The organism is Micromonospora zamorensis, from assembly GCF_900090275.1.
Taxonomy (GTDB): Bacteria; Actinomycetota; Actinomycetes; order Mycobacteriales; family Micromonosporaceae; genus Micromonospora; species Micromonospora zamorensis.
This window is the reverse complement of record NZ_LT607755.1, coordinates 1,776,640-1,832,290: the sequence shown is the minus strand read 5'-3', so window position 1 is coordinate 1,832,290 and position 55,651 is coordinate 1,776,640. Positions and strand designations below refer to the sequence as shown.

The window sequence follows — 55,651 nt, the reverse complement described above, 5'->3', positions numbered from 1 at the left end:
AGGAGCTGGCCGCCCGGCTGGACCGCAACGCGGAGACGGTGCGCGAACGGATCGATCTGGACCGGACGCTGGCCTGCCGGATCACCGACCTGGACACCGCGTTCCACGGCCGGATCACCGGCGGTCGGCTGGTCGAGCTGACCGACGGCGACGACCCCAAAGCCAAGATCGCGCTGAGCACGTCCAGCGACGACCTGCTCGCCCTGGTCCGCGGCGATCTCGACGTCACCAGCGCGGTGACCTCCCGCCGGGTGTCGATCAAGGCCAACCCGTTCGACCTGCTGAAGCTGCGCAAACTGCTCTGACGGACCCGTTCGCCCGACGTCGGTCAGGCAGCGGCGGTCAGACCGAAGCTCTCCAGCGCGTGGGCCGCGTCCGGGCCGATCGGGCGGATCTTCGGCAGCGTCGGCTCCGGCGCCGACCAGGCCACCGCGCAGAGCGCGGCCAGCGCATCCAGCGGACGACCGGACCCGGCCAGTTCCAGCACCCCGTCGCGGTCGGTCACGGACCAGCCGCCGGCGTCCGCCGGGCCCGGGACCCGCACGGCGGCAGCCGGGTCGAAGAGCCCCGCCAGGTCCCTCGCGACGTACGTGGGACGCCGCCGCGGTTCGGCAGCCAGCAGATCCGGTACGCCACTGACGCCGGTGAGTACGAGCAGGCTGTCCAGGCCGGCACGGCGGGCGCCCTCGATGTCGGTGTCCAGTCGGTCACCCACCACCAGGCTCCGCCCACCGCCCGCGCGCCGGGCGGCGGTCTCGAACAGCGCCGACTCCGGCTTGCCGACCACCACGTCAGGGTCCCGCTCCAACGCCGTACGCAGCACGGCCACCAGCGACCCGTTACCGGGCAGCGGTCCCCGCCCACTGGGCAGGGTCCGGTCGGTGTTCGTGGCGATCCAGAGCGCCCCGGCCCGCACCGCGACCGAAGCCTCGGCCAGTTCGGCCCAGCCGACCTGCGGCCCGTACCCCTGCACCACGGCGGCAGGGTTCTCGTCGGCCTTGGTGACCGGGGTCAGACCGACCGCACGCAGCTCGGCGCGCAGGGCCTCCGCGCCGACCACCAGCACCGGCGCGCCGGCGGGCAGCCTGTCCCGCAACAGTTCGGCCGAGGCCGCAGCGGAGGTGAGCACCTCCTCCGGTCGAGCCGGCACGCCCATCCCGGTGAGCAGGTCGGCGACCTCGCTGGAGCGCCGGGAGGCGTTGTTGGTGGCATACGCCACCGCCCGCCCCTCGTCGTGCAGCCGGGCCACCGCCTCGACGGCGCCGGGGATCGGCCGGTCGATCAGGTAGATCACGCCGTCCAGGTCGAAGACGACCAGGGTGTACCCGTCGACCAGCCGCTCCCCCACGCCCGCGCTCACCGCTGCGTCGGCTCCGACTCGTCACCCCGGGTGGGGGCGGTGTCGTCGGTGTTCACCGCGTCGCCGGACGTCACGCTGCCGTCGGCAGCGGTGTCGGCCTTGCCAGCCTCGTCCGGGTGACGGTCCTCGTCCTCGTCGACGGAGTCCTCGTCGTCGTCAGGGCGGCCGACAGCACCGTCCTGCTCGTCGTCGTCGAAGTCCTCGTCGTCGTCGTCTTCGTCGTCGTCTTCGTCGTCGTCGCGGTCTTCGTCGTCTTCGTCGTCGTCGTCGTCGCGGTCGTCGTCGTCGTCTTCGTCGTCGTCTTCGTCGTCGTCGTCGGCGGCGGCGTCCTCGCGGTCGTCGTCGTCCTCGTCGCGGTCGTCGCCGGTCAGGTCGGCGTCCGGCTGGGCCGGAACCGCGCCCGGAGTGCCCGGGCCTGCGGCGATCTCCTCGACGGCCTCGTCCTCGTCGTCGCCCTCGATGAGCACGCCGTCGAGTTCCAGCAGCCGCTCGGCGGCGTCGGTCTCGCCCTCGGTGTCCACGTCGGCGGCACGGGAGAACCACTCGCGGGCTTCCTCGCGCCGGCCCACGGCGAGCAGCGCATCGGCGTACGCGTACCGCAGCCGAGCCGTCCACGGCACCGTGGCCTCACTGGTGAGGTCCGGGACCTGGAGCATCGCGACCGCGGCGTCCTTCTGCCCCAGGTCACCCCGGGCGCCAGCGGCGACGATGAGCAGCTCGATCGCGACGGCCTGGTCCAACTTCTCCCGGTCAGCGCCACGGAACAGGTCGATGGCCCGCTCCGGGCGGCCAAGAGCCCGCTCACAGTCCGCGAGCACGGCCAGGTGGCTCTGCAGACCACTCATCCGGTGGTACGTACGCAGCTCGGCGATCGCCGACTGCCACTCCCCCGCGTGGTACGCGGCAAGGCCGACCGCCTCACGGACCGCGGAGATGCGCGACGCGAGCCGCCGGGCAGCCAGCGCGTGCGCCAACGCCTCGGCCGGGTCCTCGTCGATCAGCTGACCGGTCGCGACCAGGTGCCGGGCCACCGTCTCGGCGACCGGCTTGTTCAGCGAGAGCAGCTCAGCGCGAACGTCCTTGTCGAGGTCGGTCGCGACGATGTCGTCCGGCAGTGCCGGGCCAGAGCTACGCCCACCCTCGTACGACTCGGAGCCGCCAGCGCGGTCGTCGCGGCGGAACTCGCCCTCACGACGCGGCCGGTCGTCGGCCCGGGGAGCACCCGTCCGGTCGCCACCACGGTAGCCACCCTCGCGGTCGCCGCCACGGTAGCCACCGCCCTCACGCGGAGCGCTGGAACGCGAGCCGTCCCGGTCGCCACCACGGAAACCACCTTCACGGCGGTCGCCGCCACGGAAGCCACCGTCGCGGTCGCCGCCACGGAAGCCACCCTCGCGCGGAGCGCTGGCACGCGAGCCGTCCCGGTCGCCACCACGGAAACCACCCTCACGGCGGTCGCCACCACGGAAACCACCCTCGCGGTCACCGCCACGGAAGCCACCCTCACGGGGCGCGCCGCCGTCACGCGGTCCACTCGGCCGGTCACCGCCACGGAAACCGCCCTCACGGCGGTCGCCGCCACGGAAGCCACCGTCGCGGTCGCCGCCACGGAAGCCACCCTCGCGCGGAGCGCTGGCACGCGAGCCGTCCCGGTCGCCACCACGGAAACCACCCTCACGGCGGTCGCCACCACGGAAACCACCCTCGCGGTCACCGCCACGGAAGCCACCCTCACGGGGCGCGCCGCCGTCACGCGGTCCACTCGGCCGGTCACCGCCACGGAAACCACCCTCACGGCGGTCGCCACCACGGAAACCACCCTCGCGGTCGCCGCCACGGAAGCCACCCTCACGGGGCGCGCCGCCGTCACGCGGTCCACTCGGCCGGTCACCGCCACGGAAACCGCCCTCACGGCGGTCGCCGCCACGGAAGCCACCGTCGCGGTCGCCGCCACGGAAGCCACCCTCGCGCGGAGCGCTGGCACGCGAGCCGTCCCGGTCGCCACCACGGAAACCACCCTCACGGCGGTCGCCACCACGGAAACCACCCTCGCGGTCACCGCCACGGAAGCCACCCTCACGGGGCGCGCCGCCGTCACGCGGTCCACTCGGCCGGTCACCGCCACGGAAACCACCCTCACGGCGGTCGCCACCACGGAAACCACCCTCGCGGTCGCCGCCACGGAAGCCACCCTCACGGGGCGCGCCGCCGTCACGCGGTCCACTCGGCCGGTCACCGCCACGGAAACCACCCTCACGGCGGTCGCCGCCACGGAAGCCACCGTCGCGGTCGCCGCCACGGAAGCCACCCTCGCGCGGAGCGCTGGCACGCGAGCCGTCCCGGTCGCCACCACGGAAACCACCCTCACGGCGGTCGCCACCACGGAAACCACCCTCGCGGTCACCGCCACGGAAGCCACCCTCACGGGGCGCGCCGCCGTCACGCGGTCCACTCGGCCGGTCACCGCCACGGAAACCACCCTCACGGCGGTCGCCACCACGGAAACCACCCTCGCGGTCACCGCCGCGGAAACCGCCCTCGCGGGACGGGCCGGAGCGGGTGCGGTCGCCACCCTGATAGCCGCCCTCGCGGCGGTCGCCGCCACGGAAGCCACCCTCACGGTCGCCACCGCGGAAACCGCCGTCACGCGGGCCGCTGGAACGCGAGCCGTCACGGTCGCCACCACGGAAGCCGCCCTCACGCGGAGCACCGGAACGCGAACCATCCCGATCACCACCGCGGAAACCACCCTCGCGACGGTCGCCGCCACGGAAGCCACCCTCACGCGGGCCGCTGGAGCGCGAAGCGTCGCGGTCGCCACCACGGAAGCCACCCTCACGCGGAGCACCGGAACGCGAACCATCCCGATCACCACCGCGGAAACCGCCCTCACGCGGGCCGCTGGAACGCGAGGCGTCGCGGTCGCCGCCACGGAAGCCACCCTCGCGGGGGGCGCTGGAACGCGAACCGTCGCGGTCGCCGCCACGGAAGCCACCCTCACGGGGGGCGCTGGAACGCGAACCGTCGCGGTCGCCGCCACGGAAGCCACCCTCACGGGGGGCGCTGGAACGCGAACCGTCGCGGTCGCCGCCACGGTAACCACCCTCACGGGGGGCGCTGGAACGCGAGCTGTCCCGGTCGCCGCCACGGTAACCACCCTCACGGGGGGCGCTGGAACGCGAGCTGTCCCGGTCGCCGCCACGGTAACCACCCTCACGGGGAGCACCGGAACGCGAAGCATCGCGGTCGCCGCCACGGAAGCCACCCTCGCGGGGGGCGCTGGAACGCGAAGCGTCGCGGTCGCCGCCACGGTAGCCACCATCGCGGGGGGCGCTGGAACGCGAGCTGTCCCGGTCGCCGCCACGGGAACCAGAGTCGCGGCCGCCGGCGTAGCCGCCGCGGGCGCCACCAGCGTTGTCACGGTCTCCCCGGTACGGGGGACGGTCTCGGTCATCGCGGCGCGGGCCGCGGTCGCGTCCGCCCGCGCCGTCAGTACGGTCTTCGTAGCGACGGGGACGGTCTCCGCCCTGCGGTCCTGAACTCACAGGTACATCCTTCCTGATTGCGCCACCAATGGCGCTACGCAGTCGAGGGCCGACCCGGATGGGGCGGCCCTCGACTGGAAGATTGTCCGGCGGCGTCCTACTCTCCCACACCCTCACGAGTGCAGTACCATCGGCGCTGGAGGGCTTAGCTTCCGGGTTCGGAATGTAACCGGGCGTTTCCCCTCCGCCATGACCGCCGTAACTCTATCGACATGTCAAACAACACCAACACCAAAAAGTGTGTGGTCTGTTGTTCGTTTATCGAGAGTTGCACAGTGGACGCGTAGCAGCTTAGTAGTCAAGTCCTCGGCCTATTAGTACCGGTCAACTGAACCCGTTACCGGGCTTACATTTCCGGCCTATCAACCCAGTCGTCTAGCTGGGGGCCTTACCCCACCAAGGTGGGTGGGATACCTCATCTTGAAGCAGGCTTCCCGCTTAGATGCTTTCAGCGGTTATCCCTTCCGAACGTAGCTAACCAGCCGTGCCCTTGGCAGGACAACTGGCACACCAGAGGTTCGTCCGTCCCGGTCCTCTCGTACTAGGGACAGCCCTTCTCAAGTATCCTACGCGCACGGCGGATAGGGACCGAACTGTCTCACGACGTTCTAAACCCAGCTCGCGTACCGCTTTAATGGGCGAACAGCCCAACCCTTGGGACCTGCTACAGCCCCAGGATGCGACGAGCCGACATCGAGGTGCCAAACCATCCCGTCGATATGGACTCTTGGGGAAGATCAGCCTGTTATCCCCGGGGTACCTTTTATCCGTTGAGCGACACCGCTTCCACTCGCAAGTGCCGGATCACTAGTCCCGACTTTCGTCCCTGCTCGACCTGTCAGTCTCACAGTCAAGCTCCCTTGTGTACTTGCACTCAACACCTGATTGCCAACCAGGCTGAGGGAACCTTTGGGCGCCTCCGTTACCTTTTAGGAGGCAACCGCCCCAGTTAAACTACCCACCAGACACTGTCCCTGAACCGGATAACGGTCCGAAGTTAGATACCCAAATCAACCAGAGTGGTATTTCAAGATTGCCTCCACCCATACTGGCGTATGGACTTCACCGGCTCCCACCTATCCTACACAAACTAATTCGAGTACCAATGTCAAGCTATAGTAAAGGTCCCGGGGTCTTTCCGTCCTGCCGCGCGTAACGAGCATCTTTACTCGTACTGCAATTTCGCCGGGCCTGTGGTTGAGACAGTGGGGAAGTCGTTACGCCATTCGTGCAGGTCGGAACTTACCCGACAAGGAATTTCGCTACCTTAGGATGGTTATAGTTACCACCGCCGTTTACTGGCGCTTAAGTTCTCCGCTTCGCCCCGAAGAGCTAACAGGTCCCCTTAACGTTCCAGCACCGGGCAGGCGTCAGTCCATATACATCGAATTACTTCTTCGCATGGACCTGTGTTTTTAGTAAACAGTCGCTTCCCCCTGCTCTCTGCGGCCATACAACGCTCCACCCGCGCGGGGCTTCACGTCTCCGGCCCCCCTTCTCCCTAAGTTACGGGGGCAATTTGCCGAGTTCCTTAACCACAGTTCGCCCGATCGCCTCGGTATTCTCTACCTGACCACCTGTGTCGGTTTGGGGTACGGGCCGCTAAGAACTCGCTAGAGGCTTTTCTCGGCAGCATAGGATCACTGACTTCACCTGAATCGGCTCGGCATCACGTCTCAGCCTTAAATGTGTTGCGGATTTGCCTACAACACGGCCTACACGCTTACCCCGGCACAACCACCGGCCGGGCTCAGCTACCTTCCTGCGTCACCCCATCGCTTGACTACTACCCATCAGGTTCCCAGCCTCCCCGACATCCGTCCGAAGACATCAGTCAGTTCAGGTGGTTAGCACAACGAGGTTCATCAGGGACGCTCTTTCGCGGGTACGGGAATATCAACCCGTTGTCCATCGACTACGCCTCTCGGCCTCGCCTTAGGTCCCGACTCACCCAGGGCGGATTAGCCTGGCCCTGGAACCCTTGGTCATCCGGCGGAAGGGTTTCTCACCCTTCTTTCGCTACTCATGCCTGCATTCTCACTCGTGCCGCGTCCACAACTGGGTCACCCCGCTGCTTCACTCGCGGCACGACGCTCCCCTACCCATCCACACACCTGCACAAGGAATCAAGTCCAAGCGAGGTTAAAATGTGAATGCCACAGCTTCGGCGGTGTGCTTGAGCCCCGCTACATTGTCGGCGCGGAACCACTTGACCAGTGAGCTATTACGCACTCTTTAAAGGGTGGCTGCTTCTAAGCCAACCTCCTGGTTGTCTATGCGACCCCACATCCTTTTCCACTTAGCACACGCTTAGGGGCCTTAGCTGGTGATCTGGGCTGTTTCCCTCTCGACTACGAAGCTTATCCCCCGCAGTCTCACTGCCGCGCTCTCACTTACCGGCATTCGGAGTTTGGCTGATTTCGGTAAGCTTGTGGGCCCCCTAGACCATCCAGTGCTCTACCTCCGGCAAGAAACACGCGACGCTGCACCTAAATGCATTTCGGGGAGAACCAGCTATCACGGAGTTTGATTGGCCTTTCACCCCTAACCACAGGTCATCCCCCAATTTTTCAACATTGGTGGGTTCGGCCCTCCACGCGGTCTTACCCGCGCTTCAGCCTGCCCATGGCTAGATCACTCCGCTTCGGGTCTAGGACACGCGACTGAATCGCCCTATTCAGACTCGCTTTCGCTACGGCTCCCCCACACGGGTTAACCTCGCCACATGCCACTAACTCGCAGGCTCATTCTTCAAAAGGCACGCCGTCACCCCGCAAGGCTCCGACGGATTGTAGGCGAACGGTTTCAGGTACTATTTCACTCCCCTCCCGGGGTACTTTTCACCATTCCCTCACGGTACTTGTCCGCTATCGGTCACCAGGAAGTATTTAGGCTTACCAGGTGGTCCTGGCAGATTCACGGCAGATTTCAGGGGTCCGCCGCTACTCGGGAACACCCACAGAAGGTCAGCAACTTTCACCTACCGGACTTTCACCGTCTACGGTCAGCCATTCCAGACTGTTCGACTAGCCACTAACTTTGTAACTTCTCGAACAAGTGTCAGCTTGTTCAGCAGGGTCCCACAACCCCGACCACGCAACCCCTGACAGGTATCACACGCAGCCGGTTTAGCCTCGATCCGCTTTCGCTCGCCACTACTCACGGAATCACTAAATTGTTTTCTCTTCCTACGGGTACTGAGATGTTTCACTTCCCCGCGTTCCCTCCACACACCCTATGTGTTCAGGTGTGGGTGACACCACATGACTGGTGCCAGGTTTCCCCATTCGGACACCCTGGGATCACAGCTTGGTTGACAGCTCCCCCAGGCCTATCGCGGCCTCCCACGTCCTTCATCGGCTCCTGGTGCCAAGGCATTCACCGTTCGCCCTTGACAACTTGACCACAAAGATGCTCGCGTCCACTGTGCAATTCTCAACAAACGACCAACCCACAACCCGATCCGCCCCACACCAAACCCAGCCCTTCAGGACCAGCGGTATGTGGGGCCAGGCCATGCCTGGCAGACTCCCAGCCCCCACACCGGGGGGCTGGCCAAGTCTCTGAAACAACAACCAATGGTTGTTCCTTCAGGACCCAACAGGGTGCTCACATTTCTTCTCAGCCGCACCAGGGACTTCGTTCCCACCACCCGAAAGCAGCTGTACTAGAAGGAACCCGGCCGTTGCCGAGGAAAAACTTGCCAGTGTCTCCGCCATCTGAGCACCCCGACCCAACATCCGTGGGCCGCGGGCTCCTTGCACCCTTTCAGGTGAAGGTGCTCCTTAGAAAGGAGGTGATCCAGCCGCACCTTCCGGTACGGCTACCTTGTTACGACTTCGTCCCAATCGCCAGCCCCACCTTCGACGGCTCCCTCCCACAAGGGGTTGGGCCACCGGCTTCGGGTGTTGCCGACTTTCGTGACGTGACGGGCGGTGTGTACAAGGCCCGGGAACGTATTCACCGCAGCGTTGCTGATCTGCGATTACTAGCGACTCCGACTTCACGGGGTCGAGTTGCAGACCCCGATCCGAACTGAGACCGGCTTTTTGGGATTCGCTCCACCTCGCGGTATCGCAGCCCATTGTACCGGCCATTGTAGCATGCGTGAAGCCCTGGACATAAGGGGCATGATGACTTGACGTCATCCCCACCTTCCTCCGAGTTGACCCCGGCAGTCTTCGATGAGTCCCCGCCATAACGCGCTGGCAACATCGAACGAGGGTTGCGCTCGTTGCGGGACTTAACCCAACATCTCACGACACGAGCTGACGACAGCCATGCACCACCTGTGACCGCCCCCGAAGGACCTCACATCTCTGTGAGTTTTGCGGCCATGTCAAACCCAGGTAAGGTTCTTCGCGTTGCATCGAATTAATCCGCATGCTCCGCCGCTTGTGCGGGCCCCCGTCAATTCCTTTGAGTTTTAGCCTTGCGGCCGTACTCCCCAGGCGGGGCGCTTAATGCGTTAGCTGCGGCACAGGAAACCGGAGAGGTCCCCCACACCTAGCGCCCAACGTTTACAGCGTGGACTACCAGGGTATCTAATCCTGTTCGCTCCCCACGCTTTCGCTCCTCAGCGTCAGTATCGGCCCAGAGACCCGCCTTCGCCACCGGTGTTCCTCCTGATATCTGCGCATTTCACCGCTACACCAGGAATTCCAGTCTCCCCTACCGAACTCTAGCCTGCCCGTATCGACCGCAGGCTTGGGGTTGAGCCCCAAGTTTTCACGGTCGACGCGACAAGCCGCCTACGAGCTCTTTACGCCCAATAAATCCGGACAACGCTCGCACCCTACGTCTTACCGCGGCTGCTGGCACGTAGTTGGCCGGTGCTTCTTCTGCAGGTACCGTCACTCTCGCTTCGTCCCTGCTGAAAGAGGTTTACAACCCGAAGGCCGTCATCCCTCACGCGGCGTCGCTGCATCAGGCTTCCGCCCATTGTGCAATATTCCCCACTGCTGCCTCCCGTAGGAGTCTGGGCCGTGTCTCAGTCCCAGTGTGGCCGGTCGCCCTCTCAGGCCGGCTACCCGTCGTCGCCTTGGTAGGCCATCACCCCACCAACAAGCTGATAGGCCGCGAGCCCATCCCAAGCCGAAAAACTTTCCACCCCCAGCCATGCGGCCGGAAGTCCTATTCGGTATTAGCCCCCGTTTCCGAGGGTTATCCCAAAGCTTGGGGCAGGTTGCTCACGTGTTACTCACCCGTTCGCCGCTCGAGTACCCCGAAGGGCCTTTCCGCTCGACTTGCATGTGTTAAGCACGCCGCCAGCGTTCGTCCTGAGCCAGGATCAAACTCTCCAACAAAAAATTAGTTGAACAGCATCCTGACAACAAACAAATGTTGCCAAAGGAATCCCAACCAGCCAGCAAAAACTGACCAGTCCGGGGTATAAATCATAATTGGCACTGGCTTTACAAGCACCCTGTTGAGTTCTCAAAGAACAACCACACACCGACCAGAAGCCCCACCTCAGCGGAACCCCAACCGGGGCTTTCGTTCGTGTCCCTTAGCGCTTTCCAGCGCCAGGCACTTTTACTACGTTACCCGCTGGTTTCCGCCGTGTCAAACCGGTGTTTCGCGGTTCGTCGTGCTTCTCCCGGTAATGCGGGCACCATGTCTCGACCGGCTTGCGCCGCTCTCGTCACGGATTTGGCAGGCCGGCCGCTGCGGTTTCCCGCAAGCTTGCCCGGTGCCCTGCCGGTTCGTAACCATACCCGGTCGGTTTCGCCGCACCAAATCCGCCTCGCGGCGTTTCTGGCGGCACCTCCCGGTCCAGGATCCGGTGGGCATGCCCGCCCGACCCCGAGGCCGTTGGCCTGCGCTCCGGCCGTCTCAGGCTTTCGCCTGTTTCGTCCGTTCCGCGCTGGCAGAGAGAAAGTTACGCGTCCGGCGGGATGATCGTCAAATCCGCCGGACGCGTCCCCCGTCACATCGTCGACAGTCGACTATTCTCCCAGCTCAACGCCCGCGAACGAGCGCTTGCCACGGCGCAACACCAGGTATCGCCCGTGCAGCAGGTCGGTCGCCGACACCCCGGCGTCCACCTCGGTCACCCGGTTGTTGTTGACGTAGGCGCCGCCCTCGGCGATCACCCGACGGGCCTCTTTGAGGCCACTGACAAGCCCGGAGTCCCGCAACAACCCCGCCACATCCGGCAGTTCGCCGGAGAGACGCACCAGGCCGGCCTCGGTCAACGCCGCGCGCAGCGTCTCCGGGGCCAGGTCGTCCAGCGACCCGCGGCCGAAGAGGGCCTGACTGGCGGCGATCGCCTGTCGGGTCTCGTCGGCGCCGTGCACCAGGGTGGTCAGCTCCTCGGCGAGCGCCCGCTGTGCCAGGCGGGCCGCCGGCCGCTCGGCCGTCGCCTTCGCCAACTCCTCCAGCTCGTCGCGCGTACGGAAGCTGAAGTAGCGCAGGTAGCGGTCGACCTCGCGGTCATCGACGTTGAGCCAGAACTGGTAGAACGCGTACGGGCTGGTCAACGTCGGGTCGAGCCAGACGGCGCCGCCCTCGGTCTTGCCGAACTTCGTGCCGTCGGCCTTGGTGACCAGCGGCGTGGTGAACGCCTGCACCGGCCCCGCGCCACGTCGACGTACGTAGTCGACGCCGGCGGTGATGTTGCCCCACTGGTCGGACCCGCCGAACTGAAGCTGGCAGCCGTGCCGCCGGTGCAGCTCGTAGAAGTCGTTGGCCTGCAGCAGCTGGTAGCTGAACTCGGTGAAGCTGATGCCGGTCTCCAGCCGCGCCCGCACCACCTCCCGGGCGAGCATCTTGTTGACCGGGAAGTGCTTGCCCACGTCGCGCAGGAACTCGACCACCGACATCTCGCCGGTCCAGTCCAGGTTGTTGACCAGTTGCGCGGCGTTGTCCCCCGTGTACGACACGAAGGGCGCGAGCTGCTCACGGATCCGCTCGACCCAGCCGGCGATCACCTCGGGCGGGTTGAGCGTCCGTTCGGCGCTCTCCTTAGGGTCACCGATCTGCCCGGTCGCCCCGCCCACCAGCAGCAACGGGCGGTGCCCCGCGAGTTGCAGCCGGCGGGCCGTGGTGACCTGCATGAGCGAGCCGACGTGCAGGCTCTGCGCGGTGGGGTCGAAACCCACGTAATAGGTGGTGGCCGTCCCACCGTCGAGCAGCTCGCGCAGCTCGTCGAGGCCGGTCGAGTCCTGGATGAGGCCACGCCAGAGCAGGTCGTCGGTCAGGGAGTCCCGCCCGGACGGCGGGGGGCTGCTGTCGGTCACGGTCACCGATTCTCCCCCATCGCCGGCACCGACCCGTACCGGGTTTCCCGTAACCCGCCCCGGTTAGGCTTGCGCCCCGTTGATCGAGGAGGGGTTCTGCCGTGGAGATGCCGGATCTGACGGGTGGTTTTGTCGCCCTGCTCGGCCTGAAGTTCGAAGAGGCGTCCGCCGACCGGGTGGTCATCAGCTGGCAGGTCCGACCGGAGCTGCACCAGCCGTTCGGCATTCAGCACGGTGGGGTGTACTGCTCGGTCGTGGAGACCGCGGCCAGCGTGGGTGGTTCCCTCTGGCTGGGCGACCGGGGCACTGTGGTCGGCGTGTCGAACCAGACCGACTTCCTGCGGGCCGTCCGGGACGGGGAGCTGACCGCGGTCGGCACGCCGGTGCACCGGGGCCGCAGCCAGCAGCTGTGGCAGGTGGAGATCACCGACGCCGACGAGCGGCTGGTCGCCCGCGGTCAGGTCCGCCTCCAGAACCTCTCGCGCGACTGAGCGGCGGCACCCGGACGGTTCAGCTGCGGGCCTCGTCCAGCACCGGCTCCGAGGTCAGGTCGGCGTCGGAGTCGGAGTCGGTGTCGTCGGGCACCCGGCTGACCCGTACCTCGGTGATCGCCCGGTGGTCGATGCCGGCCACCATGAGCACCCAGCCGTCCAGGGTGACGTCCTCGCCGGCGACGGTGGGGATGTGCCCGAGTCGGGCCAGCACCAGCCCGGCGACGGTGGTGTAGTCGCCTTCCGGGCGCGACGGCAGCTCGACGCCGATGTCCGGCAGGTCGTGCACCGGGAAGGTGCCGGGCAGCAGGAGCGCGCCGTCGGGGTCGCGGCGGACCGAGCGCACGTCCCGGTCGGTCTCGTCGTAGATCTCACCGACGATCTCCTCCAGGATGTCCTCCAGCGTGACGATGCCGTCGACCGCGCCGCGCTCGTCCACGACGAGTGCGATGTGCTGGCGCTCGGCCTTGAACTGGCGCAGCGCCTCCACGACGGGCAACGAGTCGGGCAGCAGCATCGGAGGGCGGGCGATCTCGTCGACCGGGCGGTCGTCGGGCACCCCCACCAGGTCGCGCAGGTGGATCACGCCGGCCGTGTCGTCCAGGCCGCCGTGTCGCACGACCGGCGCGCGGGAGTGCCCGGTGGCGGCCAGCACGAGCCGCGCGGCCTCCGCGGTGGTCCCGCTGTCGAGCGTGAAGACCTGCAACCGGGGTACGAGGACAGCCCGCAACCGCCGGTCGGCGATCTCCACCGCGCCGGCGATGATGGTGCGTTGCTCCTTGGTGAAGCCGTGGTTGCCGGCGACGATGTCCCGCAGCTCGTCCGGGCCGATCTCCTCCGGCTGGTGCTTGGGGTTGAGCCCGACCAGGCGAACCACCACGTCGCTGGTGGCGCCGAGCGCCCAGACGGCCGGGCGGGTGAACGTGGCGAGCAGGTCGAGTGGGCGGGCCACCAGCAGCGCCCACCGCTCGGCGGCCTGCATGGCGATCCGCTTGGGTGCCAGCTCGCCGAAGACGAGGGTGACGAACGTCAGCGCGAGGGTGACCACCACGATCGCCATCGTCTCGGCGGCGCCGCCGAAGATTCCGAGCAGCGGCACGAGAGGCTTGGCCAGCGAGACCGCCGCGGCGGCGGAGGCGAGGAAGCCGGCGAGGGTGATGCCGATCTGGATGGTGGCCAGGAAGCGGTTCGGGTCCTTGGCGAGGCGGGCCAGCACCCGGCCCCCGCGACTGGTCCGTTCCAACCGCTGGATCTGGCTGTCCCGCAGTGACACCAACGCCATCTCGCTGCCGGCGAAGAGCGCGTTGATCACGACCAGGATTCCGACCAGGGCCAGTTGGCTCCCGTAGCTCTGCACGCCCGGTTCGCTCCCTCGTGGTGGTGGCACCGGCCGGTACGCGCGGCGCCCGCCGGTCGGCGAGCCCGCCCGGCGTAGGCGTGTGATTGCCCCGTCCGGTGCCCGCTGAATCCTGCGCCGGCGAGGCTACGCCGATAGGTCGCCGGTGACGCTACGCGGGATCGGCGGCCGGGGTGGTCGGCAGATCGAGGACGTACGAGTCGCCCTCCCGGCGGAAGCCGAGCCGGTGGTAGTACGGCGCGACCATCCGGGGCGGGCTGACCACCTGGCGGAAGCCTCGTTCGGTGAACAGGTGGCTGCGCCGGTAGACGAACTCGCCCGGGGTGAAGTCGCGGAACTTGGGGGTCACGTAGTCCAGGTCGATCTGGGCGACGCCGCGCGCCTCGGCGTGGGACAGCACGACGCCGACCACCTCGTCGGCGGTGACCACCAGGAAGGCGGATCGTCCCAAGGTGTCCGGGTCCCACCGGAAGTCGGGGTTGAAGCGGGCGATGTCGGCGGCGTGTACCCGCAGCGTGTGGGCGAGGAACTGGTCGCCGACGCCGACCTCGACCACCTGGTAGGTCTTCTCGTCGTGCCGGGTGGCGAGCATTCCCCGCAAATACCAGAGGTTGATCACCGTAAGCACGACGTTGAGCCCGACCATGGGCCAGACCTCGATCGCGGCGTTGTAGCCGATCAGCACGAGGCAGCCGACGAGGTTGAGCGCGCGCAGCCGCAGGATGCGCGACTGCAGCAGCGACCAGACCAGCACCGCGGAGCCGGCCCAGCCGACGAGATCCAACCAGTTCACGCCGCGAGACTAGTGCCCGCCCAGGTCAGAAGCGTCAGCGGGCAGCTCCAGCAGCCACTCCTCGACGTCTTCGCCGCGGCCGTTGGCGTACCCCGAGTCCTCGCCGACCACCACGAACCCGCACTTGCGCAGCACCGCGAGGGACGCGGCGTTGTCCTTGGCGGCGCGGGCGTGCACCGGGCGGGGCAGCTCGCGCAGCAGGGCGGCCAGGGCCGCCGTGGCGTGGCCCCGGCCCCAGCGTTCCCTGTCGATCCAGTAGCTGACCTCGGTCTGGTCGTCGACCGGGAAGGCGCTCACGTAGCCGACCACCTCGCCGTCGACCTCGACGGTCCGGACCCGGTTCGCCGGGTTGGTGAGCACCCGCGCCCAGTGCCGGGCGAACTCTCGACGGTCGGACGGGTCCTTGGCGACGAAGGCGGCCATCCGGTTGGCCTCCGGGTCCTGCTGGAACAGGAAGAACTCGACGAGGTCGTCCTCCAGGACCGGGCGCAGCCGCAGATCAGAAGTCATCGGCCGAGGGTACGCAACGGCGGGCCCGCGCGGCTCGCTCAGTCGCTCACGGCGGCGACCGCCAGCACGGCGGCGAGCAGGGAGCTGGCCACCGACAGCAGGCGACGCCACGGCACCCGCGCGTCGACCACCGGCAGGGCGGACCACCGGGTCACGGCCAGTGTCGCTCCCGCCGCGGACAGACCGGCCCCGAGAGGCCAGAGCCAGACCGGCACCACCGACCAGTCGCCCATCCGGTGCGCCAACCCGAGATAGGCGAACGCCCACACCACCGCGGCCACCACTGTCACCCGGTCCAGTTCGCGGCGGCGGGCGGTGCCGAGCAGGGACAGGCCGCCGAGGAAGGTGAACGCCACCGCGAGACCGGCGCCGATCCAGACGGGAGCCGGCGGAGTCCCCGCCCCCGCCTCCTTCTCCGGTACGCCGAGCAGTCGCAGCCCGATCGGCTCGACGCCCTTGTCGGTGTTGCCGAGCACCACCACCGCCCTGCCGGTGGCCCGTTCGAGGCCGATGTAGGACCGGAACCCGCCGGTCGCGCCGTTGTGCCAGACCACCTCGTGGTCGCCGTGCCGGGTGGTGAACCAGCCGTACCCGATGTGGGTGTTCTCGTCCTCGCGGAAGCGGGCGGTGGTGGCGTCGGCGCCGGGTGCGGCGCCGGCGAGGGTCGCGGCGGCCAGCCGGCCCAGGTCCTCCGCGGTGGACCAGGGGCCGACGCCGGCCGGGGCGTACCCCACTCCCGACCAGGTGTCGAGGGGCCGGCCGGAGGCCCGGCCGCCGTGCGCGCGACCGGCCGGCAGGTCGTCGGCGTGGGTGGCGATCACTGTGGCGTCCATCCCGAGCGGTTGGAGCAGCCGCGCCCGCAGCAGATCGGCGTACGCGACACCGGCCCTGGCTGCGAGCGCGTGACCGAGCACGGACGGCCCGAGGTTGGAGTAGTGGACCTCCCCGCGATCGTCGTCGTCGGGGGTGACCCGGTCGGCGGCGCTGCGGATGGCGTCGGTGTCCTGCCCGGCGTACGGGTTGCCGCCGGACACGTTGGACCAGAGGATGCGGGCCCAGCCAAGAATGCCGTCGGGAGCGAGCCGGGGCAGACCGGCGCGGTGGCTGGCCAACTCGGCGAGCGTCACGTCGCGGGCGGGGCCGGTGACCGTGGGCCAGGTGGCGCCGAGAGGATCGTCGGGGCGGACGACCCCGGCGGCGGCCTGGTCGGCGAGGAGCATGCCGGTGAGCGCCTTGGTGACCGAGCCGATCTCGAACGAGGTGCCGGGCTCGACGGGCTGGCCGGTCCGGTCCCGGTCACCCAGGCCAGCGGTGCGGATCCGGCCGTTCTCGACCAGGGCGACGGCGAGCCCACGGTGTCCCGACGGGTCGCGTACGGCCGCGCGTGCGGCGCCGGCCAGGTCGGCGTCGCCGGTGGTCTGCGCGCCGAGGCGGGCCACCCGGGGCATGAGCGCGATTCCGGCGAGGCCGGCGATCAGCGCGACGACGATGGTGATCACTGTCGTCCGGCGCATGGTGCTTCTCCCTGCTGCTCGTCGTGCGGGCTGTCGGTGCTGCGGGCGTGGGTCATCGGCCGGCGGCGGTGAGGATGGTCAGCAGCGGCACCACGCGTTCGGCGGGGACGGCCCACCGACCCCGGCCGGTGCTGCTCAGCCAGCCGGCGGCGGTGATCTGGCGCAGGTGGTGGTGGAGTTGGCCGGTGGTGCCCAGCTCCTCGATCTCGGCGAGCTCGCTGGTGCTCTGCCGGCCGTCGAGGATCTCGCGCAGCAGCCGCAGCCGCACCGGGTGGGCCAACGCGGAGAGCGTGCTGGCCAGCTCCGTCCAGTCGGCGGCGAGCACGTCGTCGACGGTGCGGCCGTACTGCCAGTCGTAGTGCTGCCCGGCGACGCGGACGGTGCCGGTGTAGAGGACTGCGCCGGTGCCCTCGGGCGGCAGGCGCTGCTTGAGGCCGTCGAGGGCCCAGAAGGTGCCCTCGGATGCGGGCGGCGCTGGTGGCGCCGCTGCCAGGCGCTCGTTCAACGCGGCGACCTGGGTCTCCAGCGCGGCGAGCCGCGACTCCATGGTGGTGGTCATAGGTTGATAGTACGTACAAACGTATTCCCGTACAACCCCGCGGGCCCGGGGGCCCGGCGGGTCTTTGGTCCCGAGCCCCTCGGGCGCAAGGCCTCTGCCCTGGGTGATCAGTAAGCGAGATGGTGAGACGGACGGCGTGCGGATGTCGCGCCGCGCGGGACGGGGAGGTCACTGGTGGCGAATACGGGCGGTCCGGGCCGGACGCTGGAGGGCACGATCGATGTGCCCGTCGCGGTCGGGCTCGACGCGGCAGAGGCCGCCGCCCGATTGCGGGTGAACGGACCCAACGCGGTGGCACCGCCGCCGCGCCGGCACGCGGCCGTACGGGTGCTGCACCAGCTCACCGACCCGCTCGTGGCCCTGCTGCTCGCCGCCGCGGTGGTGACCACGGTGCTCGGCGACTACCCGGACACGGCGGTGATCGTCCTGGTCGTGCTGGTGAACACGATCATCGGGGTGGTGCAGGAGATCCGCGCGGACCGCGCCATCGCGGCGCTGGGCCAGCTCGCCGCCCCCACCGCCCGGGTGGTCCGTGACGGCCGGGACCTGGCCGTCCCCGCCGCCGACCTGGTCCACGGCGACCTCGTCCGGGTCGAGGCCGGCGACATCGTGCCGGCCGACCTGCTGCTGGTCGAGGCGAACCGGCTGCAACTGGATGAATCCGCGTTGAGTGGTGAGTCGGTACCGGTGGGGCGGACCGTCGGTCAGGAGGCGCTGGCCGGGACGGTGGTCACCACCGGACGCGCGGACGGCACCGTGCTCCGGACGGGGCCTGCGAGCGCATTGGGCCGGATCAGCGCCCTGGTGGCGGACACTCGGCCCGGCGCCACTCCCCTGCAGCGCCGCCTCTCCGCCCTGGGCCGCACGCTCGGGTTGGTCGCGGTCGTGCTGTCGGGGCTGGTCTTCGCGATCGGGGTGATCAGCGGTCGGCCGCTGGTCGACATGGCCATCACGGCGGTGAGCCTGGTCGTCGCGGCGGTACCCGAGTCGCTGCCGGCGGTGGTGACCCTGGCGCTGGCGCTGGGCGCGCGCCGGATGGCCGCCGCGCACGCCATCCCGCGTCGACTGCACGCGGTGGAGACACTCGGCTCGGTGACCGTGATCGCCTCCGACAAGACGGGCACCCTCACGGAGGGGCGCATGGCGGTGCAGCAGGTCGCCACCACCGACGGGGAGCGGTACGAGGTCACCGGCAGCGGGTACGCCCCGCACGGCGCCGTGCACCAGGATGGCGCGCCGGTGGCCGTACCTGAGGAACTCCGCCGGCTGGCACGGGCCGGGCTGCTCTGCAACGACGCCGCCCTGTCACCCCCGAACGACGAACGACGCGACTGGGGCGCCGTGGGCGATCCTCTCGAAGCGGCGCTCGTGGCCTTCGCGGCCCGGTGCGGCCTCGACCCGCAGGACACCCGCGCGGCCTGGCCACGGGTCGCCGAGCACCCGTTCGACCAGGCCCAACGGCGGATGGTCACCGTGCACCGCTCCTGCGACCAGCGCTATCTCGTGGTCTGCAAGGGCGCCCCGGAGAGCGTCCTCACCGCGTCCCTGCTCGACGCCACCGACGACGAGATCACCGCGCTGACCCGCACCGCCCACCGGCTCGCCGGGGAGGGCCTGCGGGTGCTCGCCGTCGCCGCCGCCCTGGCGGACACGTCGCCGGACCCCGCCGCGCCGACCGGCCTGCGCCCGCTCGGGCTGGTCGCCGTCGGTGACCCGCTGCGCGCCGGCGCGCCCGAGATCGCCGAGAGCCTCGACGCCGCCGGGGTACGGCTGCTGCTGATCACCGGCGATCACCCGGCCACCGCCGCCGCGATCGGCTCCCAGCTCGGCCTGTGGCACGACGGCGACCCTCTCGCCCGCGGCGACGACGACTCGACGGCGCACCCGGACACCCGGGTCTTCGCCCGGACCCAACCGGAACAGAAGCTCGACATCATCGCGGGCCTGCAGGCCCGCGGTCACGTGGTCGCGATGACCGGCGACGGAGTCAACGACGCGCCGGCGCTGCGCCGCGCCGACATCGGGGTGGCGATGGGTGGCGGCACCGAGGTCGCCCGGCAGGCCGCCGACCTGGTCCTCGTCGACGACGACCTGTCCACTGTTGCCGCCGCCATCGGTGAGGGCCGACGCATCTACGACAACATTCGCCGGTTCCTGCGCTACGCCCTCTCCGGTGGCGTGGCGGAGATCATGGTGATGCTCATCGGCCCGCTGTTCGGGTTGGCCGTACCGCTGTTGCCCGCCCAGATCCTCTGGATCAACCTGCTGACCCACGGGGTGCCAGGGGTGGCGCTCGGCGCCGAGCCTGCCGAACCCGGCACCCTGCGGCGCGCGCCGCGCTCGCCACAGGAGTCGGTGCTCGGCGCAGGGCTCGGCCGGGACGTCCTGGTCACCGGCGCGCTGATCGCCGCCGTGGTGCTCGGTGCCGGTGTGGTCGCCGCCGACCGGGACCTGCCCTGGCAGTCGGTGGTCTTCGTGGTGCTCGGGCTGGCCCAGCTCGGCGTGGCACTGGCCGTCCGGGCACCCCGGCCAGCGGGCGCGCGGCGCGGCAACCCCGGCCTCCTCGTCGCGGTCGCGGTGTCGGCACTGTTGCAGGTCGGCGGGGTGCTGTTCGCCCCGCTGCGGGACCTGCTCGGCACCGACCCCCTGGCACCGACCGTGCTGCTGGCCTGCGCGATGGTCAGCGCCCTGCCCGGGTTGGTGCTGCGGCTGACCCGTCGCCGTCCGACACCGCCGAGCGACCGGGTCGACGGGACCAATGGCCCCCGGTCCCTTACCTTCCGCCCCTGACCGTCCGGCCCGCACCGCAGGAGGATGAAGACGGAACTAAGGAGGACGTGATGACCAACAGATCCGGTGCCCCCGTGGTGGTGGCTGTGGACGGCTCGACATCGGCGCTGGAGGCGGTGCGTGTCGCCGCCCGGGAGGCCGCGACGCGGGGCCGCCCGCTGCGGGTGGTGCACGCGTTCATCTGGTCGCTCTACGGCGTGTCGTTGGAGCCGGCGCCGGGCGCTCCCGCCAACGCCGGGTTCCGGCACCAGGCGGAGCAGTTGGTCGCCGAGGCGGTGACCGAGGCCAGCAAGGTCGCACCGGAGCTCGCCGTCACCGGCGCGATCGTCGAGGGCGCGCCCACGCCGATGCTGCTGGTCGAGGCCCGGGACGCGGCGCTGCTGGTGCTCGGCAGCCGGGGCCTGGGCGGCTTCGGCGGGCTGCTGATCGGCTCGGTGGCGGTGCAGGTCTCCGCCCGCGCCGACTGCCCGGTGCTGGTCGTCAAGGGTGAGGCCCGCGCCGACGGGCCGGTCCTGGTCGGGGTCGACGGCTCGGACCTGTCCGCCCAGGCGTTGGGGTTCGCCTTCGAGGAAGCCTCGTTGCGCGGCACCGATCTGGTGGCGGTGCACGCCTGGATCATCCCGGCGGCGCCGAGCGACCTCCTGCCGATAGCGAACGACGTGGAAGCGCTCGTCGCCGAGGAGGAGCGGGTGCTCGCCGAGGCGATCGCCGGTTGGTCCGAGCGCTACCCCGACGTGCCGGTGCGGCGCCGAGTGGCGTACGGCGCACCGGCGCGGATGCTGGTGGAGGAGTCGGCCACGGCGCAGCTCACCGTGGTCGGTGCACGCGGCCGTGGCGCACTGGCCGGCATGCTGCTCGGCTCGGTGAGCCACACGGTGCTGCACCACTCGCACAGCCCGGTGGTCGTCGTTCGGCACCGCCGCGAGGATCGCAAGGACTGACCCCTCGTACCGTCCGCGCCGGCCACTCCCCCTCGGCCGGCGCGGACCCACGTCCGGTGTCACGTCACCCGCCCGGCCGGCGCGTTCGGTCGGCCGGTGCCGGCGCGTTCGGCGCCGTGACGGCTGCGCACCGCCGACAATGGGCTGACCGACCCAGGGAGTGCCGATGAACCGACCTGTCGTGGTGGGCGTGGACGGATCGCCGTCCAGCCTCGTCGCCGCGGAGCACGCCGCCCGCGCCGCCCTGCTCCGGTCCCGGACGCTGCGCCTGGTGCACGGCTACCTGCATCCGTTCGGCTACGGCGTGCCGCTCAACCCGTACGAACTCGGGGTGCCGGTGCCCTCCGAGGAGGCGCAGAAGATGTTGGAGCGCACGGCGGCCGAGCTGACCGATCGGTGGCCCGGCCTGGTCGTCGAGGTGCGCCAGATCGCCGGTGGACCCGGCATCACCCTGATCGAGGAGTCCCGGCAGGCCGAGTTGGTAGTGGTGGGCAGCCGAGGGCTGGGCGGGTTCGCCGGGCTGCTGCTCGGCTCGGTCGGCACGCAGGTGGCCGCGCACGCGCACTGCCCGGTGCTGGTGGTCCGCCCGGACGAACAGCCGATCCCGGTGGACGCTCCGGTGCTCGTCGGCGTCGACGGGTCCGAGTCGTCCCGGCTCGCCGCGGGCTACGCCGCCGACGAGGCCGCCCTGCGGGACGTGCCGCTGGTGCTGGTGCACGTCGGCCCTGCGGCCGAGGAGCGGACGGTGCCGGAGGAGATCGAGGAGTCACAGGCCGCGCACCAGGCCGACACGGTACGGCTGCTCGCCGACGCCTCCGCCGCCGTTCGCGCCGAGCACCCCGACCTGGTGGTGCGTGAGCATCCGATCCGCGCGGCCGGCGCGGCCCAGGGGCTCATCGAGGCCAGCGGCACGGCATCACTGCTGGTCGTGGGCACCCGGGGCCGGGCCGGCTTCGCCGGGCTGCTGCTCGGCTCGGTCAGTCAGGCGGCGATCCAGCACGCGCACTGCCCGGTGCTGGTCGCCCACCCCTACCCGGTCAGCTGACCGGTGTGTCGTCGGATCGACCGAGCATCTGCAGGAAGTCGGTGGTGAGGGCGAACGGGTCGGCGGGGCCGCTGGCCGGCGGCCGACGCTCGATCTGGTCGGCCAACTCCCCGGCGGCACGCCGGATCCGGCCGCGCAACGCGCCGTCGGCGGTGCCGTCCGACCAGTCTTCCGGTGCGGCGAAGACGGCGGTCGGGACCACCACCGAACGGAGGTAGGCGAACATCGGGCGGACGGCGTGCTCCAGTGCCAGCGAGTGCCGGGCGGTGCCGCCGGTCGCCCCGATCAGCACCGGCCGGTCGACCAGCGAACCCGAATCCAACACGTCGAAGAAGGACTTGAACAGCCCGTTGTAGGAGGCGCTGAAGATCGGGGTGACGGCGATGAGCCCGTCGGCCCCGGTGACCGCGTCGATGACCTCGCGCAGCGCCGCCGGCGGGAACCCGGTGAGCATGTTGTTCACCACGTCGTGGGCGTACTCCCGCAGGTCGACGACGTGCAGCTCCACCTCGGAGCCGCGCCGGACCAACTCGTCGCGGGTGGCCGCGGCGAGCTGGTCGGCGAGCAGCCGGGTCGACGAGGGCTGACTCAGCCCCGCCGAGACCACGGCCAGGGTGCGGCGGGTCATCGGGTCGCCCCCTCCGGCGCCTTGCCCGTCACGTCGTCGACGGCGTGCACGGTGCTGTCCTTGGCGCCACCGGCGGCGGCAACCATCGCGGCGTGGGTGGGAGCCTCCGGCACGTGCGCCGGACGCAGCGCCGCGAACTCCTTACGCAGCACCGGCACCACCTCCTCGCCGAGCAGGTCGAGCTGCTCCAGCACGGTCTTCAGGGGCAGCCCGGCGTGGTCCATCAGGAAGAGCTGCCGCTGGTAGTCGCCGACGTACTCCCGGAAGCCGAGCGTGCGGTCGATGACCTGCTGCGGGCTGCCCACGGTCAGCGGGGTCTCCCGGGTGAACTCCTCCAGCGACGGCCCGTGCCCGTAGACCGGGGCGTTGTCGAAGTACGGACGGAACTCCCGGACCGCGTCCTGCGAGTTGCGCCGCATGAACACCTGCCCACCGAGACCGACGATCGCCTGGTCGGCGGAGCCGTGGCCGTAGTGCGCGTACCGCTGGCGGTACAGCGCGATCATCCGCTGGGTGTGCTCCTTGGGCCAGAAGATGTGGTTGGCGAAGAAACCGTCGCCGTAGTACGCGGCCTGCTCGGCGATCTCCGGGCTGCGGATCGAGCCGTGCCAGACGAACGGGGGCACGCCGTCGAGCGGGCGCGGCGTCGAGGTGAACGACTGCAGGGGGGTGCGGTACTTGCCCTTCCAGTCGACCACGTCCTCGCGCCAGAGCCGGTGCAGCAGGTCGTAGTTCTCGATCGCGAGCGGGATGCCGGCGCGGATGTCCTTGCCGAACCACGGGTAGACCGGGCCGGTGTTGCCGCGGCCCATCATCAGGTCCACCCGGCCGCCGGAGAGGTGCTGGAGCATCGCGTAGTCCTCGGCGATCTTCACCGGGTCGTTGGTGGTGATCAGCGTGGTCGCGGTGGACAGCAGCAGCCGCTCGGTGCGCGCCGCGATGTAGCCGAGCATGGTGGTCGGCGAGGAGGGCACGAACGGCGGGTTGTGGTGCTCGCCCGTGGCGAAGACGTCCAGGCCGACCTCTTCGGCCTTGAGCGCGATGGCGACCATCGCCTTGATCCGCTCATGCTCGGTCGGCTCCCGACCGGTGGTCGGGTCGACCGTGACGTCACCGACGGTGAAGACTCCGAACTGCATGACCAGCTCCCTGCGTGTAGAACCGGGTCATTCGTGGTGCCCGGACGCAGCTCTCAACTTATTTGACGACGCAACTATTCCGAAGGCGGCACGTCTCGGGGTGGCGCGGGTCACCTCCAACAGCGGACAGACGGGACCGAACTGGGCTTCGCCGCCGGGCTCAAGCCGGCGGTGACGTCGCTGGCGGCGGCCTGCTGGGTGGTCAGGTCTCGCGGGCATCGACCGCCCGCGACCTCAGCCGCCCGCCACCGACGGCAACACCTGCACCTCGGCCTCGTCGCCGACCGGGGTGGCCAGACCGCCGGAGTGCCGGCAATCCTCACCGTCGACGAAGACGTTGACGTAACGGCGCAGCTCGCCGCGCTCGTCACGGATGCGCCGGGACAGCCGCGGATGATGGGCGGCCACCTCGTCGAGGACCGCCCGCAGCGTCCCGGCGGCGGTGACGCTCAGCCGACTGGCACCACCGGCCTCGCCGCGCAGCGGGCCGGGCAGCAGCACGGTGACCATCTCAGACCGCCGCGGCGCGAACGCAGAGCACGTCGGGCAGGTGCGCGGCCACCAGGGACCAGGAGTCACCCTCGTCGCGGCTGGCATAGACCTCGCCGGAGCGGGTGCCGAAGTAGACCCCACTTGGGGTGGCCTCGTCGGCGCACATCGCGTCGCGCAGCACCGCCGGATAGAACGGCCCCTCGGGCAGCCCCACCGACAGCGGCTCCCACTTGCCGCCCGCGTCTGCGGAACGGAACACCCGGCAGCGGTGGTCGGTGGGGAACCGCTCGCTGTCGGCCACCAACGGGAAGGTCCACACCATGCCGCCCCGCCCCGGGTGGGCCACCATCGGGAAGCCGAAGTCGCTGGGCAGCCCTTCGGCGATCGAGGACCAGGTGCGGCCGTCGTCGTCGGAGCGGTAGACACCGTGGTGGTTCTGCGCGTAGAGCCGCTCGGGGTTGCCGGCGTCCCGGGCGACCTTGTGCACGCACTGGCCGAACTCCGGCCACTCGTCGGGCATGAAGTAGGCACGGATGCCGGTGTTGCCCGGGGCCCAGCTCGCCCCGGCGTCCTCCGAGCGGTAGACCCCGCCGGTGGACATCGCGACCAGCAGCCGGGCCGGGTCACGCGGATGGGGCAGCACGGTGTGCACGGCCTGGCCGCCGAAGCCGGCCTCCCACTGGGGGCGGTGCGGGTGGTCCCAGAGGGAGCGGACCAGCTCGAAGCTGCGGCCACCATCGGTGGACCGGAACAGCGCGGACGGCTCGGTGCCGGCCCAGACCACGTCCGGCTGGTCGGGACCGGCCGGCATCAGCTGCCAGACCCGCCCGAGGGAGACGCCGGTGTCGGCCGGGAACGCGACCGGCGCCTCGTCGGGCTCGTCCCAGGAGGCGCCGAGGTCGTCGCTGGTGGCGACGCTGGGCCCGAAGTGCGAGCTGGTCACCCCGGCGAGCAGGCGCGGGGTGGAGCGACGGGTGTCGACCGCGACCGAATAGACACCGGTCATCGGGAAGTGTGGGCCGGTGATCTCCCAACTGCGCCGGTCGTCGGCGCTGGTGGCGAGAAACAATCCCTTGGCCGTGCCGATCGCGAGCAGTGTTGCCATGACGTCCTCCGAACCGTCCGTGAGCAGGTGGGGTGATTATGGCCACACCCCCTGACACGTTCGCGGGACACACGCCCGGGGATCAGCGCCGGGTGCGGGGCACGTGTCGCCGGTACGCGCTGACCGTCGGGTCGCCGTCGAGCCAGAATCGCCACGGCAGGTCGTGCGCGCCGGTCACGCCGACCCGCGGACCGGCGACCACCGTCTCCGGCGGCACCGGCCGCGTCGGCGGGCGCAACCGGACCGGTCCATCGCCCAGCAGATACCCGCCGTACGCGGAGCGGTCGATGCCGAGCGTGGCGCAGAGCCGGGCCGGCCCGCGGGCGAGGTCCACATCCCGGCGTACGGCCGGCCGGCGGTCGCGAGCCGTAGCCAGGCCGTCGACCACCTCCCCGGCGCGCAGCAGCACGGCGGAAGCCTCCCCCTCGACACCGGTCACCACGTTCATGCACCAGTGCATCCCGTAGGTGAAGTAGACGTACGCGTGCCCGGCCGGGCCGAACATCACCGCGTTGCGCGGGGTGCGCCCCCGGTGGGCGTGCGAGGCCTGGTCCCCGGCCATGCCCGCGTACGCCTCGACCTCGGTGATCCGGACGGTGACGCCTCCCGCGTGCAGCTCGCAGCCCAGCAGCCCGCGGGCGGCCGGCAGCAGCGGGCCGGCGAGCAGGTCGGCCAGTGCCGCCAGGTCGGCGTCGGTGGCGTGGTCACCGAGCATGTCGGTGGCGTGGTCACCGGGCAACAGGTCCATGGCTCGACGGTACCCAGCCGGGCGGCGATCGCCACGCACGACCGCCCATGGTTTCAACGTTCTGTTGACAATGCTGTGTTGAGGGTGTGTGCTCGGGACATGACGACGAACGACCCGTTCACCGCGCCGCACCCGGCCCACGCCCGCGCCCACCGCACCCACGAGGCACTCCAGCGGATCAGCGACCGGCACGCCGGCACCGACGCACAGCGGTCGCGCTGGGCACACCCGTACGTGCTGGACCCGTGGGAGGCGGTCGCCCTGGTCACCGCGCTGGCCGCCGGCGGGGCCGAGCGGGAGCCGACGGAGGAGCCGGTCGACGCCGCCGACCTGACCGCCGCGCTGACCCTGCTGCCGCACGTCCGCGCCGAACTGGACGCGCTGGAGGCCGGGCTGATGACGCTGGCCCGCGACCGGGGGCTGACCTGGCAGGCCATCGCGTACGGGCTGGGGCTGGGCAGCGCACAGGCGGCCCGGCAGCGCTACGAGCGGGTCGCCGCCCGCTCGGCCGAGCAGACCGGCTGACCGCGCACCCCGCGACCGCACGCGCACAAGCAGCCCGCGACCAGACGCGCACCGCAGCCGCGACCAGACGCGCAAACCGGCATGCCGCGTGCCTGCGGGCGGCGGGACGGGCACACTGTGCGCACGACGAGGAGGCACCCATGGAGCGCGCGGACATGCTGGCGTACTGCCTGGCCAAGCCGGGGGCGTGGCTGGACCAGCCGTGGGAGGGCGACGAGGTGGTGAAGGTGGGTGGCCGGATCTTCGCGTTCCTCGGCAACGGTGACGGCGAGCCGACGGTCGGTATCAAGTGCGGGCCGACCCGGGAGGTCGCCGACGAATGGCTGCACCGGCACCCCGACGACGCCCGGGTGATGGCCTACATCGGTCGGTCCGGGTGGAACACGCTGCGGCTCAACGGCGGGATCGACGCCGACGAGCTCACCGAGGCGGTCGACGCGTCGTACGACATGGTGGTTGCCAAGCTCCCCAAGCGGGAGCGCCCGACGGCCTGAACCGGCCGCGGCGCCGGCGGAACCCACCGACGCCGCGACGAGGTCAGCGCGGAACGACCCGTTCGGTGGCCCACTCCCGCCAGCCGGCCAGCCGGTCCGCCGCGTCGGCGAGCTGGTCGGCGACCGGGCCGGGGCCGGTGGAACCGGGGGTGGTGCGGGCCGCGAGGGCCGAACGGACCGAGAGCACGTCGCGCACCGACGGGTCGAGGTGCTCGCTGATCGCGGCCAGGTCCTCATCGGAGACGTCGTTCAGCTCGCACTCCCGGGCCGCGCAGAGCGCCACCAGCCGGCCGGTGATCTCGTGCGCGTCCCGGAACGGCACGTTGCGCCGGACCAGCCAGTCGGCGACCTCGGTCGCGAGGGAGAAGCCGACCGGGGCGGCGGCGACGAGGCGGTCCACCCGGACCGTCATCGTGGAGATCATTCCCGCCAGGGCCGGCAGCAGCAGCTCCAGGGTGTCGACGGCGTCGAAGGCCGGCTCCTTGTCCTCCTGCATGTCCCGGTCGTAGGTCATCGGCAGGCCCTTGAGCATGGTGAGCACTGTCACCAGGCCACCGACGAGGCGCCCGGACTTGCCGCGCGCCAGCTCCGCGATGTCCGCGTTCTTCTTCTGCGGCATGATCGACGAGCCGGTGGCGAACGAGTCGTCCAGCTCGACCCAGCCGAACTCGTGCGACGTCCAGAGCACCACCTCCTCGCCGAGCCGGGACAGGTGCACCCCGATCATGGCTGTGGTGAAGAGGAACTCGGCGACGAAGTCCCGGTCGGCGACCGCGTCCATCGAGTTGGCGAACGACGTGCGGAAGCCCAGCTCCTTGGCCACGGCCACCGGGTCCAGCGGCAGGCCGGAGCCCGCCAGCGCGCCCGCGCCGAGCGGGCTGACCGCCGCCCGGTGGTCCCAGTCACGCAGACGCTCCAGGTCACGCAGCAGCGGCTGCACGTGGGCGAGCAACCAGTGCCCGAACGTGACCGGCTGGGCGTGCTGGAGGTGGGTCATGCCGGGCGCGGCGGTGTCGATGTGCCGCTCGGCCTGCTCGACCAGCGCCTCGGCCAGCTCGACGAGGCGGCTGGCCACACCCCGGGCGTGGTCCCGCAGATAGAGCCGCAGGTCCGTGGCGACCTGGTCGTTGCGGGACCGGCCGGCGCGCAGCTTGCCGCCGAGGCTGCCGAGGCGCTCCAGCAGGCCGCGCTCCAGCGCGGTGTGCACGTCCTCGTCCTCGATGGTGGGGCGGAACGCACCGGAGGCACAGGCGGCCTCCAGGTCGTCCAACGCGGCCAGCATGCGGCCCAGCTCCTCCGGGTCGAGCAGGCCGGCGCCGGCCAGGACCCGGGCGTGCGCCCGGGAACCAGCGATGTCGTACGGGGCCAGGCGCCAGTCGAACTGCACGCTCACCGACAGTCGGGCGAGCGCCTCGGCGGGGCCGCCAGCGAACCGGCCACCCCACAGGCTCGTCCGGTTGGTGGCGGCACTGTTCTCGGTCAGGCTCTTGTCGTCCACGTCGCCCATCATTGCTCTGCCTGCCTTTCGCTCGCGACTGCGGGGCTCACTCGCTGCGCTCTCTCACTCCGCGCGCTCGCACGTGTCACTGTCCGCCACCGCCCAGCCGGGCGTCCCGAGCGGCGGCCATCCGACTCGGCAGGCCCCACAACTGCACGAAGCCCTTGGCCAGGGACTGGTCGAAGGTGTCGCCGGTGTCGTAGGTGGCCATCCCGAAGTCGTAGAGGCTCGCCTCGGAGCGCCGACCCGTCACTGTGGCCCGGCCGCCGTGCAGGGTCATCCGCACCTCACCGCTCACGTGCCGCTGCGCGTCGTCGATGAACGCGTCCAGCGAGTCCTTCAGCGGCGAGAACCACAGGCCGTCGTAGACCAGCTCGCCCCAGCGCTGGTCGACGCTCCGCTTGAAACGGGCAAGGTCGCGTTCCACGGTCACCGCCTCCAGCTCCTGGTGGGCGGTGATCAGCGCGATCGCGCCGGGTGCCTCGTACACCTCGCGGCTCTTGATGCCGACCAGGCGGTCCTCGACCATGTCGAGCCGGCCGACGCCCTGGGCGCCGGCGCGCCGGTTCAGCTCCAGGATCGCCTGGTACGGGGTGACCGTCTCACCGTCGATCGCCACCGGCACACCGCCGTCGAAGGTGATCACGACCTCGTCGGCGTCGCGGTCCGACGCCGGGTCGGCAGTGTACGAGTAGAGGTCCTCGACGGGCGCGTTCCAGATGTCCTCCAGGAACCCGGTCTCCACCGCCCGACCCCACAGGTTCTGGTCGATGGAGTAGGGGGACTTGGCCGACACGTCGATCGGCAGCCCCTTCTCCTCGGCGAAGGCGATCGCCTTGTCCCGGGTCCAGGCGAAGTCCCGGGCCGGCGCGATGATCTTCAGGTCGGGGGCGAGCGCGTTCAGGCCCACCTCGAACCGGACCTGGTCGTTGCCCTTGCCGGTGCAGCCGTGCGACACGATCGTGCCGCCGTGCTTGCGCGCCGCCGCCACCAGGTGCTTCACGATCAGCGGCCGGGACAGCGCCGACACCAGCGGGTAGCGGTCCATGTAGAGGGCGTTGGCCCGGATGGCCGGCAGGCAGTAGTCGGCGGCGAACTCGTCGCGCGCGTCGACCACCTCCGACTCGGCGGCGCCGCAGTCCAGGGCACGCTGCCGGATCGCGTCGAGGTCCTCGCCGCCCTGACCGACGTCGACCGCGACCGCGATCACCTCGGCGCCGGTCTGCTCGGCCAGGTACGGAATGGCGACGGAGGTGTCCAACCCTCCGGAGTACGCGAGCACGACCCGCTCGGTCATGATGCGGTGTTCCCTTCGGCGTTGTCTTCCCGTCGGGCCCAGCCGGCGAGCTTCTCGCCGAGCGCGGCCCCACCGACGGCCTCGCGGGCCACGACGAGGATGGTGTCGTCGCCGGCGATGGTGCCGACGATCTCGGGCAGGCCCGCTCGGTCCAACGCGCTGGCCAGGTACTGGGCTGCGCCCGGCGGGGTACGCAGCACGGCGATGTTGCCGCTGGAGTCGACGCCGTTGAGCAGCTCGTGCAGCAGCCGCATCAGCCGCGCCGGCGCGGCCTCGGCGTCGCGCAACGGCCGTTTGCCGTCCTCGGGGATCAGGTAGACGGCCGGGCCGTCGCCGCCGCGCACCTTGACCGCGCCCAACTCCTCCAGGTCGCGCGAGAGGGTGGCCTGGGTGACGCCGACGCCGTCGGAGGCGAGCAGGTCGGCCAGCTCGGTCTGCGACCGGATCGCCTTGTCGCGGATCAGCTCCACGATCCGGGCGTGCCGGGCCGCGCGGGTCAACGGTGCGGTCATCGGGACTCCCCCGTCGCGGTGTCCAGCAGGAAGGTGAGCAGCGCCTTCTGCACGTGCAGGCGGTTTTCCGCCTGGTCGAAGACCGCGCTCTGCGGGCCGTCGAGCACCTCGTCGGTGATCTCCTCACCGCGGTGCGCCGGCAGGCAGTGCAGCACGATCGCGTCCGGTGCGGCCTGGCCGAGCAGCTCCTTGTTGACCTGGTACGGCAGGAACGGTGTGATCCGGTCCAGCCCGTCGGACTCCTGCCCCATCGAGGTCCAGGTGTCGGTGGCGAGCACGTCGGCGTCGCGTACCGCCTGGGCCGGGTCGGTCAGCACCCGCACCGACCCGCCGGTTTCGGCGGCGATCCGGGCCGCCGCGTCCACCACGCCCGGGTCGGGCGCGAACCCGGCCGGCCCGGCGACCCGGACGTGCATGCCGGCCATCGCCCCGGCCAGCAGGTACGACTGCGCCATGTTGTTCGCGCTGTCCCCCACGTAGGTCAGGGTGCGACCGGCCGTGCCGCCACACCGCTCCCGGATGGTGAGCAGGTCGGCCAGCAGCTGGCACGGGTGGAAGCCGTCGGTGAGCGCGTTGACAACCGGCACGCTGGCGCCCGCCGCCACCTCGGCGATCCGGTCGTCGCCGTGGGTGCGCAGCACGATCGCCGCGACGTAGCGGGACAGCACCCGCCCCGCGTCGGCGAGGGCCTCGCCCCGGCCGAAGTGGGTGACCTGCGTGTCCACGACCAGCGGGTGCCCACCCAGTTCGGCGATGCCGGCGTCGAACGAGATCCTGGTCCGCAGGCTCTGCTTGTCGAAGAGCACCGCCACCGAGCGGGGGCCGACCAGCGGCCGGTGGCCGAACCGGTCCGCCTTCATCCGCGCCGCCAGGTCGAGGACCGTGGACTGCTCGGCGGGCGAGAGGTCGTCGTCGCGCAGGAAGTGCCGGGTCATCGAGTCGTCCCCGTCGTGGTGGTCAGCGTGGAGGGTTCGCCCGCCGTGCCGGCGGCCGCCGGGGTCGTCGCGTCCAGTGCGGCGGGCAGCGCGGCGAGGAAGGTGTCCACCTGCGCGGCGGTGAGGATCAGTGGCGGGGCCAACCGGAGCACTGCCGGCTGCACCGGGTTGACCAGGAAGCCGGCTTCCCGCAGGGCCTCGGCCAGCACCGCCGCCACCGGCGCGGTGAGCGCCACACCGAGCAGCAGCCCCTCGCCGCGTACGCCGGCGATCAGCGGATGGCCCAGCGACTCGATGCCGCGGCGCAGCCGCTCGCCGACCCGCTTGACGTTGTCGAGCAGGCCCTCGTTGGCGATGGTCGCCACCACGGCGAGCGCCGCCGCGCAGCTGACCGGGTTGCCGCCGAAGGTGGTGCCGTGCGAACCGGGGGTGAGCAGGTCGGCGGCCGGGCCGAAGGCCAGCGTGGCACCGATGGGCAGACCGCCACCCAGACCCTTGGCCAGGGTGACCACGTCCGGCTCCACGCCCTCGGCCTGATGCCTGAACCAGTGCCCGGTGCGGCCCATGCCGGTCTGCACCTCGTCGAGGACCAGCAACGCGCCGTGCCGCGCGGTGATCCGCCGGGCCGCGGCCAGGTAACCGGCCGGCGGGACGACCACACCGTTCTCACCCTGGATCGGCTCCAGGATCAGCATCGCGGTGGCGTCGGAGACGGCCGCCTCCAGGGCGGCGACATCGCCGTAGTCGACGTGGGTCACCTCGCCGGGCAGCGGCCGGAACGGATCGGCCTTGGCCGGCTGACCGGTCAGCGCGAGCGCGCCCATGGTGCGGCCGTGGAAGCCGCCCCCGGTGGCCACCACGTGCGTGCGGCCGGTACGCCGGGAGAGCTTGAACGCCGCCTCGTTGGCCTCCGCGCCCGAGTTGGAGAAGAAGACCCGGCCGGGCCGGCCGGCGAGCGCCAACAGCAGCTCGGCCAGGGCCACCGGCGGCTCCGCGACGAAGAGGTTGGAAACGTGCCCGAGGGTCGCGACCTGCTTCGACACCGCCGCCACCACGGCCGGGTGGGCGTGACCGAGGGCGTTCACCGCGATGCCACCGACCAGGTCGAGGTATTCGCGACCGGCGTCGTCGACCACCACGGCACCGGCACCGGAGACCAGCGCCAGCGGCGGCGTGCCGTAGTTGTCCATCATGGACTGCTTCCAGCGCTGCGCCAACGTGCTCACGACGCGACCATCCCGTCTTCCGGCACCACCATCGTTCCGAACCCTTCCGAGGTGAAAACCTCAAGCAACGTCGAGTGCGCCACCCGACCGTCGACGACGTGCGCGGCCGGCACTCCCCCACGCACAGCGCGCAGGCAGGCCTCCATCTTCGGCACCATCCCCGACTCCAGACTGGGCAGCAGCTTCGCCAGGTCGTCCGCGGCGATCTCGGAGACCAGGCTGGTCGTGTCCGGCCAGTCCGCGTACAGGCCGGCCACGTCGGTGAGGACGACCAGCTTGCGGGCCCGCAACGCGATCGCGAGCGCGGCGGCGGCGGTGTCCGCGTTGAGGTTGTGCAGCACCCCGTCCACGTCCGGCGCCACAGTGGAGATCACCGGGATCCGACCGGCCTCGATCAGGTCGGTCACCGCGGACACGTCAACCGACTCGACGTCACCGACCTGGCCGACGTCGACCGGCAACCCGTCCACGTACGCCGGGCGGCGCACCGCGGTGAACAACCGGGCGTCCTCGCCGGACAGGCCCACGGCGTACGGGCCGTGCGAGTTGATCAGCCCGACCAGTTCGCGGCCGACCTGCCCGACCAGCACCATCCGGACGACGTCCATCGCCTCGGCGGTGGTCACCCGCAGGCCACCCCGGAACTCGCTGGCGATGCCGAGCCGGCCCAGCATGGCGGAGATCTGCGGACCGCCGCCGTGCACCACCACCGGCTTCAGGCCCGCGTAGCGCAGGAAGACCATGTCGGCCGCGAACGCCCGCTGCAACTCGGGATCGGTCATCGCGTTGCCGCCGTACTTGACCACGACCGTGGAGCCGGAGAAGCGTGCCAACCAGGGCAGCGCCTCGATCAGCGTCTCCGCCTTGACCTGGGCGCGAGTCAGGTCGCTGCTGAGACTCACCGTGCCGGCCTTTCGTTCGCGACTGCGGGACTCCGCTGCGCTGCGTTCCTCGCGCTCACGTGGAGTACGCCGAGTTCTCGTGCACGTACGCGTGGGACAGATCGTTGGTCCAGATCGTCGCTGCCGACGTGCCCGCGTGCAGGTCGATCCGGATCGTCACGTCCCGCCCGGTGAGGTCGACCTTCGAGCGGTCCTCGGCGGCGGCGCCGCCCCGGCACACCCACACCCCGTTGACCGCCACGTCCACCTCGTCCGGCTCGAACGCCGCGGCGGTGGTGCCGACGGCAGCGAGGATCCGACCCCAGTTGGGGTCGTTGCCGAACAGCGCGGTCTTGACCAGGTTGTTGCGGGCCACCGAACGGCCCACCTCGACCGCGTCGTCCTCGTCGGCGGCGCCCACCACGTCGATGGCGATCTGCTTGGTCGCCCCCTCGGCGTCGGCCACCAACTGCTGGGCGAGGTCGTGACAGGCCGCGGTGACGGCGGCGACCAGCTCGGCCGGAGTCGGTTCGATGCCGCTCGCACCGCTGGCCAGCAGCAACACGGTGTCGTTGGTGGACATGCAGCCGTCGGAGTCGACCCGGTCGAAGGTTACCCGGGTCGCCGCGCGCAGCGCGTCGTCCAGCGCCGCCGGCCCGGCCACCGCGTCGGTGGTCAGCACGCAGAGCATGGTGGCCATTCCCGGCGCGAGCATCCCGGCGCCCTTGGCCATGCCGCCGACCGTCCAGCCGCTGCCCCGGGCCACTGTGGTCTTCGACCGGGTGTCCGTGGTCATGATCGCCTCGGCGGCGGCCACGCCGCCGTCGCGGGACAACCGCCGGATCGCCGAGCGGACACCGGGCAGCAGCTTCGGCATCGGCAGCCGCTCACCGATCAACCCGGTGGAGCAGACCGCCACCTCACCGGCGCCGAGGATCAACCGTGGGCTGACCGAGGTCAGCGCGGCGGCGGTGTGCTCGGCGGTGGCGTGGGTGTCCTGGAAGCCGGCCGGGCCGGTGCAGGCGTTGGCGCCACCGGAGTTGAGCACCACCGCGCGGACCACACCGCCCTGCACGACCTGCTGGCTCCAGAGCACCGGCGCGGCCTTGACCCGGTTGGTGGTGAAGACACCGGCGACACCGGCGTCCGGGCCGTCGTTGACCACCAGCGCGACGTCCGCGCCACCACTGGTCTTGAGGCCCGCGGCCACTCCGGCCGCGCGGAACCCCCGAGGGGTGGTGACACTCATGGGCTGACTCCCCAGATCGACAGGCCCGTCGTCTCCGGCAGGCCGAGCATGAGGTTGGCGTTCTGCACTGCCTGACCGGCCGCGCCCTTGCCCAGGTTGTCCAGCGCGCTGAGCACGATCAAGCGGCCCGAGTCGACGTCGACGGTGGCCTGCAGGTGACACGAGTTGGAGCCCAGCGTGGCGGCCGTGTGCGGCCAGCGGCCCTCCGGCAGCACGTGCACGAACGGCGCGTCGGCGTACGCCTGCGCCAGCACCTGCTGCGGGTCGACACCGCGCGCCGGCACCGCGGTGACCGTGGCCAGAATGCCGCGCGGCATCGGCGCCAGGACGGGCGTGAACGACAGGCCGGTCGCGCCGGATGCCTGCTTGATCTCCGGCACGTGCTGGTGGGTGCCCACCCGGTACGGCGACAGGTCGCCCAGCACCTCGCTGGCCAGCAGGTGCGGCTTCGCCGCCCGACCCGCGCCGGAGGTGCCGGATGCGGCCACGACCACCACGTCGGCGGGGCTGGCCGCGCCGTCGGCGATCAGCGGCGCGAGCGCCAGGGTGATCGCGGCGGCGTAGCAGCCGGTGTTCGCCACCCGGGTGGAGCCGGCGATCAGCTCCCGCTGACCGGGCAGCTCGGGCAGGCCGTAGGTCCACTGCCCGGCGTGCGTGCCGCCGTAGTACTGCGCCCAGGCGTACGGGTCGGCGAGCCGGTGGTCCGCGCCCAGGTCGACGATGCGCACCTCGGCCGGCAACTGGGACGCGAGCGCAGCCGACTCGCCGTGCGGCAGGGCCAGGAAGACCAGGTCCGCGTCGGCGAGCGTCGCCGGGTCGGTCTGGCCGAGCACCAGGTCGAGCCCGGTGAGCTGCGGGTGCACCACGTCGACGCGGTGACCGGCCTGGCTGTGCGCGGTGGCGGCGACCAGGTCGAACTCCGGGTGGCCGGCGACCAGGCGCAGCAACTCACCCCCGGCGTAGCCGCTCGCACCGGCGACCGCGACTCGGATCCCCATACTTACCTCCGCATGACTATGCAGAAAAGATTAACAAGGGCGACTCACGAGTGCAAGTTCATGCAGCCCTCTGCATGGCAATGTACCGGTGCCGCTGCCGGGGAAACACCTGAGTCAACGTTCAGCTAAATCGTCTGAGGCGGCATTCAATCGACTAGCATGACTTTCTGACGGTGGTGGGCCGGCCTGCCCGGTCCGCGTGGGGGCACCTGACGGAGGACGCGGTGGGGCTGTCGTTCGAGATCCTCGGTCCGGTCCGGGTGCGTCGCGACGGGCAGACCCTGCGGATGCCGGCCGGCCGGCCCACAGCCTTTCTGGTCACCCTCCTGCTCCAGGCCGGCCTGGCGGTCCCGGTCGACCGGCTGCGCGAGGAGCTGTGGGGCAGACGACCCCCGGCCTCGGCCGTGGCCAACCTGCGCAGCCACGCCAGCCAGCTACGCCACCTGCTCGACTCCCCCGACGAACTGCCCCGATTGCCCGCCGAGCACGGTGGGTACCTGCTCCGCGTCGAACCGGGTGAACTGGACGCCACCGAGTTCGAACGACTCGCCACCGACGGCCACGCTGCCCGCATCAGCGGCGAACACGAACTGGCCACCACCCTGCTGAGCCGCGCGCTCGGGCTCTGGTCACCGACCGAACCACCCCCGGCGTACGGGCCGGCGACCGCGGTCGCCTTCGACCGGCTGCGGGAGCGGCGCGCCGGCGCCCGGGAGACGTACGCGGCCTGCCGCCTGGACCTGGGCGACCGGGGCACACCGCAGCTGCTGACCCTGCTGCGCCAGCACCTCGCGGAGCACCCGCTGCGCGAGCCGGCGTGGGCGCTGCTGATGACCGCGCTGCATCGCGCCGGCGACCATGCCGGCGTGGTGCATACCTACCAGGCGGCCTGCCGGGCACTCGACGGCGAACTGGGCGTGGCTCCCGGGCCCGAGCTGACCGAGCTGTACCGCTCGGTGCGCCGCCAGGAGCGCCGGACGGCGGTCCCGACCCGGCGGCCCGGCGGCACACCGCCCCGGCATCGCGCCGTCGCGTCGCGGGTGCCGCACGAGCTGCCCTGCCCCGCCGCGTCGTTCGTCGGCCGCCGGGCAGAGCTGGCCCGGCTGTGCCAGGCGCTGGTCGACGCCCGGCGGCAACCGGTCACCGTGGCCGTCTACGGCATGGCGGGCACCGGCAAGTCGGCACTGGCGCTGCGTGCCGCAGCGGCGGCGCTGGACGCCTTCCCGGACGGCCAGCTCCACCTCGATCTCGGCGGGTCGGTCGCGGACGCCCCACCCCTGCCGTTGCAGGTCGCCACCCGGGTGCTCCGGGCCCTGTACCCGGGCGCCGACGAACCGGAGCCGACCAGCGTCGCCGAGGCGCGCGCCCGGGTCCGGTCCCTGCTGTTCGACCGACGGGTGCTGCTGGTGCTCGACAACGCCGCCGACGCCGCCCAGGTCGACGGCCTGCTGCCGGTCCGCGGCGGGTGCGCGCTGCTGGTCACCAGCCGCAACCCGGTCACCACCGGCGACGCCCCCGGCCTGCGGCTCGACCCGCTTCCCGCCGCCGACGCGCTGGCGATGCTGCGGGCCACCGCCGGAGATCGGACGGTGGACGCGGAGCCGGAGGCGGCCTCGGCGGTGGTCAACCTCTGCGAGCGGCTGCCGCTCGCATTGCGCACCGCGGCCGGCCGGCTGACCGAGGGACCGCACTGGTCGCTGACGCGGTTGGCGCTGTTGCTGCGCGACGAGCGGTACCGGCTCGCCGAGACCGGTCTCGGGCCCCGGCTCAGCGCCAGCTACCACCGGCTCGGGTCGGCCGCGCCGGTCTTCCTCCGGCTCGGCCGAGCCCACCCCGGGCCGGTCACCGCCGAACTGGCCGCCATGCTGAGCGGGGCTCCGCCCGAGGACGCGGCGCGGGCACTGGACCGGCTGGTCGCCGCGCAGCTCGCCGAGCCGGCCGGACCGGGCCGGTTCCACATCGGCGAACTCGTCCGGCTCTACGCCGCCGAACTCGCCGCCACCGAGGCGAGCGGTGACCTGGCCGGTCAGACGGGTGCCGGGGCGTCCTCCCGGTAACCGCGGGCCTGCAGGCCGAACAGCCGGGCGTACCGGCCTGCGGCGGCGAGCAGCTCCCGGTGGTCACCCCGCTCGACGACCCGACCGTCGGCGAGCACCACGATCGTGTCCGCGTCGCGCACCGCGTTGAGCCGGTGCGAGATGAGCAGACTGGTCCGACCCCGGCGCAGCTCACCCAACCGGCGGTGCAGGTCGTGCTCGGCCTCGGCGTCCAGGCCGGAGCTGGGCTCGTCCAGAATCAGCAGGTCCCGCTCGGCCCGCAGGAACCCCCGGGCAAGCGCCACCCGTTGCCACTGACCGCCGGAGAGCACCACCCCGGCCTGCGGGTCGTCCCGGTCCGGGCCGTCGAAGAAGATCCGGGTCAGCAGGGTGTCGTAGCCGCGGGGCAGCGCGGTCAACGTGTCGTCGATGCCCGCATGCCGGGCGGCGGTTCGCAGCCGCTCCGGGTCCTCGCGCGCGCCCAGGTCACCCAACGCGATGTTCTCCGCCGCGCTGAGGTCGTACGGCATGAAGTCCTGGAACACCGCCCCCAGCCGCTCGCGCAGCTCCGCTGGATCAAACTCGCGCAGGTCGACCCCGTCCCACCGGATGCTGCCGCGCTCCGGGTCGTAGAAGCGGCAGAGGAGCTTGACCAGGGTGCTCTTGCCGGCGCCGTTCAGCCCCACCAGAGCCGTCGTGGCCCCGGCGCGCAGGTGCAGGTCCACACCCCGCAGCACCCACGGATGCTGCGGCGAGTAGCGGAACCACACATCGCGCAGCTCGATGCCCTCGGTCAGCGGTGGCACCGGCCGGGGGGTGGCCGGCACCGGCAGGTCCGTCTCGACGTGCGCCACCTGGTCGTAGTGCTCGAAGAGCAGCAGCGCCTGGTGGATCGCGCCGAGCTGGACGACCAGGCTGCCCAGCGCACCCTGCACCCCCGGGATCGCGGCCAGGAAGATCACCACGTCGCCGAGGCTGAGCCCGCCCGCGCGGGCGACCGAGACGGTGTAGACCACCCCGATGCCCGCCACCGTCGCGCCGAGCAGGCCGAGCACCGCTTGGGCGCGCACCTCCCGGCGGTCCAGTTTCTGCTCCACCCGGTGCAGGTCGTGCAGCTCGTCGAGCATCCGGTCGCCGAAGAACCGGCCCAGACCGAACAGGCGCACCTCCTTGGCCGCCGGCACACCCACCAGCAGCTGGGCGAAGAACAGGTCCCGCCGTTGGAAGTGCTCCATCCGCAGCACCATCGCCGCGCGGGCCCGGTTGAGCCGTAGCTGCATCCAGAGTGTGGGCAGCGCGGCGAGCAGCACCAACGCCCCGATCAGCGGGTTGAGCATCAACAGGACGCCGAGGAACCCCGTCATCGCCAGTGCGCTCTGCACAGCGCCGAACGTGTTGCCGGTCAGCTGGGTGGGACCGAGGTGACCGGTCTGCTGGGCGGCCTGCAACCGGTCCTGGAACTCCGGATCCTCCAACCGCACCAGCCCGACGAGCCGCTGCACCGCGTCGTAGAGGCGGCGGCGCACCAGCCGCGACACCGCCCGCGACCGCTGCGCCGCCACGTAGGTGCGCAGGTGCGGCAGGACCGTGCCGAGCGCGGCGGCCATGGCGAGGCCGGCGGCGAGCGCGGTCAGCGGCACGCCGGCCGAGCCGCCACCGGTGAGCCGGTCCAGCACGAGCTTGGTGAGCGCCGCCACGAGGACCGGGGTCAAACCGGCCAGCACGGCGAGCAGCAGGTCCGTCGTAGTGCCCCCCGGGGCGGCCCGCCAGGTCAGCCCCAGTGCCGACCGGGCGTGCCGGGCAGCCTGCCGCGGTGCCAGCCGGGGGCCGCTCACCGCGCCACCGGCAGGTCCAACCGGGCGATGCCGAACGCCGTCGACGCCACGATGCCGCGCTCGTCGAGCAGGCCGAACGCCGGGAACCCCTTGACCCCGAACGCCAGCGGAAGCGCGCCGGTGCCCGGCTCCACGAAGACGGTCGCCAGGCCGGTGAACCGCTCCGCGTACGGCTGGGTCTCCGGACCCTTCCCGACCACCACGATCCAGACGTGCTCCGCGCCGCCGGGCATCGTCCTTGCCCGGTCGACGAGCACCGGCAACTGCTCCTCGCAGTGCTCACAGCTCGGCGAGAGGAACGCCACCAGGGTCATCGGCGGCAGATCGGCGCGCGCGAGCAGGCGACCGTCCACAGTGGTTGACACGAAGTCACCGGGGATCGAACCCACCTCCAGCATCACCGCCGGTGGTTGGCCCTGCTGGTCGCTGAGCAGGTCGGAGTGCTCGCGCAGCCGACGGACCACACCGAGCAGCAGGACCAGGTTGAGCAGGCCGAGAGCGGCGACGAGGACAACGGCGACGGTCAACAGCGCCATGAGGGCTCCTTCGGGGTGCGGGGATACGAACCGGGGTCAGTGCCGACCGGCCGGACGGGACTGCCGCGGCGACGTGGGGGCGAACAGGGCGACCAGGTCGTCGAGCCGGACCACCACTGCGGCGAGGGGAACCGCCACACCGACGGCGACCAGGACGGCCGACGCGGACGGCGGCGGCCCGGTGGCGCTGGCCCAGCCGAACAGGCCGAGCAGCGCCACTGCGGCGAGGGCGAGGTTGCGCCCGACGTGCCGGGGCCCGACCGGCGCGTCGGCGGCGCCGAAGCAGCGGCAGGCCGGCCGGGCACCCCGACGCAACGCCCCGACGATCGCGGCGGTGAGCACACCGAGCAGCCCGACGGCGAGCACCAGCCCGACGGGCACGGTCCGGGGGACGGCGAGCAGCACCACCACGGCGGCCTCGGCGACCACCGCGACGCGGGCAGCGGGCACGGTCCAGCGGTCGGGCACGCCGAACTGGCCGACCGACCCGACGAAGGCGGCGAAACCCGCCCGGGTCCGCAGCTTGCCGACGACCGCGGCGAGGAACACCAGGGCCAGCAGCAGCCGTGCGGTCAGTTCCAGGGCTCGCATCCGTACGCACCTCCCATTGCCGGGAGGCCCACGCTAGAAGTGGCGGATACATCGCGGATACATCGACTGTTGCCGACCTCCGGCTCGGCTGTACCGGCGGTGTACCGACCCGCCGTAGCGTCCCGGCAACGATCCGTATCGAGGGGAGGTGAACGGATGTTCCGTCGACTGGAGAACCTGGGCGAGCGGATGCTCGGCGTGTTCGTACCCAAGGTGACGGCAGCCGCCGGCTGTCCGCCGGACCCGTACTGCGCGCTCTGTGGGACGTGCTACTTCAAGCGGTGCAGCACGAACCTGGCCTGCAAGACGACCTGCGGAAGCTGCGGTTACTACTGCAGCGCGGGCGCGAGCACGATGAGCGCTCTCTGCTGAGGCGCTGACGGCGTGCCACCCGGCCCGGGCCGGGTGGCACGCCGTTCCGCATGCCACCCACGCCGACGGTCAGTCCGCGCGCGGTCGCGGCCGGACCACCACGCCGAGCACGTCCGGCTCCGGGATGTAGCCGCACTCGCGGGAGTCGTAGCTCTGCGACGGGTTGTCGCCGAGCACCACCAGCCGGCCGGCCGGCACCACCTGCTCGCCACCACGGCGCAGCAGCGGCACCCGGTCCACCGGCACCGGGTCGCCCGGCACCGCGTACGCCCGCTTGATCAGCAGGCCGGGCGTGCCCGTCGCGTCGGGGCGGGTGGGTCGCCCGGCGGTCATCTCCGCCGGGGCGACCACCACGACGACGTCACCGGGCCGGATCCGGGCCAGCGGCACGCGCCGGGCCAGCACCCGGTCACCGGAGCGCAGCGTCGGCTCCATGCTGCGCCCCACGACCGCGACCAGCAGCAGGTGCCGGCGGGCCCAGATCAGGGCGGCGGTGGCCACCGCGAACACGGCGGCCACCGCGAGCCATCCCAGCACCGGCACCGCTCAGGCGCCGCGCAGGGTGGCGCCGAGGCGCTCCGCCGCGACGGCGACCGCCGCGTCCCGTGCCGCGACCGCCTCCTCGACGGTAAGCGTCCGGTCCGGTGCCCGGAAGGTGAGCTTGTACGCCAACGACCGGCGGCCGGCGCCGAGTTGCGCGCCGGAGTACACGTCGAACAGCCGCACGTCCTCCAGCAGTTCACCGGCGCCCGCCTCCAGCGCCCGGCGTACCTGCTCCGCCGGCACCGAGTCGTCCACCACCAAGGCCACGTCGATCAGCGCCGGTGGGAAGCCGGACACCGTCGGCGCGGGCGTCACCGGGGTCGGTGGCAGCGTGTCGAGGTCCAGCTCCATCGCGCAGGTGCGTCGGGGCAGCTCCAACGCCGCGACGACCACCGGGTGCAGCTCACCGGCGTGCCCGACGACCGCGCCGTCGACCCGCAGCTCGGCGCAGCGGCCCGGGTGCCACGGCGCGTACTCGGCCGCCCGCACCTCGACCCGCTCGCCGGGAATCCCGGCGGCGTCGAGCACGTCACGGGCCGCCTCGATCGCGTCCGCCCAGCCGGCCGGTCGACCCGCACCCCACCAACCGGCGGGGTCGAGGTCGCCGGCGAGCACCACCGCGACGTGCACCGGCTGCGCCGGCACCACCGCGTCGGCGGCCGCGAACTCCGCGTCGGTGGGACGCCGGTCCACGCCCATCGCCGGCGGGCTGCCGGCACCGACGCGCGGGTGGAAGACCGCGCCGATCTCGTAGAGGGCGAGGTCGCGGTGACCTCGACCGAGGTTGCGCTTGAGGATGCCGAGCAGCGGGCCGAGCAGCGTGGTGCGCAGCAGCGGCTCCTCCTCGGACAACGGGTTGGCCAGCCGCACCGCGGGGCGACGCGGGTCGTCGGCCGCCAGGCCGAGCTGGTCGGCCAGCTCCGGCGACACGAAGGGGTGCGCGAGCACCTCCACGTACCCCCGCTCAGCGAGGGACCCGGCGACCGCCCGGCGCCGACGTTGCCGCGGGGTCAGGCCGCGACCGGGAGGCGCGGTCGGCAGCACCGACGGCACCCGGTCGTACCCGTCGAGGCGGACCACCTCCTCGACCAGGTCGGCCGGGTCGGTCAGGTCGGGCCGCCAGGTCGGCGGGGTGACACTCAGCGCCGTCCCGGCGCCGCTGGCCACGCCGACCGCGCCCGGGTCCTCGGACAACCGGTCCACGCCCTGCGCGACGGTGCAGCCGACCCGCTCCAGCAGGGCGACCACCCGCGCCGGCGGGTACTCCACGCCGACCCGCCGGGTGGGCAGGTCCGCCGGCAGGGTGATCGGGGTACGCGGACGGACGTGGTCGATGTCCAGGACCTCCGCGCCCGGGGTGCCACCACCGTGCTCGGTGAGCAGCCGCACGGCACGTTCCAACGCGACCAGCGCCACGGCCGGGTCGACGCCCCGCTCCCAGCGCTTCGCGGCCTCGCTGAACAGCTTGTGCCGGCGGGCCGTACGCCCGACCATCGCCGGGTCCCAGTGCGCCGCCTCGAAGAGCACGGTGGTGGTGTCGGCGACGACCTCGCTGGTCTCGCCGCCCATCACGGCCGCGAGGGAGATCGGACCCGTGTCGTCGCAGATGACCATGTCGTCGGCGGTGAGCACCCGGTTGACACCGTCCAGGGTGGTCAGCTTCTCCCCCGCCTCGGCGCGGCGGACCACCAGCGGCCCGACGACCCGGTCGGCGTCGAAGGCGTGCATCGGCTGGCCCAGCTCCAACATCACGTAGTTGGTGATGTCCACCGGCAACGAGATGCTGCGGATGCCGGCGGTGACCAGCCGCTGCTGCATCCACGACGGGGTGGGCGCGCTCGGGTCGACGCCCCGGACCAGGCGGGCGGTGAACCGGTCGCAGCCGACCGTGTCGCGGACCTCCACCGGGTAGGCGGGTGTCTCGGTGCCGCTCGGCGCGGGGGCCAGGGCCGGGTCGTGCAGCGGCACGTCGAACGCGTGCGACAGCTCCCGGGCCAGACCCCGCAGGCTCAGCGCGTACCCCCGGTCGGGGGTGATCTCCAGATCGAGCACGACGTCGTCGAGGCCGACCACCGGGCGCGCGTCGTCGCCCGGCTTGGCCGTCACGTCCGGCCCCAGCACGATGATGCCGGAGTGGTCGTCGCCGAGACCCAGCTCCTTCGCCGAGCAGATCATGCCCGCGGAGTTGTGCCCGTACGTCTTGCGGGCGCCGATCGCGAACCCGCCGGGCAGCACACCGCCGGGCAGGATCACCACCACGCGGTCACCGACGGCGAAGTTGCGCGCCCCGCAGACGATCTCCTGCGGCTCCCCGGTGCCGTTGGCGTCACCCACGTCGACCCGGCAGAACCGGATCGGCTTCTTGAAGCCGGTGAGCTCCTCGATCTCGCGGACCTCACCGACGACGAGCTGACCGGTGACGGAGGCGGCCAGGTCCACGACGGACTCGACCTCGATGCCGAGGTCGACCAGGGCCTGCTCCAGGTCACCGGTGGGCAGGTCGGCGGGGAGGTCGACGTACTCCCGCAGCCAACTGACAGAAACTCGCATGACTTCAGACCACCGTTCCCGTGTCTCGTACCCGCATCGCCTACGCCCCGGTCCCGAGCGCGCGGCTGAACCGCACGTCGCCCTCGAAGAGGTGGCGGATGTCGCTGACCCCGTGCCGGACCATCAGGGTCCGGTCGATGCCCATGCCGAAGGCGAATCCGGAGTAGACCTCCGGGTCGACGCCGCAGGCGCGCAGCACCCGCGGGTTGACCATGCCGCAGCCGCCCCACTCGACCCACTGCGGGCCGTCACGGTGCTCCGGGAACCACACGTCGAACTCCGCCGACGGCTCCGTGAACGGGAAGTAGTGCGGCCGCCACCGGGTCTTCGCCTCCGGCCCGAACATCGCCCGGGCGAAGTGGTCGAGCGTGCCCCGCAGGTGCGCCATCGTGATGCCCTTGTCGACCACCAGACCCTCGGCCTGGTGGAACACCGGGCTGTGCGTGGCGTCGATCTCGTCGGTGCGGTAGACGCGGCCGGGCACGATCACGTAGATCGGCGGCTTGCGGCTGAGCATGGTGCGGGTCTGCACCGTCGAGGTGTGCGTACGCAGCACAAGGCCGGAGCCCTCCGGTGCGATGTGGAACGTGTCCATCAACCCGCGCGCCGGGTGGTCGGCGGGGATGTTCAGCGCGTCGAAGTTGACCCACTCCAGGTCGACCTCAGGCCCCTCGGCCACCTCGTAGCCCATCCCGACGAACAGGTCACTGATCGACTCCATCAGGACGCTCAGCGGGTGTCGGGCGCCCCGGGGACGCCGGTTGAAGGGCAGGGTGACGTCCACCCGCTCCTCGACCAACACCCGCTGGGCCTGCTCACGCTCCAGCACCTCGGCGCGGTCGGCGTACGCGGTCTCGATCGCCCGGCGGGCCTCGTTGACCCGCTTGCCGGCGTCGGACTTCGCGGCCGGCGGCAACGCGCCGATCTCGCGGCGGGCCAGCGAGACCGGTGACCGGTCACCGAGATGCACCGAGCGCAGCGCGGTCAACGCGTCCGGGTCGGCGGCGGCCGTGAACGCCTTCGTGGCGTCCGCGACAGCCTCGTCCAGGGCGGCGGGGTCGAGCAGGGCGACCTGCTTCGGGTCGTACGGATCGTTGCGGTAGCTCATGGCGTACGGGCACTCCCTCACGGCGGCGCCAGCCCTCACCGGGGGCGGCTAAGCGAGTCTACGGACGCGCGGCTGTGCCGCAGCCCGCCGGTAGGAGTTGTGCAGGGAGCAGGTCAGGCCCGCCGCCCGCCGACACCGGCGGGCTGGCTAAACGAACGCCGTGGCGCGTTCATGGGCGGACGCTCTCCCCTGCTGTCAGTCGCGCCGGGCATGATCACCCTCAGCGCTGTGCTCTCGCTGAAGCGTACAGGCACACCGCCGCTGCGGCAGCCAGGTTGAGGCTCTCCGCGCGCCCGTACAACGGCACCCGCACGCGGGCGTCGGCGGCGGAAGCCAACTCCTCGGGCAGGCCGTGCGCCTCCGAGCCGAACAACCATGCGGTGGGCCCGACGAGCCGACCGTAGTCGGTCATGTCGTCCAGGTCGCTGTCGCCGTACCCCGTGGTGGCGAAGATCGACAGCCCAGCGGCGCGCAGCGCGTCGACCACCTGGGCGGGGTCGGCGGCGCGCACCACGTCGAGGTGGAAGAGGCTGCCGGCGGAGGCGCGTACACACTTGCCGTTGTACGGGTCGACGGCCTCGCCGGCGAAGACGACCGCGCCCGCCCCGGCCGCGTCGGCGGTGCGCAGCACCGTGCCGGCGTTGCCCGGGTCACGGATCTCGGCGAGCACCGCCACGAGCCGGGGCGCACCCGCGAGGGCCTGCTCCAGCGACACGTCGAGGTGCCGGCAGACGGCGACCAGTCCCTGCGGGGCGACGGTCTCGGTCAGCGCGGCGAGGGCCTCGTCGGTGACCTCGGAGACGGGCACGTCGGCGCGGGCCGCCGTGGCGGCCAGATCCGGGTGCCGGTCGAGGGCGGCGGTCGTACCGAACAGCTCGGTGACCACCTCCGGCCGCGCGAGGGCCTCGCGGACCGCCTGTGGGCCCTCGGCCAGGAACTGGCCGGTGGCGTCGCGGTCCCGGCGGCGTTGCAACCGCCGGGCGGCGACAACCCTGGGGGTACGCGGGGTGAAAGCCATGGTGTGCGCTCCTCCGGCACGATTGAGGCGCCCCCCGGACGGCGGTGCCGACACGGGAGACGCCTCGTTCTGGTGCGTGGGGATCAGGCGGCCTGAGCCGCCGCGCCGCCGGTGCCCTCGGCCGTGACCGCGGCCCGGGCCAGCTCGACGATCGCCGCGAAAGAGGCGGCGTCGTTGACAGCCATGTCGGCCAGGATCTTGCGGTCGACCTCGATGCCGGCCAGACGCATGCCCTGGATCAGGCGGTTGTAGGTCATCCCGTTGGCCCGGGCGCCCGCGTTGATCCGCTGAATCCACAGCTGCCGGAAGTCGCCCTTGCGGTCGCGACGGTCCCGGTAGGCGTACTGCATCGAGTGCAGCACCTGCTCCTTGGCCTTGCGGTACAGCCGGGAGCGCTGACCGCGGTAACCACTCGCGGACTCCAGCAGGGTACGACGCTTCTTCTGGGCGTTTACAGCCCGCTTGACGCGTGCCATCTCAACTCCTTATTACGTAAAGGTGGCGCGCGTCAGCGGCCGAGCAGCTTCTTGATGCGCTTGACGTCGGCCTTGGCCAGCACGACCGTGCCGGTCAGCCGGCGGGTCTGGGTGGAGGGCTTCTTCTCCAGGTTGTGACGGAGGCCGGCCTGCTGGGCAACGATCTTGCCCTTGCCGGTCACCTTGACCCGCTTACCCATACCCGTGTGGCTCTTCATCTTCGGCATGTGGAACGTCTCTCCCCTGTTACTCGCCGCTGGTATCGGCGGCGAGGCCGGTGTCACCGGCTGCTGCGGTCTCGCCGACCGCTGCGGTCTCATCGGCTTCCGGAGCGGCGGACTCGTCCCCTGCCCGGTCCCGAGGTCCACCGCGGGACGCCGTAGCGGCGACCGCGGAGGCCTTGACGGCCCGATGCGGAGCGAGAACCATGATCATGTTTCGGCCGTCCTGCTTCGGAGCGGCCTCGACGTATCCCAGTTCCGTGATCTCGGATTCGAGTCGACGCAGGAGCCGGTAACCCAGCTCCGGACGACTCTGCTCGCGACCGCGGAACATGATCGTCACCTTGACCTTGTCGCCCGCCTTGAGGAACCGCACCACGTGACCCTTTTTGGTCTCGTAGTCGTGCGGGTCGATCTTCGGTCGAAGCTTCATTTCCTTGATGACGGTCTGCTGCTGGTTACGCCGCGCTTCGCGCGCCTTGAGTGCGCTCTCATACTTGAACTTGCCGAAGTCCATGAGCTTGCACACCGGCGGGCGCGCCATCGGCGCAACCTCGACCAGGTCCAGATCGACGTCCGCGGCCAGCTGAAGAGCGCGCTCCAGGGGGACGATGCCCACCTGCTCACCCTCTGGGCCGACCAGTCGGACCTCACGTGCCCGGATCTGCTCGTTCACGCGTGGTTCGACGCTGATGGGGCCTCCTCGAGTCGCTTCTGCTCAGTGCCGACCCCCGCGGCCCCCGGATGGGAACCAACCCGAAAAGCAGAAGGCCCCGGCGCATGCCAGGGCCCGCTCGACCGGTCAGCACGATCACAGGATCGCGCATCCGGCGCCGGGACATGCCCGGAACCGGTGACCGGACCCGGCCACCGTAGCGGCGACTCGGGTGGGAGCAGGCGCTCCGCTTTCAAGGCTGTCTGCTCGCACGCGGAGACAGCCTGGTCGACTCGACAACACTACACCGGCGCCCCGTCCGCCCCCAAACCGGGCACCACCTGAGGGTCAAGGCCCTGCCCGCGCTGGCCGTGCTGGCCGCCCCGCCCCGGTCGTGCCGGTCGTGCCGGGCGAGTCGGACGAGTCGGACGGGCGGCGGCGGCCAAGATCCCGCGCAGTTTCCCTGAAAGTGCTGCCTCCGGCGACGCTGAGACAGCAGTTTCAGGGAAGTTGTCCAGATCTTGCCGATGGGATGCGGGTCAGCGGCCGGCGGCGCGTTCGGCGAGGTGGGCCTGGTGCGCCTCGTGCAGGCGTCGCAACGCGCGGACCCCGTCGACGGCAAGCTCCTTGTCGGCCGCCTGGAGGGCGATCATCGGCAGGAGGTCGTCGTCATGCAGGTCCAGGCTGGCCCACGGCGCGCCCCGGTCGAACCGGACTCCCCGGACAACCTCCCAGGGCAGCTCGTAGGAGCTGATGATGTTGCGCACCCGGACGCCACGCGCGTCCGCCTCCACCCGCGGACGGGTGAACAGCAGGAAGCCCAGCGCCCCGAAGATGCCCAAGCCGACCATGGCGATCTGGTCGCCGCGCTGGAAGCTGCCGTAACCGTCGCCGGTCGGCCCGCTCAGCGAGGTGGCGACCAGACCGAACACCACCACCAGCGCAACCGCCGCCGACCAGCAGACCACGCGGATGCGGCGGGGCTTCAGGCGGACCAGTTCGGTTTCACTCACCCCACCAGTCTGCCATCCGCACCCGCCCGTGGGCCGCACCACCCGCCGAGCGAACACTCAGCCCGGCCATGCGGGCACCCACACGGTCACGACCACATCGCGCCACCGGGCAACACGGCACCGCCGCATCGCACGGCACCGCCGCACCGCACGGCACCGCCGCACGGCACGGCACCGCGCCGCGCCGCGCCGCGCCGCACCGCACCGCACCGCGAAGATCGTGCTCGATCCAGGATCAAGTGGCCTCCGTCGAGATCGACACCACTACTTCAATGATCGAGCGCGATCTTCCCGGTCGGGGCACGGCCGCCGGGAGGGTTCCTCGCCGCACACCCGCGCCGCATACCCGCGCCTCACACCCGCGCCGCACACCCGCGCCGGCGCGACAGATCCACTCGGGTTTCGTGAAACGGGGGTGTCCCTGGCGCGCGGACACCCCCGTTTCAATGAACCCGAGTTGATCAAGCGCCGGGCCGCCCGCCGGACGACCGGTCAGAGGCGACAGGCGTGGATGTTGGTGACGAGGATGGCGCGAGCGCCCAACTCGTACAGCTCGTCCATGATCCGGTGGACGTCGTCGCGGAGCACCATCGCCTGCACCGCCACCCAGCCCTCGCGGTGCAGCGGCGAGACGGTGGGTGACTCGATGCCCGGGGTGAGCCCGCTGGCGCGATCCAGCAGGCCGGCCGGCACGTCGTAGGCGAGCATCACGTAGCGGCGGGCCACCAGCACACCGTGCAGACGGCGCAGCAACTGCTCGGCCTGCGCGTTCGCGGGCGCGCCGGCACGCCGGACCAGCACCGCCGAGGAGCGCAGCAGCGGCTCCCCGAACACGACGAGGCCCGCCTGGCGCAGGGTGGCGCCGGTCTCCACGACGTCCGCGATCACGTCGGCGACACCGAGGCGTACGGCGTTCTCCACCGCACCGTCGAGGCGGATCACGTCGGCCTTGACTCCCACCTCGCCGAGGTGCCGCTCGACCAGCCCGGGGTACGCGGTGGCGATCCGGTGGCCGCCCAGATCCTGGACGGAGGCGATGTCGTCGGGGCGGGCGGCGAAGCGGAAGGTGGCCCGGCCGAAGGCGAGGTCGACGACCTCTTCCGCCGGCGCGGCCGAGTCGATCAGCAGGTCCCGGCCGGTGATCCCGAGGTCGAGGTCACCGGAGCCGACGTAGGTGGCGATGTCCTTGGGGCGCAGGTAGAAGAATTCGACGTCGTTGGCCTCGTCCCGGCAGACGAGGTCCTTGGGGTCGGTGCGCTGGCGGTAGCCCGCCTCGCGCAGCATCTGGGCGGCCGGCTCGGCCAGGGTGCCCTTGTTGGGGATGGCGACACGCAACATGACGGAGTGCTCCTTCGATCCGGATGGCGATCAACGGGTGGGGGCACTCACAGATGTCGGTAGACGTCCTTGAGGTCGAGACCACTGGCGAGCATGAGCACCTGGACCTGGTAGAGCAGTTGGGAGATCTCCTCGGCGGTGCGCTCCGGCCCCTCGTGCTCGGCGGCCATCCACGACTCGGCCGCCTCCTCGACGACCTTCTTGCCGATGAAGTGCACCCCCTTTTCCAGGGCGGCGACGGTGCCCGAGCCCGGGGTGCCGGCGGCGGCCTTGGCCTGCAGCTCGGCGAACAACTCCTCGAACGTCTTCACGGGAGAGGATTCTTCCAGCCGGTCGACTCGCACCGTACGTCCGGGTCCGCCAACACCCGGTCAGCGGGACTTCGAGGCGGCAATTCCCTATCGACATGGTGGGACAACCTTCGATCGATGCTCATGGAGCTCTACGCTGTCGGCCATGGCCAGCAGCTCACGTCTCCTCGCGCTCACCCTCGCCGGTGCCGCCGTCGTAGCCACCGCCGGATGCGCGCCACAGAAGGAACTACCAACCCCCACTGTCACCACGGGTCTGTCCTGCGCCAAGGACAGCCTGCCCACCCGTACGCCGGGCAAGCTCACCATCGCCACCGACCAGCCCGCGTACGAGCCGTGGTTCTCGAAGGACAAGCCGGAGAGCGGCGAGGGCTTCGAGTCGGCCGTCGCGTACGCGGTGGCGGAGAAGCTCGGCTACGCCCGCGCGGACGTCACCTGGACGCGGGTGAAGTTCGACACCGCGATCGCGCCCGGGCCGAAGGACTTCGACTTCGACATCAACCAGTTCTCCATCACCGAGGAGCGCAAGCAGGCGGTGGACTTCTCCGCGCCGTACTACCTGGTGCGGCAGACCGTCGTCGCGTTGAAGTCCTCGAAGATCGCCGGCAAGACGTCGCTGGCAGATCTTCGCGACGCGCGGCTCGGCGCCCAGGTGGGCACCACCAGCTACCAGGCGATCACCGACGTGATCAAGCCGTCGGCCAAGCCGCAGGTCTACAACAGCAACGACGACGCCAAGAAGGCCCTGCAGAACGGGCAGCTGGACGGTCTCGTGGTGGACCTGCCGACCGCCTTCTACATCACCGGGGCGGAGATCACCGACGCGACGATCGTGGGGCAGGTGCCGCAGGTCGGTACGCCGGAGGCGTTCGGGTTGCTGCTGGACAAGAACTCCCCGCTGACCTCCTGCGTGACCGGCGCGGTCGGTCAGCTCACCGCGGCCGGCACGCTGAAGCAGTTGGAGCAGACGTGGCTCGCGCAGGCGGCGGGGGCGGCCGAGCTGCGGTGACGCTCCTGGATCACGTGCCCTCCGAGGCGCAGCGGCGGCGGTCGGCGTACCGGCATCGGCAGACCGTCTACAGCGTGATGGTCGCGGCCTGTTCCACGGCGGCGCTCGGCACGCTGCTGGTCGTCGCGGTGACCGGTGCGCCCGGCTGGGACCGGGTGCGGCAGTCGTTCCTGGACCCGGAGATCGCCCGGGACGCGTTGCCGGCGGTGCTGAGCGGGCTCTGGCTCAACGTCCGGTTGCTGGTCTGCTGTGCGGTCGGCGCGCTGCTGCTCGGGCTGGTGATCGCTGTGCTGCGGACGTTGCGCGGCCCGGTCTTCTTCCCGGTCCGGGCACTCGCCGCCGGCTACACCTACACCTTCCGCGGCCTGCCGCTGATCATCGTGCTGTACCTGCTCACCCTCGGCGTGCCCGGCCTGCGACTGCAGGGGATGCCGCCGGTGCTCGTGCTCGGTGGGGCCGCGTTGGTCCTCACCTACAGCGGTTATCTCGCCGAGGTGTTCCGGGCCGGCATCGAGTCGGTGCACCCCAGCCAGCTGGCCGCGGCGCGCTCGCTGGGCCTTACCTATCGGCAGACGATGCGCCACGTGGTGCTGCCGCAGGCCGTCCGCCGGGTGGCGCCGCCCCTGCTCAACGACGTGGTGGCGTTGCAGAAGGACGTCGGGCTGGTCTCGCTCGCCGGGCCCATCGACGCGGTCCGCGCGGCTCAGATCGCCACCGCCCAGTCGTTCAACTACACGCCGTACGTCGTGGCGGGGGTGCTCTTCGTGCTGCTCGCGATCCCACTGATCGCGGTCACCGACTGGGTGACGCTGCGGGCGGCGCGCCGACAGTCGGGAGGCTGAGGATGGCTTTGCTCCGCTGCCGGGGTCTGCGCAAGGAGTTCGCCGGCCAGGTGGTGCTCGACCAGCTCGACCTGACCGTCTCCGAGCATCAGGTGGTGGCGCTGATCGGCGCCTCCGGGTCGGGCAAGTCGACGCTGCTGCGGTGCGTGAACCTGCTGGAGGAGCTGGACGACGGCACCATCGAGCTGGACGGGGAGGACATCTCCGATCCCCGGGTTGACCCGGACCGGGTCCGTCGGCGCATCGGCATGGTGTTCCAGGCGTACAACCTCTTTCCGCACCTGAGCGTGTTGGAGAACGTCACCCTCGCTCCGCGCCGCGTACACCGGCGGGCCCGGGCGGAGGCGGAGGCCCAGGCCCGGGAGCTGCTCGACCGGGTGGGGCTCGGCGCCAGGGCGGACGCCTACCCGGACCGGCTCTCGGGCGGGCAGCAGCAGCGGGTGGCGATCGTCCGGGCGCTGGCGAACTCACCTCGGCTGATGCTGCTCGACGAGGTGACCTCCGCGCTGGACCCGGAACTCGTCGGTGAGGTGCTGGCGATGATCCGGGACCTGAAGGCCGACGGGATGACCATGGTGCTGGCCACCCACGAGATGAGCTTCGCCCGGGAGGTCGCCGACGAGGTGTGCTTCCTCGACGAGGGTCGGGTCGTCGAGAGCGGCCCGCCCGAGCAGGTGCTGGGCGAGCCGACCCAGCCGCGCACCCGGCAGTTCCTGCACCGGATCATCGAGGCCGGCCGGCTCTGAAGCCGGCCGCCCCGCACGCAGGCGGCATCTCAAGCCGGCGGCCCTCAAGCCGGCCGCCGGCAAGCGCGGGGCAGCCGCCGGCGAGGATGCCTCAGCCGCCGAAGCCGACCCGCTGGGCGCTGCCGGCGGCGACGGTCCGGACGGCCAGCGCGGCGTCGAGCGCGGCGACGGTCGCGGCCCAGCCCTTGTCCTCCGCCGAGCCGGGCAGACCGGCGCGGTCCCGGGCCTGCTCGATGGTCTCCACGGTCAGCACCCCGTGCGCCACCGGCTTGCCCTCGTCCAGCGCGACCCGGGTCAGCCCGTCGGTGACTGAGCGGCAGACGTAGTCGAAGTGCGCGGTGGAACCGCGGACCACCACGCCGAGCGCGACCACCACGTCACACCGGCGCGCGAGGGCCTGGGCGACCACCGGAAGCTCGACCGAGCCGGCGACCCGGGCGACCACGGACCGGGCCCCGCACGCCTCGGCGGCAGCCAACGCCCGCTCCAGCATGTGGTCGGTGAGGTCGCCGTGCCAGCGGGCGGCAACGACCCCGACGGTCAGCCCCGCGGCATCCACCGCGTCGACTCCCGGCTCACCGAAACCCGCCATCGTCATGCTCCGATCTCGTCGTTGGCGACCGGGCGCCCCAGCGGCGCCTCGGACAGCTCGTCCAACTCGTCCAGCAGGTGACCCATCCGGTCCCGCTTGGTGCGCAGGTAGCGCAGGTTCTCCGGGTGCGCACCGGCCGGCAACCCCTCCCGGCCGGTGATGGTCAACCCGTAGCCCTCCAACCCGGCCCGCTTGGCCGGGTTGTTGGTCAGCAGTCGCATCGAGCGCACGCCCAGGTCGTAGAGGATCTGCGCGCCGGTGCCGTAGTCGCGGGCGTCGGCCGGCAGGCCCAGGTCGAGGTTGGCGTCGACGGTGTCGCGGCCGGAGTCCTGCAACTGGTACGCCTGCAGCTTGTGCAGCAGCCCGATGCCGCGCCCCTCGTGCCCGCGGACGTAGAGCACCACGCCCCGGCCCTCCCGCCCGACCCGGGCCAGCGCGGCGTCCAGCTGCGGCCCGCAGTCGCAGCGCAGTGAGCCGAACACGTCCCCGGTAAGGCACTCGGAGTGCACCCGCACCAGCACGTCCTGGCCGTCGCCGAGGTCGCCCAGCACCATCGCGATGTGTTCGGCCGGGTCGTGCTCCGCGCGGTAGCCGAGGGCCCGGAACACCCCGTGCCGGGTGGGCATCCGGGCGTCGGCGACAAGCTCGACCTGCTTCTCGGTGCGCCGCCGGTAGGCGATCAGGTCGGCGATCGTGATCAGCGTGAGGCCGTGCTCGGCGGAGAACTTCTCCAGGTCCGGCAACCGCATCATGGTGCCGTCGTCGTTGACCAGCTCGCAGAGCACGCCGGCCGGGCGCAACCCGGCCAGCCGGGTCAGGTCGATCCCCGCCTCGGTGTGCCCGGGGCGGCGCAGCACCCCGCCCTCGCGGGCGCGCAACGGCACGACGTGCCCGGGCCGGGCCAGGTCGGTCGGGTCGGTCGCCGCTGCCGCGAGCAGCCGGCTGGTGTGCGCGCGGTCGGCTGCCGAGATGCCGGTGCTGACACCCTCCCGGGCGTCCACTGTCACCGTGTACGCGGTGCCGCGCCGGTCCTGGTTGGTGTGGTGCATCGGCGGCAGGTCGAGGCGGTCGGCCTCGCTCTCGGTCAACGCCACGCAGACGTACCCGGAGGTGTAGCGCACCATGAACGCCATCAGCTCCGGTGTGGCCAGCTCGGCCGCGAAGATCAGGTCGCCCTCGTTCTCGCGGTCGGCGTCGTCGACGACGACCACCGGCCGACCGGCCGCGATCTCGGCGACCGCCTGCTCGATATCCCCGAAGCTGGTCACGCGACGGCCTCCCGGTAGATGGGCGTACGGGCGAGGGCCGCGGCGCGCGAGGTGCGCCACCAGGCGGCGAAGCCCCAGGCGCAGAGGGCGCCGTAGATCAGGTACATGACCGCCGACGGGTAGAACCCGCCGCGCAGCAGCAGCGGCACGCCGACCGCGTCCACCGCGATCCAGAGCAGCCAGAACTCCACCCAGCCGCGTGCCATGCCGTAGGTGGCCAGCAGGCTGCCGGTGAGAATCCAGGCGTCGGGCAGCGGACCCCACGAGCCCAGCGCCTTGAGCACCGGGTACGCGGCGGCGGTGCCGACCACGGCAGCCAGCAGCAGCATCAGCCGCTCCCGCCCGGTGGCCCAGCGCGGGACGACCGCTGCCTGACCGGCGTCGGCGCGGCGGTTCGACTGCCAGCGCCACCAGCCGTAGACGCTGACCGCGAAGAAGAACACCTGTCGGCCGGCCTGCCCGTACAGGTCGTGCTCCTGGGGGGTGGCGAACACCCCGCCGAGGAAGACGGTGAGCAGCAGCGCGTTGCCGACCATGCCGACCGGCCACGCCCAGACCAGCCGGCGCAGCCCGAGCAGCGCGGAGACCAGCCCGAACGCGTTGCCGACGATCTCCCGGGCCAGCACCGACGAGCCGCCCACCTGCACCTGTGCGTCCAGCAGCCAGCTCAGCGGGCCCATCAGGCCACCCCGCCGGTGATCGGGGCCACCCCGGTGCC

Annotated in this window: 51 protein-coding genes and 3 rRNA genes (2 of these 54 running past the window's edge); 13 read left to right on the top strand and 41 right to left on the bottom strand. The window is 71.3% G+C overall.

The genetic code is table 11. The features are described from left to right. A protein-coding gene (locus GA0070619_RS08245) for an SCP2 sterol-binding domain-containing protein (protein WP_088947517.1) crosses the window boundary here: on the top strand, positions 1-305 show its 3' portion. 34 nt of this gene lie to the left of the window's left edge; only the last 305 of its 339 coding nucleotides appear in the window; the start codon falls outside the window, past its left edge; its stop codon occupies positions 303-305. Between the two features lie 23 nt (positions 306-328). Here the strand turns inward: GA0070619_RS08245 and GA0070619_RS08240 are convergent, their stop codons facing one another. Next, a complete protein-coding gene (locus tag GA0070619_RS08240) occupies positions 329-1,360 on the bottom strand; it encodes an HAD-IIA family hydrolase (RefSeq protein ID WP_088947516.1) in 1,032 nt (343 codons plus the stop codon). Beyond that, positions 1,357-2,391, bottom strand: a complete 1,035-nt coding sequence (locus tag GA0070619_RS08235) for a tetratricopeptide repeat protein (RefSeq protein WP_231927323.1) — start codon at positions 2,389-2,391, stop codon at positions 1,357-1,359. The genes GA0070619_RS08240 and GA0070619_RS08235 overlap by 4 nt, the downstream gene beginning before the upstream one ends. Between GA0070619_RS08235 and GA0070619_RS32980 the strand changes: the two genes are divergently transcribed. Beyond that, positions 2,326-4,899 (top strand): beta strand repeat-containing protein, encoded by a 2,574-nt coding sequence (locus GA0070619_RS32980; protein WP_197699705.1) that lies wholly within the window; start codon positions 2,326-2,328, stop codon positions 4,897-4,899. The genes GA0070619_RS08235 and GA0070619_RS32980 overlap by 66 nt on opposite strands. Positions 4,900-4,989: 90 nt before the next feature. Here GA0070619_RS32980 and rrf read toward each other — a convergent pair. The 4 genes from rrf to tyrS all read right to left on the bottom strand — a co-directional run bounded on the left by rrf (position 4,990) and on the right by tyrS (position 12,146). Continuing rightward, positions 4,990-5,106: ribosomal RNA gene (rrf, locus tag GA0070619_RS08230) — 5S ribosomal RNA — on the bottom strand. 93 nt (positions 5,107-5,199) lie between these two features. Next, a 23S ribosomal RNA gene (locus tag GA0070619_RS08225) occupies positions 5,200-8,310 on the bottom strand. A gap of 384 nt (positions 8,311-8,694) precedes the next feature. Beyond that, a 16S ribosomal RNA gene (locus tag GA0070619_RS08220) occupies positions 8,695-10,211 on the bottom strand. The 16S, 23S and 5S rRNA genes sit together here, the layout of an rRNA operon. 642 nt (positions 10,212-10,853) lie before the next feature. Continuing rightward, on the bottom strand, positions 10,854-12,146 hold the full coding sequence (gene tyrS, locus GA0070619_RS08215) for a tyrosine--tRNA ligase (RefSeq protein ID WP_088951638.1): 1,293 nt from the start codon (positions 12,144-12,146) through the stop codon (positions 10,854-10,856). Positions 12,147-12,253: 107 nt separating this feature from the next. On the opposite strand from tyrS, the gene GA0070619_RS08210 reads away from it, so the two are divergent. Continuing rightward, complete coding sequence (locus tag GA0070619_RS08210; protein ID WP_172862181.1) at positions 12,254-12,637, top strand: PaaI family thioesterase; 384 nt, start codon at positions 12,254-12,256, stop codon at positions 12,635-12,637. A 19-nt stretch (positions 12,638-12,656) separates the two neighbouring features. Here GA0070619_RS08210 and GA0070619_RS08205 read toward each other — a convergent pair whose 3' ends face one another. From GA0070619_RS08205 to GA0070619_RS08185, 5 genes are all read right to left on the bottom strand, one after another. Beyond that, on the bottom strand, positions 12,657-13,994 hold the full coding sequence (locus GA0070619_RS08205) for a hemolysin family protein (RefSeq protein WP_088947514.1): 1,338 nt from the start codon (positions 13,992-13,994) through the stop codon (positions 12,657-12,659). 151 nt (positions 13,995-14,145) lie between these two features. Beyond that, positions 14,146-14,787: a hypothetical protein gene (locus tag GA0070619_RS08200; RefSeq protein WP_088947513.1), complete on the bottom strand. Its 642-nt coding sequence runs from the start codon at positions 14,785-14,787 to the stop codon at positions 14,146-14,148. Between the two features lie 9 nt (positions 14,788-14,796). Further along, entirely contained in the window at positions 14,797-15,297 is a 501-nt protein-coding gene (locus tag GA0070619_RS08195) for a GNAT family N-acetyltransferase (RefSeq protein ID WP_088947512.1), read from the bottom strand. Positions 15,298-15,335: 38 nt separating this feature from the next. Beyond that, entirely contained in the window at positions 15,336-16,811 is a 1,476-nt protein-coding gene (locus GA0070619_RS08190) for a serine hydrolase domain-containing protein (RefSeq protein ID WP_088947511.1), read from the bottom strand. A 52-nt stretch (positions 16,812-16,863) separates the two neighbouring features. Then, a complete protein-coding gene (locus GA0070619_RS08185) occupies positions 16,864-17,370 on the bottom strand; it encodes an ArsR/SmtB family transcription factor (RefSeq protein ID WP_231927322.1) in 507 nt (168 codons plus the stop codon). A 174-nt stretch (positions 17,371-17,544) separates the two neighbouring features. Here GA0070619_RS08185 and GA0070619_RS08180 point away from each other — a divergent pair, with 174 nt between their 5' ends. From GA0070619_RS08180 to GA0070619_RS08170, 3 genes are all read left to right on the top strand, one after another. Continuing rightward, a complete protein-coding gene (locus GA0070619_RS08180; protein ID WP_231927321.1) occupies positions 17,545-20,160 on the top strand; it encodes a cation-translocating P-type ATPase in 2,616 nt (871 codons plus the stop codon). A 50-nt stretch (positions 20,161-20,210) separates the two neighbouring features. After that, positions 20,211-21,101 carry a universal stress protein gene (locus GA0070619_RS08175; protein WP_088947509.1) on the top strand — a complete coding sequence of 297 codons (891 nt, stop codon included), beginning with the start codon at positions 20,211-20,213 and terminating at the stop codon, positions 21,099-21,101. A gap of 160 nt (positions 21,102-21,261) precedes the next feature. Next, positions 21,262-22,146, top strand: coding sequence for a universal stress protein (locus GA0070619_RS08170; protein ID WP_088947508.1), 885 nt, complete (start codon positions 21,262-21,264; stop codon positions 22,144-22,146). Here GA0070619_RS08170 and GA0070619_RS08165 read toward each other — a convergent pair. The 5 genes from GA0070619_RS08165 to GA0070619_RS08145 all read right to left on the bottom strand — a co-directional run bounded on the left by GA0070619_RS08165 (position 22,139) and on the right by GA0070619_RS08145 (position 26,225). Next, positions 22,139-22,774, bottom strand: a complete 636-nt coding sequence (locus GA0070619_RS08165; RefSeq protein WP_088947507.1) for an FMN reductase — start codon at positions 22,772-22,774, stop codon at positions 22,139-22,141. The two genes, GA0070619_RS08170 and GA0070619_RS08165, sit on opposite strands and share 8 nt — an antisense overlap. Next, a complete protein-coding gene (locus GA0070619_RS08160) occupies positions 22,771-23,913 on the bottom strand; it encodes an LLM class flavin-dependent oxidoreductase (protein ID WP_088947506.1) in 1,143 nt (380 codons plus the stop codon). Before GA0070619_RS08160 ends, GA0070619_RS08165 begins: the two co-directional genes overlap by 4 nt. A gap of 234 nt (positions 23,914-24,147) precedes the next feature. Further along, complete coding sequence (locus GA0070619_RS08155; protein WP_088947505.1) at positions 24,148-24,423, bottom strand: ubiquitin-like small modifier protein 1; 276 nt, start codon at positions 24,421-24,423, stop codon at positions 24,148-24,150. Between the two features lies 1 nt (position 24,424). Next, positions 24,425-25,510, bottom strand: coding sequence for a WD40/YVTN/BNR-like repeat-containing protein (locus tag GA0070619_RS08150; protein ID WP_088947504.1), 1,086 nt, complete (start codon positions 25,508-25,510; stop codon positions 24,425-24,427). Between the two features lie 82 nt (positions 25,511-25,592). Then, complete coding sequence (locus GA0070619_RS08145) at positions 25,593-26,225, bottom strand: DNA-3-methyladenine glycosylase (RefSeq protein WP_088951636.1); 633 nt, start codon at positions 26,223-26,225, stop codon at positions 25,593-25,595. Positions 26,226-26,357: 132 nt separating this feature from the next. Between GA0070619_RS08145 and GA0070619_RS08140 the strand changes: the two genes are divergently transcribed. Beyond that, entirely contained in the window at positions 26,358-26,783 is a 426-nt protein-coding gene (locus GA0070619_RS08140; RefSeq protein WP_088947503.1) for a DNA-binding protein, read from the top strand. Positions 26,784-26,923: 140 nt separating this feature from the next. After that, positions 26,924-27,277, top strand: a complete 354-nt coding sequence (locus GA0070619_RS08135) for an MmcQ/YjbR family DNA-binding protein (protein WP_088947502.1) — start codon at positions 26,924-26,926, stop codon at positions 27,275-27,277. A 43-nt stretch (positions 27,278-27,320) separates the two neighbouring features. On the opposite strand, the gene argH is transcribed toward GA0070619_RS08135, so the two are convergent. The 8 genes from argH to argC form a co-directional block, all read right to left on the bottom strand. Beyond that, the gene (argH, locus tag GA0070619_RS08130) at positions 27,321-28,784 is read right to left on the bottom strand and encodes an argininosuccinate lyase (RefSeq protein WP_088951635.1); all 1,464 of its coding nucleotides are present in this window, start codon (positions 28,782-28,784) and stop codon (positions 27,321-27,323) included. Positions 28,785-28,860: 76 nt separating this feature from the next. Beyond that, entirely contained in the window at positions 28,861-30,072 is a 1,212-nt protein-coding gene (locus tag GA0070619_RS08125) for an argininosuccinate synthase (protein ID WP_088947501.1), read from the bottom strand. Continuing rightward, a complete protein-coding gene (locus GA0070619_RS08120) occupies positions 30,069-30,584 on the bottom strand; it encodes an arginine repressor (RefSeq protein ID WP_088947500.1) in 516 nt (171 codons plus the stop codon). Before GA0070619_RS08120 ends, GA0070619_RS08125 begins: the two co-directional genes overlap by 4 nt. Next, positions 30,581-31,519, bottom strand: coding sequence for an ornithine carbamoyltransferase (argF, locus tag GA0070619_RS08115; protein ID WP_088947499.1), 939 nt, complete (start codon positions 31,517-31,519; stop codon positions 30,581-30,583). The genes GA0070619_RS08120 and argF overlap by 4 nt, the downstream gene beginning before the upstream one ends. Then, entirely contained in the window at positions 31,516-32,745 is a 1,230-nt protein-coding gene (locus tag GA0070619_RS08110; RefSeq protein WP_088947498.1) for an acetylornithine transaminase, read from the bottom strand. The genes argF and GA0070619_RS08110 overlap by 4 nt, the downstream gene beginning before the upstream one ends. Next, a complete protein-coding gene (argB, locus tag GA0070619_RS08105; protein ID WP_088947497.1) occupies positions 32,742-33,647 on the bottom strand; it encodes an acetylglutamate kinase in 906 nt (301 codons plus the stop codon). Before argB ends, GA0070619_RS08110 begins: the two co-directional genes overlap by 4 nt. A 55-nt stretch (positions 33,648-33,702) precedes the next feature. After that, positions 33,703-34,875, bottom strand: coding sequence for a bifunctional glutamate N-acetyltransferase/amino-acid acetyltransferase ArgJ (gene argJ / locus GA0070619_RS08100; protein WP_088947496.1), 1,173 nt, complete (start codon positions 34,873-34,875; stop codon positions 33,703-33,705). Beyond that, positions 34,872-35,873 carry an N-acetyl-gamma-glutamyl-phosphate reductase gene (gene argC, locus GA0070619_RS08095; RefSeq protein WP_088947495.1) on the bottom strand — a complete coding sequence of 334 codons (1,002 nt, stop codon included), beginning with the start codon at positions 35,871-35,873 and terminating at the stop codon, positions 34,872-34,874. Before argC ends, argJ begins: the two co-directional genes overlap by 4 nt. A 224-nt stretch (positions 35,874-36,097) precedes the next feature. Between argC and GA0070619_RS08090 the strand changes: the two genes are divergently transcribed. Then, entirely contained in the window at positions 36,098-37,930 is a 1,833-nt protein-coding gene (locus GA0070619_RS08090; RefSeq protein WP_157743932.1) for an AfsR/SARP family transcriptional regulator, read from the top strand. Here the strand turns inward: GA0070619_RS08090 and GA0070619_RS08085 are convergent. From GA0070619_RS08085 to GA0070619_RS08075, 3 genes are read right to left on the bottom strand one after another with little or no spacing between them, the layout of a single operon-like run. Further along, positions 37,900-39,744, bottom strand: coding sequence for an ABC transporter ATP-binding protein (locus tag GA0070619_RS08085; protein WP_088947493.1), 1,845 nt, complete (start codon positions 39,742-39,744; stop codon positions 37,900-37,902). The two genes, GA0070619_RS08090 and GA0070619_RS08085, sit on opposite strands and share 31 nt — an antisense overlap. After that, complete coding sequence (locus tag GA0070619_RS08080; RefSeq protein WP_088947492.1) at positions 39,741-40,280, bottom strand: TlpA family protein disulfide reductase; 540 nt, start codon at positions 40,278-40,280, stop codon at positions 39,741-39,743. The genes GA0070619_RS08085 and GA0070619_RS08080 overlap by 4 nt, the downstream gene beginning before the upstream one ends. Positions 40,281-40,316: 36 nt before the next feature. Continuing rightward, the gene (locus GA0070619_RS08075) at positions 40,317-40,871 is read right to left on the bottom strand and encodes a MauE/DoxX family redox-associated membrane protein (protein WP_088947491.1); all 555 of its coding nucleotides are present in this window, start codon (positions 40,869-40,871) and stop codon (positions 40,317-40,319) included. Between the two features lie 156 nt (positions 40,872-41,027). Here GA0070619_RS08075 and GA0070619_RS08070 point away from each other — a divergent pair, with 156 nt between their 5' ends. Further along, positions 41,028-41,243 (top strand): hypothetical protein, encoded by a 216-nt coding sequence (locus tag GA0070619_RS08070; RefSeq protein ID WP_088947490.1) that lies wholly within the window; start codon positions 41,028-41,030, stop codon positions 41,241-41,243. Between the two features lie 69 nt (positions 41,244-41,312). Here GA0070619_RS08070 and GA0070619_RS08065 read toward each other — a convergent pair whose 3' ends face one another. The 10 genes from GA0070619_RS08065 to GA0070619_RS08015 form a co-directional block, all read right to left on the bottom strand. Next, positions 41,313-41,780 (bottom strand): S26 family signal peptidase, encoded by a 468-nt coding sequence (locus tag GA0070619_RS08065; protein WP_231927320.1) that lies wholly within the window; start codon positions 41,778-41,780, stop codon positions 41,313-41,315. 9 nt (positions 41,781-41,789) lie between these two features. Continuing rightward, positions 41,790-44,336, bottom strand: coding sequence for a phenylalanine--tRNA ligase subunit beta (gene pheT, locus GA0070619_RS08060; RefSeq protein WP_088947489.1), 2,547 nt, complete (start codon positions 44,334-44,336; stop codon positions 41,790-41,792). A gap of 40 nt (positions 44,337-44,376) precedes the next feature. Continuing rightward, complete coding sequence (gene pheS, locus GA0070619_RS08055) at positions 44,377-45,444, bottom strand: phenylalanine--tRNA ligase subunit alpha (RefSeq protein ID WP_088947488.1); 1,068 nt, start codon at positions 45,442-45,444, stop codon at positions 44,377-44,379. Positions 45,445-45,664: 220 nt separating this feature from the next. Next, a complete protein-coding gene (locus tag GA0070619_RS08050) occupies positions 45,665-46,462 on the bottom strand; it encodes a TrmH family RNA methyltransferase (protein ID WP_088947487.1) in 798 nt (265 codons plus the stop codon). Between the two features lie 83 nt (positions 46,463-46,545). Beyond that, positions 46,546-46,938, bottom strand: coding sequence for a 50S ribosomal protein L20 (gene rplT / locus GA0070619_RS08045; protein WP_088947486.1), 393 nt, complete (start codon positions 46,936-46,938; stop codon positions 46,546-46,548). Between the two features lie 32 nt (positions 46,939-46,970). Further along, complete coding sequence (rpmI, locus tag GA0070619_RS08040; protein WP_007458415.1) at positions 46,971-47,165, bottom strand: 50S ribosomal protein L35; 195 nt, start codon at positions 47,163-47,165, stop codon at positions 46,971-46,973. A gap of 19 nt (positions 47,166-47,184) precedes the next feature. Then, positions 47,185-47,835 carry a translation initiation factor IF-3 gene (gene infC / locus GA0070619_RS08035; RefSeq protein ID WP_088947485.1) on the bottom strand — a complete coding sequence of 217 codons (651 nt, stop codon included), beginning with the start codon at positions 47,833-47,835 and terminating at the stop codon, positions 47,185-47,187. A gap of 518 nt (positions 47,836-48,353) precedes the next feature. Beyond that, positions 48,354-48,827: a PH domain-containing protein gene (locus GA0070619_RS08030; RefSeq protein WP_172862001.1), complete on the bottom strand. Its 474-nt coding sequence runs from the start codon at positions 48,825-48,827 to the stop codon at positions 48,354-48,356. Positions 48,828-49,319: 492 nt separating this feature from the next. Then, complete coding sequence (gene hisG, locus GA0070619_RS08020; protein ID WP_088947483.1) at positions 49,320-50,165, bottom strand: ATP phosphoribosyltransferase; 846 nt, start codon at positions 50,163-50,165, stop codon at positions 49,320-49,322. A gap of 47 nt (positions 50,166-50,212) precedes the next feature. After that, complete coding sequence (locus GA0070619_RS08015) at positions 50,213-50,476, bottom strand: phosphoribosyl-ATP diphosphatase (protein WP_088947482.1); 264 nt, start codon at positions 50,474-50,476, stop codon at positions 50,213-50,215. Between the two features lie 145 nt (positions 50,477-50,621). Between GA0070619_RS08015 and GA0070619_RS08010 the strand changes: the two genes are divergently transcribed. From GA0070619_RS08010 to GA0070619_RS08000, 3 genes are all read left to right on the top strand, one after another. Next, positions 50,622-51,485, top strand: coding sequence for an ABC transporter substrate-binding protein (locus tag GA0070619_RS08010; protein ID WP_088947481.1), 864 nt, complete (start codon positions 50,622-50,624; stop codon positions 51,483-51,485). A 77-nt stretch (positions 51,486-51,562) separates the two neighbouring features. Then, the gene (locus GA0070619_RS08005) at positions 51,563-52,327 is read left to right on the top strand and encodes an amino acid ABC transporter permease (RefSeq protein WP_414855632.1); all 765 of its coding nucleotides are present in this window, start codon (positions 51,563-51,565) and stop codon (positions 52,325-52,327) included. A 2-nt stretch (positions 52,328-52,329) separates the two neighbouring features. Further along, positions 52,330-53,073: an amino acid ABC transporter ATP-binding protein gene (locus GA0070619_RS08000; RefSeq protein ID WP_088947479.1), complete on the top strand. Its 744-nt coding sequence runs from the start codon at positions 52,330-52,332 to the stop codon at positions 53,071-53,073. A gap of 91 nt (positions 53,074-53,164) precedes the next feature. Here the strand turns inward: GA0070619_RS08000 and ribH are convergent, their stop codons facing one another. The 4 genes in view from ribH to GA0070619_RS07980 are tightly spaced (at most 2 nt apart) and all read right to left on the bottom strand, a layout consistent with a single transcriptional unit that may run on beyond the window. Further along, entirely contained in the window at positions 53,165-53,665 is a 501-nt protein-coding gene (ribH, locus tag GA0070619_RS07995; RefSeq protein WP_088947478.1) for a 6,7-dimethyl-8-ribityllumazine synthase, read from the bottom strand. Positions 53,666-53,667: 2 nt separating this feature from the next. After that, a complete protein-coding gene (locus GA0070619_RS07990) occupies positions 53,668-54,933 on the bottom strand; it encodes a bifunctional 3,4-dihydroxy-2-butanone-4-phosphate synthase/GTP cyclohydrolase II (protein ID WP_088947477.1) in 1,266 nt (421 codons plus the stop codon). Beyond that, entirely contained in the window at positions 54,930-55,613 is a 684-nt protein-coding gene (gene pnuC / locus GA0070619_RS07985; RefSeq protein ID WP_088947476.1) for a nicotinamide riboside transporter PnuC, read from the bottom strand. The genes GA0070619_RS07990 and pnuC overlap by 4 nt, the downstream gene beginning before the upstream one ends. Next, positions 55,613-55,651: the final stretch of a riboflavin synthase gene (locus GA0070619_RS07980; protein ID WP_088947475.1), read on the bottom strand. It continues 606 nt past the right edge of the window; only the last 39 of its 645 coding nucleotides appear in the window; its start codon lies off the right edge, out of view — the gene reads right to left on this strand; it ends in the stop codon at positions 55,613-55,615. The genes pnuC and GA0070619_RS07980 overlap by 1 nt, the downstream gene beginning before the upstream one ends.

Excerpts from the sequence above, each read along its gene's own strand:
- rplT (WP_088947486.1), bottom strand. The coding sequence starts at position 46,938 with ATGGCACGCGTCAAGCGGGCTGTAAACGCCCAGAAGAAGCGTCGTACC.
- GA0070619_RS08190 (WP_088947511.1), bottom strand. The coding sequence starts at position 16,811 with ATGCGCCGGACGACAGTGATCACCATCGTCGTCGCGCTGATCGCCGGC.
- GA0070619_RS08165 (WP_088947507.1), bottom strand. The coding sequence starts at position 22,774 with ATGACCCGCCGCACCCTGGCCGTGGTCTCGGCGGGGCTGAGTCAGCCC.
- argF (WP_088947499.1), bottom strand. The coding sequence starts at position 31,519 with ATGACCCGGCACTTCCTGCGCGACGACGACCTCTCGCCCGCCGAGCAG.
- argH (WP_088951635.1), bottom strand. The coding sequence starts at position 28,784 with ATGGGCGACGTGGACGACAAGAGCCTGACCGAGAACAGTGCCGCCACC.
- GA0070619_RS08050 (WP_088947487.1), bottom strand. The coding sequence starts at position 46,462 with ATGGCTTTCACCCCGCGTACCCCCAGGGTTGTCGCCGCCCGGCGGTTG.
- GA0070619_RS08155 (WP_088947505.1), bottom strand. The coding sequence starts at position 24,423 with ATGGTCACCGTGCTGCTGCCCGGCCCGCTGCGCGGCGAGGCCGGTGGT.
- GA0070619_RS08125 (WP_088947501.1), bottom strand. The coding sequence starts at position 30,072 with ATGACCGAGCGGGTCGTGCTCGCGTACTCCGGAGGGTTGGACACCTCC.
- pnuC (WP_088947476.1), bottom strand. The coding sequence starts at position 55,613 with ATGGGCCCGCTGAGCTGGCTGCTGGACGCACAGGTGCAGGTGGGCGGC.
- argC (WP_088947495.1), bottom strand. The coding sequence starts at position 35,873 with ATGGGGATCCGAGTCGCGGTCGCCGGTGCGAGCGGCTACGCCGGGGGT.
- GA0070619_RS08140 (WP_088947503.1), top strand. The coding sequence starts at position 26,358 with ATGACGACGAACGACCCGTTCACCGCGCCGCACCCGGCCCACGCCCGC.
- pheS (WP_088947488.1), bottom strand. The coding sequence starts at position 45,444 with ATGAGCTACCGCAACGATCCGTACGACCCGAAGCAGGTCGCCCTGCTC.
- GA0070619_RS08075 (WP_088947491.1), bottom strand. The coding sequence starts at position 40,871 with ATGCGAGCCCTGGAACTGACCGCACGGCTGCTGCTGGCCCTGGTGTTC.
- rpmI (WP_007458415.1), bottom strand. The coding sequence starts at position 47,165 with ATGCCGAAGATGAAGAGCCACACGGGTATGGGTAAGCGGGTCAAGGTG.
- GA0070619_RS08185 (WP_231927322.1), bottom strand. The coding sequence starts at position 17,370 with ATGACCACCACCATGGAGTCGCGGCTCGCCGCGCTGGAGACCCAGGTC.
- GA0070619_RS08010 (WP_088947481.1), top strand. The coding sequence starts at position 50,622 with ATGGCCAGCAGCTCACGTCTCCTCGCGCTCACCCTCGCCGGTGCCGCC.
- hisG (WP_088947483.1), bottom strand. The coding sequence starts at position 50,165 with ATGTTGCGTGTCGCCATCCCCAACAAGGGCACCCTGGCCGAGCCGGCC.
- GA0070619_RS08120 (WP_088947500.1), bottom strand. The coding sequence starts at position 30,584 with ATGACCGCACCGTTGACCCGCGCGGCCCGGCACGCCCGGATCGTGGAG.
- GA0070619_RS08210 (WP_172862181.1), top strand. The coding sequence starts at position 12,254 with ATGCCGGATCTGACGGGTGGTTTTGTCGCCCTGCTCGGCCTGAAGTTC.
- GA0070619_RS08080 (WP_088947492.1), bottom strand. The coding sequence starts at position 40,280 with ATGGCGCTGTTGACCGTCGCCGTTGTCCTCGTCGCCGCTCTCGGCCTG.
- argJ (WP_088947496.1), bottom strand. The coding sequence starts at position 34,875 with ATGAGTGTCACCACCCCTCGGGGGTTCCGCGCGGCCGGAGTGGCCGCG.
- GA0070619_RS08070 (WP_088947490.1), top strand. The coding sequence starts at position 41,028 with ATGTTCCGTCGACTGGAGAACCTGGGCGAGCGGATGCTCGGCGTGTTC.
- GA0070619_RS08145 (WP_088951636.1), bottom strand. The coding sequence starts at position 26,225 with ATGCTCGGTGACCACGCCACCGACGCCGACCTGGCGGCACTGGCCGAC.
- GA0070619_RS08175 (WP_088947509.1), top strand. The coding sequence starts at position 20,211 with ATGACCAACAGATCCGGTGCCCCCGTGGTGGTGGCTGTGGACGGCTCG.
- GA0070619_RS08195 (WP_088947512.1), bottom strand. The coding sequence starts at position 15,297 with ATGACTTCTGATCTGCGGCTGCGCCCGGTCCTGGAGGACGACCTCGTC.
- GA0070619_RS08160 (WP_088947506.1), bottom strand. The coding sequence starts at position 23,913 with ATGCAGTTCGGAGTCTTCACCGTCGGTGACGTCACGGTCGACCCGACC.
- GA0070619_RS08000 (WP_088947479.1), top strand. The coding sequence starts at position 52,330 with ATGGCTTTGCTCCGCTGCCGGGGTCTGCGCAAGGAGTTCGCCGGCCAG.
- GA0070619_RS08005 (WP_414855632.1), top strand. The coding sequence starts at position 51,563 with ATGGTCGCGGCCTGTTCCACGGCGGCGCTCGGCACGCTGCTGGTCGTC.
- ribH (WP_088947478.1), bottom strand. The coding sequence starts at position 53,665 with ATGGCGGGTTTCGGTGAGCCGGGAGTCGACGCGGTGGATGCCGCGGGG.
- GA0070619_RS08135 (WP_088947502.1), top strand. The coding sequence starts at position 26,924 with ATGGAGCGCGCGGACATGCTGGCGTACTGCCTGGCCAAGCCGGGGGCG.
- pheT (WP_088947489.1), bottom strand. The coding sequence starts at position 44,336 with ATGCGAGTTTCTGTCAGTTGGCTGCGGGAGTACGTCGACCTCCCCGCC.
- GA0070619_RS08150 (WP_088947504.1), bottom strand. The coding sequence starts at position 25,510 with ATGGCAACACTGCTCGCGATCGGCACGGCCAAGGGATTGTTTCTCGCC.